The organism is Oceanospirillum sediminis (genome assembly GCF_014164585.1).
Taxonomy (GTDB): Bacteria; Pseudomonadota; Gammaproteobacteria; order Pseudomonadales; family Halomonadaceae; genus Oceanospirillum; species Oceanospirillum sediminis.
Genome location: NZ_JACJFM010000001.1, coordinates 115,344 through 173,014, shown reverse-complemented (window position 1 = coordinate 173,014; position 57,671 = coordinate 115,344). Strand labels below are relative to the sequence as shown.

Genomic DNA, 57,671 nt, shown 5'->3' with positions numbered 1-57,671 from the left:
AGGCAGCCGAAGCTGCCTTTTCAAACGCTGTTTGTCCTGAATGGTCTTAACCGACCCAGACACGAGCGTTGCGGAACATACGCATCCAGGCGCCGTCATCACTCCAGTCATCTGGTGACCAGGAGTTTGTCACAGCACGGTACACACGCTCAGGGTGTGGCATCATGATGGTGACTCGACCGTCAGTGGTAGTCACACCTGTTACGCCCGCCGGAGAACCATTCGGGTTTGCAGGATACATCTCAGTGACCTTGCCATAGTTATCCACATAGCGCAGAGCCAGTGCGCCACTGCCCAGCAGGTTATCCAGGTGTGCCTGATCGGCAAACTCAGCATGACCTTCGCCATGTGCCACAGCGATTGGCATACGGGAACCAGCCATACCCTGCAGGAATACCGATGGGCTGTCCTGTACTTCGACCATACAAACACGGGCTTCAAACTGCTCGGACTGGTTACGTACGAAGTGTGGCCAGTGCTCTGCACCCGGAATCAGTTCGTGCAGGTTAGACAGCATCTGACAACCGTTACATACGCCCAGAGCAAAGGTATCTTCACGGTGGAAGAAGGTTTTGAACTGCTCACGAGCAACCGGGTTGAACAAAATGCTCTTCGCCCAGCCTTCGCCTGCACCCAGGACATCACCGTAGGAGAAACCACCGCAAGCCACCAGACCACGGAACTGATCCAGGGTCACACGGCCTGACAGGATATCACTCATGTGAACATCAACCGCAGCAAAACCGGCACGATCAAAGGCGGCTGCCATTTCGATCTGACCGTTGACACCCTGCTCACGTACGATAGCCACCTTAGGACGGTTACCGGATGCGATCAGATCTGCAGCGATATCTTCGTTAACATCATAAGTCAGTTCAGCGTGCAGACCAGGGTTGGTGGAGTCCAGAATGGTATCGAACTCTTCCAGAGCGCAGTCGGCATTGTCACGCATGGACTGAATGCGGTAGCTGGTTTCGCTCCATAGACGCTGATAGTTAACACGGGCATTTTCCAGTACCGCTTCGCCATCAAAGGTAAAGCGAATCCAGTCTTCATCATTCAGTTCACCGATCACAGCGACACAGTCACCCAGACCTGCGGCTTCAAACTGTGCCAGCGCTTCTTCAGTATCTTCACGACGGATCTGAACTACAGCACCCAGCTCTTCGTTAAACAGAGCGGCCAGAATATCCGCGTTGTCGTTGCTGTTAGCCAGCAGATCCAGCTTGATGTTAAGACCCGTGTGACCGGCAAATGCCATTTCGGTCAGGGTTGCGAACAGACCACCGTCAGAACGGTCATGGTAAGCCAGCAGCTTATCGTCCTGGTTCAGCCCCTGAATGACCGCAAACAGCGCTTTCAGATCTTCTGCATCATCCAGATCCGGCGCTTCGTTACCAACCTGATTGAAAACCTGGGCCAGTGCAGAACCACCCAGACGATTCTGACCACGACCCAGATCGATCGCTAACAGATCGGTTTCACCTTTATCGGTACGCAGTTCAGGGGTTAGGGTTTTAGCCGAGTTCAGTACCGGAGCAAAGCCGGTAATCACCAGAGACAGTGGCGAGGTGATCGCCTTCTGTTCGCCTTCATCATCCCATACGGTACGCATGGACATGGAGTCTTTACCTACCGGAATGGCGATACCCAGCTCTGGAGCCAGTTCCATACCAACGGCATGAACGGTATCGTACAGCGCCTGGTTCTGACCATCGTGGCTGGCGGCAGACATCCAGTTAGCCGACAGCTTGATATCACCCATTTTTTCGATATTGGCCGCCGCCAGGTTGGTAATGGTTTCAGCAACCGCCATACGACCCGATGCGGCAGGATTGATCAGCGCCAGCGGGGTACGCTCACCCATCGCCATCGCTTCACCGGTCAGGGAGTCCTGAGTGGTGGTGGTTACCGCCACATCCGCCACAGGCACCTGCCAGGGGCCGACCATCTGATCACGGGCTACCATACCGGTAATGGAACGGTCACCAATGGTGATCAGGAAAGATTTGCTCGCAACCGTTGGCAGTTGCAGTACACGGGATGCCGCTTCTTTCAGCTCAACCTCAGCAAAGTCCAGAGCAGGCAGCTCAGGATTCACGCGGTTAAACTCACGGTGCATCTTAGGCGGTTTACCGAACAACACGCTCATTGGCAGATCAACCGGCTCATTGCTGAATACGGTATCATGTACGGTCAGATGCATCTCTTCGGTGGCTTCACCGACAACCGCAAACGGACAACGCTCACGGGCACAGATCGCTTCGAAGGCTTCCAGATTCTCTGGAGAAACCGCCATCACATAGCGCTCCTGAGATTCGTTACACCAGATTTCCAGCGGGCTCATGCCTGGCTCATCGTTCAGTACCTTGCGCAGGTTGAACTGACCGCCACGCTCGCCATCTTTAACCAGTTCAGGCAGAGCGTTGGACAGACCGCCTGCACCCACATCGTGGATAAAGCTGATCGGGTTTTTGTCACCCAGCTGCCAGCACTGGTCGATCACTTCCTGACAGCGACGCTCCATTTCTGGGTTTTCACGCTGTACAGAAGCGAAGTCCAGGTCTTCAGAGCTGGCACCAGTGGCCATAGAAGAGGCTGCACCGCCGCCCAGACCGATCAGCATCGCCGGGCCACCCAGCACGATCAGTTTAGCGCCAACGATAATCTCGCCTTTCTCAACGTGGTCAGCACGGATATTACCCATACCACCGGCCAGCATAATTGGCTTGTGGTAGCCCCACATCTCTTCGCCGTTTACGCCCATCGCTTTCTCTTCGAAAGTACGGAAGTAACCGTTCAGGTTAGGACGACCAAACTCGTTGTTAAACGCCGCGCCGCCCAGAGGACCTTCGATCATAATATCCAGCGCAGATACGATACGCGCAGGTTTGCCGTAGTCGCCTTCCCACGCTTGTTTGTAATCAGGGATATTCAGGTTGGATACGGTAAAGCCGGTCAGACCCGCTTTTGGCTTGGAACCACGACCAGTGGCACCTTCATCACGGATCTCACCACCGGAACCGGTTGCCGCACCCGGGAAAGGGGCAATCGCGGTTGGGTGGTTGTGGGTTTCAACCTTCATCAGCAGGTGTACAGCTTCGTTGTTTTTGCCGTACTCTTTTGATTCCGGGTTCGGGAAGAAGCGGTTGGCTTCATGACCCACAATCACAGACGCGTTATCTTTATAGGCAGACAATACATCCGTTGGATTCTGCTGGTAGGTGTTCTTGATCATGCCAAACAGGGATTTTTCCTGTTCAACACCATCGATCGTCCAGCTGGCGTTAAAGATCTTGTGACGACAGTGCTCAGAGTTCGCCTGGGCAAACATCATCAGCTCAACATCGTTCGGATTACGGCCCAACTCGATAAAGCTGGTCACCAGGTAATCGATCTCATCTTCAGCCAGAGCCAGACCCAGAGACAGGTTGGCTTCTTCCAGTGCCGGACGACCACGACCCAGAATATCAACAGACGTCATCGCACGAGGTGCTTCCTGACTGAACAGACAGCTGGCGTCATCCAGATCATTCAGTACTGCCTGAGTCATACGGTCATGCAGCAGAGCAACGACCTGGTTGCTTTCATCTGCTGATAAATTATCGGCCTGTACATAGTAAGCGATACCGCGTTCAATACGTTCAATGGCTTCAAGGCCACAGTTGTGAGCAATATCAGTCGCTTTAGATGACCATGGGGAGATGGTTCCCGGACGTGGCACGACCAGGAACAGGGTGCCAGAAGGCTCCTTTACATCGGCTTTTGGACCGTAGCGAAGAATGCGGTCAAGCACGCTCTGCTGGTCGTCGTCCAGGCTGGCCGACAGATCGGCAAAGTGAACGAACTCGGCATATACATCCTTGATAGCAGGCACTGCCGCTTGCAGGGCAGTTAATAGCTTACGGGTTCGGAAGGCGGAAAGGGCGGGCGCTCCACGCAACTTAAGCATGACGAAAAGAAGCCTCTTAAAAATAGTTTCAGAAACTGGAACCTGTGGCTACTCTTAGAAAACAGCACAAAGTGTCAATAAAGGATATACTCTGTTCCGCGATTTTCATGAAGCAGACACGATAAGGGTGCTAATAATACTGCAAACACCATTAGTAAAGCCAATACAGAGAGCCGGATTATCTGAAATATGGACCAGTTCCGGTTTTTCGTTGTCAAAAAAGTGCGACAATAGACAATGCGGTAATCCTTCTACACCTATAAAAATGATTTTCCGGGAAAACTGACCGTGCGACAGGCATTAGAATCTTTTACCAGAGCTTTGACATTAGCCTCGCTCTTGCTGATGGCTGTGTTCCTGTCTGCCTGTAAAGAAGAAACGCCCTCTGTGCTGGAAGAAATTAAACAGCAGGGTGTGCTGAAAATTCTGACCCGGAATACGCCGACAACTTATTACGAAGGCAGTGAAGGGCCTTCAGGCATGGAATATGAGCTGGCCTCCCTGTTTGCAGACTACCTGGGGGTGAAACTGGAGATCAGCAGTAACCATGATATTAAAGAGATTTACCAGGCTCTGGAGCAAGGCAAAGCCCATATCGGTGCGGCAGGGCTGGAAGTCAGTCTGGATAAAATAGGGGATTTTTTCTACGCCCCGCAATATATGCGTGTTGATCCCATTGTGGTGTATAACCGCACAAACGAAAAACCGGCAGGACTGGATAATCTGGTTGGTAGTCAGATAGCGGTTATTTCCGGTACAGAGTCCGCTCGCTTACTACGGGAGCTTCAGGCCGACTATCCCAAACTCAGCTGGAAAGAAACCGCTGATCTGGAAGCGACAGACCTGATTCGTATGGTGCAGGAAGGTGAGCTGGACTATGCCGTAGTCAACTCCAATGAACTGGATATCAATCTGGCTTATTACACCAGGGCGCGTGAAGCTTTCAAACTGCCTCGCCAGCACTCCCTGGCCTGGGTGATGCCAAAGTCCAGGGATCATACTCTTTATCAGGCAGTAAAAGCCTTTTTCACTGATCTGGAAGCTAAAGGCGAACTGGCACAGATGCGGGATCGTTATTACGGCCATAAAGAGGAGCTGAACTACGTTGGTGTTCAGCTTTTTTTGCGTCATGTTCGAAATCGTTTTCCAAAATATGAAAAGCACTTCAAGGATGCGGCAGAAAAGTATGAGCTGGATTGGCGCTTACTGGCCGCAGTAGGTTATCAGGAGTCTCACTGGCGTCCGCTGGCAAAATCTCCGACCGGAGTGCGCGGTATTATGATGCTGACACTGAATACTGCCAGCGATATGGGGGTGACAGACCGTCTGGATGCTAAACAGAGTATTTATGGTGGTGCCCGGTATCTATCTAAGCTGATTCGCCGTATTCCTGAGCGTATTCAGGAACCAGACAGAACCTGGATGGCTCTGGCATCCTATAATGTAGGCTTTGGACATCTGGAAGATGCTCGCATTATCACTCAGCATCTGAAGAAAGATCCGGATAAATGGATTGATGTGAGGCAACACCTCCCTCTGTTGCAGAAAAGAGAGTGGTATAAGCAAACTAAATACGGTTTTGCCCGCGGGCAGGAACCTGTCACTTATGTACAGAATATCCGTCAGTATTACGATATTCTCAGCTGGTACGATACCCGTTTACAACAGCTGGTACAGAACCGGGTAGTTGAACGACCGGTCGATGAGAGTGTCAGCTTCAGTATCGTGCCACCTGTGCTCTGATCTGTTTTCCTGAGTCACTCCAGCCTGATAAGGGTTGAGATTTTATGGTGTGTCAGGCTTTGCAACAGGTTCTTTCTGCTTACGACGTTCAGCAAAAAACTGTTGCAGTAATTTTTTGCAGCGGCTGGCCAGGATTCCACCTTCAATCTCTGGGTGATGATTATACCAGGGTTGTGAGAACAGATTGCAGATACTCTCGCTGACACCGGTTCTGGGTTCTGCGGCACCGTACCAGACTTTCCGGATTCTGCTGTTGATAATCGCTCCGGCACACATGGTACAGGGTTCCAGTGTCACGTATAGCTCACAGTCATTCAAACGATAGTTATCCAGTGTTTTAGCGGCATCTCTCAGAGCCATGATTTCAGCATGAGCCGTCGGGTCGCAGCCTGAAATTGGCTGATTCCAGCCTCGGCCAACAATGTCTCCGTGATAAACCACCACCGCTCCGACCGGAACCTCGTTCTGCTCTGCCGCACGGCTGGCAAGTTCCAGCGCTCTGTGCATATAGTATTCGGGTTTATGCATGAATTATATTTCTCTCAATATATCTGAATGCGTCTGCTCCGGTCTGAAGCGCGCTATTCAGATGGTAATACTATGATCCGGGTTACAGAAATTCTGACACTATTCTGAGATGATGGCAGCCATGATCCGTTTTGAGATTATTCAGCTATCTTGTTGAATTACCGATAATAACTGAATAAGGGACCGTGATCTTCGAAATTTATTACAGGGACCTGCCTGATATTTTCTATGCTTTTAGCTGCCGCTTTAAATTTACAGGGTAGTTCTGAGCTTCAGGTTTAATCAATATTCAACAGGCTTTTCAGTATGCCGGAGGCATTATGTTTCACAAATTAAACCGTTTTTTGCCTGTCAGATCGATCTCTGCCCTGTTGCTTGCTGCTGTGACAGCGGGGACAACATTATCGGTTCAGGCGGCACCACTTCGTTTTAAGGTCGGATATCCGGTTGACGCTCATCCACCCTATTATATGGACTCAGGTACTCAGATACCGGCTAAGGATCCGGGCTTCGCGGTAGAGATCCTGCAGGCGGTGGGTAAACAGGTAAAAGAGGTTAAGTTCAGTCTGGTACGTTGTCAGTTTGATGATTGCCTGCAGCAAATTAAAACAGGCAAACTGGATGGTTTGTTTAATGTACCCTATCGGGAGAAATGGCTGTTTACCGGTAAATACCCTTTTTCTAAAGCCAAAGTCGATCCGCGTCAGAAGATCTATCGTGAGGAATACTTTCTGTACCGGGTGAAAGATACTCAGGTTGCTACCAATGGCCGTCGTATCTATGGTATCCGTAATCAGAGTGTTATTGTGGCAGGGGTTCACAGCGCTGTTGATGAGCAGCTGAAAGAAGAGAAGTATCCGTTGCTGCGCAAAGCAAACACGACAGAAGCTTTGCAGGCGCTATTACAGCGAGAGTCACCCGCTGCGGTACTGGTTGGTAACTATGTTGAGACCCTGGCCCGAAAACACCCTGAACTGGCTGAGCTGATTCGTCGTTCCCATGAACCTATGATGACGGAAGATTACTATCTGATGCTCAGCCGCCAGTTCTACGCGAAAAAGCCCTGGCTTGCGGAAATAATCTGGGATAAACAGACCGAATTTATTCAGAGCAACGGTCCCCGTCTGGAAGAGAAATATATTCAGTAATCGCTTTGCTTAGCCTCAATAAAACCGGTTCATCAGAATCGGTTTTTGTTTATATCCAGAAAGATGCTCCTGAATTCGGTGTTGTAGTAGCGCTTGCTGCAGGCAGAGCTGAATTAAAAGCTGTTTTTTTCATCCGATTTCAGATTAATACCATACTACACTTCAGGCAAAGAGCAGATCTCATTGTCCGGGAAATCTTGCGCTGAACTGAGACGAGGTGGTGTGATGAAACAAGCAGGTGTAGTAAACAAAGTCGGTCTTCTGCCATGTATTATGTTTGCTCTGTCAGGGAATCTGATGGCTGCAGAGGGGAAGGATGTTATATATCAGGTGGATGGCCTGAATTATGAAGGTTTTTACATGCCTTCTGCGCAGCAGCCTGAAAAATCTCCTCTGGTTCTGTTGATTCATGACTGGGATGGCCTGACCGATTACGAAAAACAGCGGGCAGCTATGCTATCCGATCTGGGATATAACGTGTTTGCGGCAGATCTTTTTGGTCAGGGTATCCGTCCTGTTGAGGTGAAGGATAAACGTCAGCACACCGGGGAATTGTATAAAGACCGGAATAAAATGCGTCAGTTGATGCAGGGAGCTATTCGTAAAGCGGTTGATTTGGGAGCGGATAGCAGTAATGCTGTTGCGATGGGTTACTGTTTTGGCGGAGCTGCTGTACTGGAGCTGGCTCGCTCTGGCCAGGCTATGAAAGGCTTTGTGACGTTTCACGGTGGCCTGAAAACCCCGGATGGTCAGAACTATCAGGCAACTCAGGGAAAACTTCTGGTGTTGCATGGCACTGCTGATACAGCAATACCTATGATTCAGTTTGCTGCTCTGGCAACGGAACTGGAAAGCAGTGCAGTTGCCCATGAAATGATCACTTACAGTGGTGCTCCACATGCTTTTACCGTGTTTGGCAGTCCCCGTTACCGCGAAGAGGCGGATCAGAAATCCTGGAAGAGATTTACAGAGTTTCTGCAGCAACAGACGAGATAAGCTGTATTCGTACAGATAAGCATAGCAACAGACATAAAAAAGCCCCGTGAATAATAAAAAAGCCCCGTGAATACGGGGCGAAAATGCTCAAGGGCATAGCAAACTGGCAGGTGCCAGTTATCCGGCAGCAGTAAGGCTGCCGGGGGTCGAATTACACTTAATAGCCATTCATGCTATCGATCAGCTCAGGCAGGAACAGTGACACCTGAGGGACATATGTGACAATGATCAGGAAGCCCAGCAGCAGTGCGAGCCATGGCAGGGCGGCTTTAATAACCCATACCATACTCCGACCGGTAATCCCTGCCGTAACGAACAGGTTCAGACCGACAGGTGGTGTCAGCATACCGATTTCCATATTCACTACCATGATGATACCCAGGTGAATCGGATCGATACCCAGCTGAGTGGCAATCGGGAACAGAATCGGTGCCATAATCAGCAGAATTGCAGAAGGCTCCATAAAGTTACCGGCTGCCAGCAGCAGAATGTTAACGACAATCAGGAAGCCCCACGCTGGTAAACCCCAGCCGATGATGGTTTCTGCAATGGTGTGCGGAATACGTTCAGTCGTCAGCACGTGAGCGAACAGCATGGCATTAGCGATGATGAACAGCAGCATCAGGGATACTTTGGCGGCATCCAGTACTACTTTTTTAACTTCATCATCAAAGAAGGATTGAGGCAGACCAATAGAGATCTGAGCAATATTACGAACGACACAGGCTGCCATGTTTTCGCCTTCATAGCGCCATGGCTTATCTTTCAGAGGGCCCATATCACGGTAGCCAAAAACAGCCACCAGGAAGGCATATATTGCTGCTACAGCGGCTGCTTCTGTTGGAGAGGCGATACCGCCATAGATAGAGCCAAGTACAATCACGATCAGCATCAGACCGCCCATGGCAATAGCACCAGAGCGCAGCAGCGCCGGGAAGCCAGGGAATGGCTGAGACGGGAAGTTCTTAATACGGGCAACGATATAGATGGCGATCATCAGAATACCGCCCATCATCAGACCCGGAATCATACCGGCCATAAACATACGGGCGGCAGATACTTCCGTGGCTGCTGCGTATACCAGCATCACGATGGATGGCGGAATCAGAATACCCAGCGTACCGGCGTTAGCAATAACACCGGCTGCAAAGCTTTCCGGATAACCCGCACGTACCATACCGGCAATAACGATCGTACCAATCGCCGCTACGGTAGCCGGAGATGAACCGGATACTGCAGCAAACAGCATACAGGCCATAACCGATGCCATCGCCAGACCACCTTTAACGTGACCGATACTGTCGACAGCAAAGTTGATCAGACGTTTAGCCACGCCACCGGTGGATAGGAAAGCTGACGACAGAATAAAGAATGGAATCGCCAGCAGGGTGTAGTGATGAGACAAGGCTTCAAACAGTTTCAGTGATACCGAAGCCAGAGAATCATCAGAGAACATCAAAATAGTGCCGACACTGGACAGACCCAGTGCAATGGCAATTGGCATACCCAGGAAGATACAGCCAAACAGAATCAGGAAAAGTACGGCAATGGTCATTTGTCTGCTCCCTGGTTGTCAGAATTATCTTGTTTACCTGTGCCAGAAGAACGGCTGGTATCTTCAGCGGCTTTTTCGGCTTTGGCATTATCTGCTGCATCCTGAAGCTCTTCTGCCAGGTGCATACTTTCTTTACCTTCGTCTGCCAGATGGAAGCCATCCTGTTTACCGGTCATAATGCCCCAGCCCAGCTCAGCAAAGCGAATCACCAGCAATACAAAGCCTACAGGCATAATCATCATGGCCATCCACTTAGGAATAGGCAGATCTTCCATCTCAATACCGATCATATGCATCAGCTGCAGGTAATCCCATGATCCCATCAGAAACAGGCCGCAATATACAAAACACAAAGCGATTGCGATTAAACCGGCAACACGACGTAAAGGCTCTGGTAACAGCTTAACCGCCACATCAACACCGATATGAGCACCGATTCTTACCCCATATGAGGCGCCAAAGAGTACAAACCAGGCAGAGGTATACAGGGTGGCTTCCTGAATCCAGATAAGACCGGAGTTAAAGCCGAAACGCATGACCACTTCAATAAATACCAGCAGGGTCATGGCTACCAGTAAGAGAGCAACAATGTTCTCTTCAAGCTTATGAATAAAACGGACCATGATAAAACTCTTATCGTCGGTTAATCGGCTGTGCTGCAATCGGACAAGGCCAGGATGAAAGTATAAAAAGCGGCTGAGCCTGATGTCAGAATACGAGCCAGATATGTGGGGGTATCGCGCCCTGTCTGAAGCACCACCTTTCACATACCTGCCTGAGCCTGTACCCGAAAGGTGGTGTTCTCTTCTCTACGACGCGTTTACAACTTAACGACGATCAGTGCAGCATCGCCGTTTGGGTTGTTAGTTGTTTGCCTGAATGGCTGCTTCGATAACGTCTTTACCAATCTGACGCTCAAACTGTTTCCATACCGGCTTCATTGCATCCACCCATTGCTGACGCTCAGCATCCGTGATCTGCAGTACAGTAGTACGCTTGGAATCGATAATGCGCTGACGGTCGCCCATCGCTTTTTCACCAGCAACCTTGTTGCCGTGTGCAATGGCTTCATCCATCGCTGTTTTCAGTGTGCCACGAACATCGTCAGGCAGACCTTTCCAGAAACGGGTTGATGTCACGACCATGTAGTCCAGAACACCGTGGTTGGTCTCTGTCACGTAATCCTGAACCTCAAAGAATTTCTTGGAGTACAGGTTGGACCATGGGTTTTCTGCACCATCAATCGCTTTAGTCTGCAGCAGGGTAAATACTTCGGAGAAAGGCTTTTTCAGCGGAATCGCATCAACGGCTTCAAACTGAGATACCAGTACGTCAGAGGTCATGATACGGAACTTCAGACCTTCTGCGTCTGCAGGCACACGCAGAGGCTTGGAGGCGGACAGTTGCTTCATACCGTTATGAATATAACCCAGACCTGTCAGACCGCGTTTTTCCAGAGACGTCAGCAGCTTCTGACCGGTTGGGCCTTGTTGGAAACGATCTACAGCATCCATATCTTTAAACAGGAACGGCAGATCATAAACCTGCAGCTGCTTGGTGTACTTCTTGAATTTAGACAGAGACGGTGCAGCAATCTGAACATCGCCCAGCAGCATCGCTTCCAGAACCTTTCCATCACCGAACAGCTGAGAGTTCGGATAAACCTCAACATTAACCTTACCTGGCAGGCGCTGTTCAGCCAGCTCCTTGAATTTCAGAGCCATCTGGCCTTTAGGGGTATTCTCTGCAACCACGTGAGAGAATTTAATGGTGATAGGCGCTGCCAGTACGTTAGTGGCAACAGCACCGGTGGTCATGCATACAGCAAGGGTTACGGCTTTGGTCAGTTTACGCATCGATCCGACTCCAGATTGTTCTTATTTAATGCAAATGCTATGAAAAAGTGGCCGCCTGTTACGGCGGCCTCAATGCAAAGGCCAGCCCAAATGACTAAAGGCTGTGACAACAGGAATATTACAAGATGAATGCCAGTTTATTAAAATATAAATAAATTGATGTAACTGTCTGATTTTAAAAGATTATTTTTAATGTTCTGGGAGAGTAAAAACATTAGCCTGATGATGTTTTGTGCGGATGTTCGCACACAGCATATAAATAACGAGGGGATACCGCTCATCATATTGCCCTGCAGCTTAGACTAAGGTATGGATATGTCAGAATATGTTGTATGCTTTTCTGCTACTGACTGAAAAAAATGCGCTTAGTTTCCGGAAGATTCTTATAAAGTGTGCGAAAAGCCACACGTTTAATATCAGAGCACTTGAAATCCTGATCGCTATCCCCACTTTTGTTATGCATCATGGAAAACAGCGACTCTGGCTTTTGTCGGCACTTTGGTCAGGCATAAGACTGAATTCATTTATCAGAAAAAGAGTTTTTATGAGCGAACAGAACTCTGTGCAGGATCAGACGCTTCAGCCCCCGCAATGGGATCAGATTGAGACCGTACTACTGGATATGGATGGTACTCTGCTGGATCTGCATTTTGACAGCCATTTCTGGCTGGAGCATTTACCCGAGCGTTATGCCCAACTGCATAAACTGGATCAGGCCAGCGCCAGAGAACATGTTCTGACCGCCATCAGAAGTCAGCAGGGCACTCTGAACTGGTACAGTCTGGATTATTGGGCTGAGCGTTTTCAGGTGGATATTGTGGCGCTGAAAAAAGAAGTGCAGCACCTGATTGGTTTTCGCAGTGATGCCCGGCATTTGCTTGAATTTTTGCAACAGCATAAAGCCCGTGTAGTGCTGGCAACCAATTCGGACCAGCACGGCCTGAGTCTGAAACTACCACCGACAGGACTTGATCAGCTGGTGGATGATATTGTCAGTTCAGCAGACTTTGGCATTGCAAAAGAAGAACCTGAGTTCTGGAAGGCGCTGCAGAGTGTCGTGCCTTATAACCCGGAAACCACCCTGCTGATTGATGATAATGAGCAGGTACTGGATTCGGCACAGAGTTTCGGGATTCGCTACCTTTATACTATTCTGCAGCCGGATATGGCGTCGCCTGAACGAAACGTCACGCGTTATCCCGGTGTAAGAACATTTGATCAGATTACCCGCTGAGTAAAAAGTATATGAGTGAAACGACAAAGGTTCGTTTAGATAAATGGTTATGGGCAGCCCGATTCTTCAAGACCCGTGCACTGGCCAAAAAAGCGATTGAAGGCGGTAAAGTCGAGTACAACGGAGATCGTTGTAAAAGCAGTAAAATGGCAGAAATCGGTGCCATGCTGACCTTGCCTCAGGGCTGGGACAAAAAAACGATCGAAATTATAGCTTTATCGGATCAGCGTCGTGGTGCGCCGGAAGCGGCTTTGCTCTACAAGGAAACCGAAGAGAGCATTAAGAAAAGAGAATCTGAAGCGGAACGGCGTAAACTGATTCGTGCAGCACAGGAAGCACCGGATCGTCGTCCGGATAAAAAATCCCGCCGTCAGATTCATCAGTTTAAACGGGTGGATGCGGACTTTGACAGTTAAAACGAAACTGTTTGTCTTCGTGATCCTGCCAGAAGATCTGGAAACCGTTCGCGGATAAACCGTATCAACACCAGCAACGATCCGGTAAAATCCGCAGCAATCAATCTCAATAAAGGACCAGCATTTTGTCTGGTCCTTTGTGTTTTCAGCATAAACACCTGAACAGGTCTTGTTTTGTATTCTGACGCTCTGCTGGTGTGGCAGGTATTAAAAGATTGTTGAAGCAGGCTGTTCAGCTGGTCGTATTTATGATCATCTGCCACTTTCAGACAGTGGATGGGCAGACGTAAGCACAGGTTAATATATTATGAGTCAGTTCGATTTTATTCAGCGCTTTCTGATTGATCACTCTCCGGTTCGTGGGGAAGTTGTCCGATTGAAAGACAGTTTTCAGAAGGTACTGGATAAGCATGATTATCCGGCCCCGATACAAAAACAGCTCGGTGAGATGCTGGCTGCTGTTGCTCTGTTGACTGCAACAGTCAAAATAGACGGCATTCTCTCGCTGCAGGCCCGTGGTTCAGGCAGCTGTAGTCTGCTGATGGCTGAATCTAATCCGGGGGGGGACCTGAGAGCAATTGCCCGCTGGGAAGGTGATATTGGTCAGCCTGAAACACTGCAACAGCTGATGGGCAATGGTCAGCTGGTGATCACGATGGAGCCGAAAAACGGACAGCGTTATCAGGGTATTGTCTCTCTGCAAGGGGAAACGCTGGCCCACTGCCTGGAGCAGTATTTTGAGCAATCTGAGCAGCTGCCCAGCCGTTTATGGCTGAATGCAGAGCAAGGCATTGCTTCAGGCTTTATGCTACAGGCCTTGCCTTCAGAAAATACTGAACAGGATAAGGATGCCTGGGAGAGAGCTGTGAGTCTGGCGGAAACACTGACTAACGAAGAGCTGAGCACGCTGGCCTTTGAAGACCTGTTACACCGCTTATATCATCAGGAAGAGATCAGAATTTTTGATGCCAGTGCTCTGCAGTTTAACTGCACCTGTTCAGAAGACAGAGTCAAAAAAGCGATGATCAGTGTGGGTAAAGAAGAGCTGCTGGAAGTGATCGAGGAGCGTGGTAGCTTAGAGAGCCAATGTCAGTTCTGTAATACGTTGTATCGTTTTAATGCTGCGGATGTTGAAAGCATGTTTGATGATCCGGATGCGCCGTCTCCCGTACTGCACTGATCTTACTTGACCGCTTTTCTTTCTTCTGATCAGGGAAGAAAAGCGCTACTCTCTCTGCCTGTTTGCCTGTAAAAAATTAATGACAGTTTTTATTTGTTTACTGGCTGTGTGCTGGAGGCTTTTAATGTAGTCTGACTACATTACAGAGAAAAATCTTTACTTCCCGCCTATATCCTTCGGTTTTACCTGCAAAAAATGTGTCTCCGATAAATTTTTTTATCGTCGTTCACTGAACTACCTACTGTCTTGCTTTAGTAAGAATCACTACCATTTAAATATCCTGTATTGTTAATTTCTGTATTTTTAGCAATTTCCTCTAAAATCTCCTGGTAACAGCTGTGCAGGCGCATCAAGAATTTTGTTTTGTAACTGATTTTCAGAAATTTCTGCCTGAGAGGGCTTCGCAGACAGTGCTTTTTTTTGACATAATACGCGCCTAAAAAACCTCACTGGACTCGCTTGATTACTCTGTAAATCAAAGCGGTTTTCTAACCGTTTGGTACTAGTTGATCGGCTGGAGCCGAAGGACACAAGTAAATGACGACGATTGACGATAGCTCTGTAATGACTTTCACTAACCTGAGTACAGCTGAACTGGTTCAGTGCGCTGTAGAACGTAAGGAAGGTGAATTAGCCAGCAATGGAGCTCTTGTAGTTTCCACAGGCCACCGCACTGGCCGCTCTCCAATGGATCGTTTCATTGTAGAAGAGCCAAGCACTTCGGACCTGATCGATTGGGGCGCGATTAACCGCCCATTTGATTCAGCTAAGTTTGATGCACTGTGGGACCGCGTAGAAGAGTATCTGGGTCAGAAGGATACCTTCGTATCTGAGCTGCATGTTGGTGCCGATCCTGAGCATTATCTGCCGATCCGTGTTACCACTGAAACTGCGTGGCACAACCTGTTTGGCCGCACTCTGTTTGTTCGTCCTGAGCAATTCAACCCTAAAACCAAGGGTGAATGGCAGATCATGAACGCACCTTATTTTGTGTGCGAGCCTGAGCGTGATGGCACAAACTCTGACGGCGCTGTAATTATTAACTTTGCAAAGCGCAAAGTTCTGCTGGCTGGCATGCAGTATGCTGGCGAGATGAAAAAAGCGATGTTCTCAGTACAGAACTTCCTGCTGCCTGAGAAAGATGTTCTGCCAATGCACTGCTCTGCAAACGTTGGTGAAGATGGAGAAACCACTCTGTTCTTTGGTCTGTCCGGTACGGGTAAGACCACTCTGTCTGCTGACCCTGAGCGTTTCCTGATTGGTGACGACGAGCACGGCTGGGGTAAAGGTGTTGTATTCAACATCGAAGGCGGTTGCTACGCAAAATGTATCGACCTGTCTCAGAAAAACGAGCCAGTAATCTGGGATGCGATTAAATTCGGTGCCGTACTGGAAAACGTTGTTCTGGATAGCAACAAAACACCGGATTACACCGACGTAAGCAAAACTCAGAATACTCGTGCAGCTTATCCTCTGGAGCACATCGAGAAGCGTGTTCTGGAAAACCGTGCTGGTGAGCCAAAAGCGATCGTATTCCTGACCTGTGACCTGACCGGTGTTCTGCCTCCTGTGTCTGTTCTGTCTAAAGAAGCAGCGGCTTACCACTTCCTGTCTGGTTACACAGCTCTGGTTGGCTCTACAGAAATGGGGTCTGGCGGCGGCATTAAGTCGACGTTCTCTACCTGTTTCGGCGCACCTTTCTTCCCACGCCCGGCAGCAGAATATGCTGACCTGCTGATCAAGCGTATCGAAGAATTCGGTTCTAAAGTTTACCTGGTGAACACTGGCTGGACCGGTGGTTCTTACGGTGAAGGTGAGCGTTTCAGCATCCCAACAACCCGTGGCATCATCTCTGCAATTCAGAGCGGTGCACTGGAAGACGTTCAGACGATTGAACTGGATGGCATCAACCTGGCAGTACCTGCAGAGGTTCCTGGTGTTGATACTAACCTGCTGCAGCCTCGTGGCACTTGGGCAAACCCGGAAGCTTACGATGCACAGGCTAAAGAACTGGCAGCGAAATTCGTTGAGAACTTCAAGAAATTTGAAGGTGTTGACGAAGCAATTATCGCGGCAGGTCCTCAGCTGTAAGATTGCATATCTCTGATGCTCAAATATTGAGTATCAAAGGGATAATAAAAAGCCGGAATCTGAGCAATCAGATTCCGGCTTTTTTGTGTCTGTTTAACCACTCGGTATTAAACCGATTTGGTTAACATTTCATAGTAAAGTGTTAACCCAATATTAGAGAATAGGCAAGCTTGTTGCTATTTAGTTCTCAGAGTCTAATATTCAATTATGCATCGCTATTTTCTTGAGGCACCCTAAGTTCGCAATGCTTTGCTAACTTAGCATTATCCAATGTTCTTTTGTTTATCCTTATGTGTGATAGCAACCACTGCTCACATAGATATTTATCTTCTTCTGACTTTGGATTATCTGGCCCAAGGTGCTTTCTGAGTTTGGTCTGAGCCGATGAATATATCACCATTAGCTTGTCATTTTTATAATTGGCGGGTTGATAAGCATAGTTATGATAGTAAAAACTATTAAGATCAAAACCAGTATTACTAATGAGTTTTTCTTGAATGACCTTAGTGCTCATAAGCTCGTGCGGTACGCAAGATGCCAGACAGTACATAACTTGATCCAGAATAAACAGATCGGATGGTTTGTATTCAAAACCATAGGTACCATAGCGATTGTTAGGATCACCGAAGTAACCAACGCGCCTGAGGAATTCATCAAGGGTGATTTCTGTCCAGTGGGCAGATTTGTATTTAGGCTCAGACAAGATTAGGCTAAGTTTTTCCCCCGGACGAAAAACTTGGACTTCCCCTTCTTTAACAAAGTTCTTTGCAACCGAGTAAAGCTCACTTAGATCATGGCCTAAGCCTCCTGTCTGTTTTCCCTTGTCATTTAATTCGACTAACTTTTGATAATTGAGCAGAAGTATCGCCTTCAGTGTTTTTTCCAAAGCCTGAGCCGCATTCCAATAAAATTGGCGGAACATTTTATTTTGCAGGAGCAAACGGGCAGAAGCGTAGTCCTCGATTGCTGTCTCAATGAAAAACTCAGTAATAACATCTTTGGCGAAAGAGTTAAGGCTGATCCACTGATCTGGTGTTAATTTGCTATAGTCGATTCCATCGCTATTTGGTTGAGAGCCAACAGACTGCTTCATTAAGTCTACCCACGCTTATTAATTAAGATATCCTAATTATCTCATGCCCAGTATTCAAACCAAACCCGTGACATAGAATAGCCCGGCTGAAGTCCACTGCCCCCCAATAGCATCAGGTCATTTTTTTTAAAATCACACAGGTGAAAGTCAGTCTGGGGCATCAGACTGACTTGGTAAAAGTGTAAACTGTTTTGCGGGTTAACAGAATTCTTGCAAAGTGTTAACCAAAATTGTCACACCCCCCCCCCGATTTGTCCAGCTTCCCGCCCGTGGAACATAAGTTTAGTTAACGCTTCTCTGGGGAAATGTTAACCAGCTACAGTAATCCACTAAAACCAGTGCTATCAGCTGAAAGGTTTTGTTTTATCTGATGAATTGTTGCACGAAGAGGTATGCGGATGAGGTGCAGTTTTGTCTTTTGGGCTGATTTCGCCTCATCATGTTGATGAGGCGAAGTCGGTAATTATTTGGAGGGTCAGTCTTCGTTTGAAGGGAGTTTTGTCCTTTTACTCATGCACTTTATGCACAGCATTCTGCCATTGAGCATACAGTTCATCGCGACGTTCTTTGGTCATTTCAGGAGAGAAACGTTTATCGCAATGCCAGAGTTCCTGCAGTTCTTCCAGTGATGAGTAGATACCTGCCTGTAATCCGGCCAGGTAAGCCGCACCCAGCGCGGTGGTTTCAATCACTTCCGGGCGGTCTACATGGGCACCCAGGATATCAGACAGGAACGTCAGTACCCAGTTATTGGCTACCATGCCGCCATCAACACGAAGTGTCGTTGGACGAACACCGTCGTTTTCCATCGCTTTCTGCAGGTCTTTGGTCTGATAGCAAACCGATTGCAGGCCTGCGGTTACTATCTCTTTAATTCCGGTATCACGGGTCAGGCCAAAGATAGCGCCACGGGCATTCGGGTTCCAGTAAGGAGCGCCCAGGCCGGTAAAGGCCGGAACCATAAATACGCCATGGTCGTCCGGGGTTTGCTCCGCCAGAGATTCCGTTTCTCCGGCATCACTGATCAGTTTCAGGCCGTCACGAATCCACTGGATAGCTGCTCCGGCAATAAAGATACTACCTTCCAGCGCATAGGTGGGTTTGCCATTCAGGCGATAAGCGACGGTAGTTAGCAGACGGTTTTCCGATTTCAGAGCTTTTTCACCGGTATTCAGAATCAGGAAGCAGCCTGTGCCGTATGTGCTTTTGGCCATACCTTCGGTAAAACAGGTCTGACCGAACAGGGCGGCTTGCTGGTCTCCGGCGATGCCCTGTACCGGGATAGAGGCTCCCAGTAATTCTGCTTCGGTTTCACCGAAATCAGCGGCAGAATCCATCACCTCTGGCAGCATGGCTTCTGGTACCTCAAACAGTTCCAGCAGCTCTTTATCCCAGCACTGTTCATGGATGTTAAACAGCATGGTACGGGAAGCGTTCGTGGCGTCGGTTCTGTGGACTTTACCGCCGGTCAGATGCCAGAGCAGGAAGCTGTCTACCGTGCCGAACAACAGTTCGCCATTAGCGGCTTTTTCTCGTGCTCCGGGTGTTTGCTCCAGAATCCAGCGCAGTTTGGTTGCAGAGAAGTAAGGATCGATCAGCAGGCCGGTTTTCTGGGTAACTTTATCTTCCAGACCCTCGGCGTTGAGCTGTTCGCAGTACTTTGCTGTACGGCGGTCCTGCCAGACAATGGCGTTGTAGATCGCTTTACCGGTGTGTTTGTCCCAGACGAGCGTTGTTTCCCGCTGGTTGGTAATGCCAATCGATAATATTTCCTGTGCACTGATATTGTTGTCAGTCATCACCTGACGACAGGTCTCAAGCACGGTATTCCATAAGTCTTCGGGGTTATGTTCTACCCAGCCATCCTCAGGGAAATACTGAGGGAATTCCTTCTGAGCGGCGGCGTGTACCCGGCCTTCCCGAGTAAATAAGATAGCTCGGGAACTGGTTGTTCCCTGGTCGATAGACAAAATGTAACCGGACATGAACATAACCTTTGTTGTTTTTTCATGATGTTCAGAATTTTTCGATAATGCACTATTTTGAAAAAACAGGCAATAAACGAACATGCTGTAACCGCCATCAGTGCGGGTTATATACGATCTGATAAGCGTCTGACGTTAACAGATTATGGCTGGATTATGGGATAATGGCGCAGCATTCATCGGGAATTACCGGGAGCTTGAAATACTCATGTCGCAGAATCGACGCCATCATCAGATTCTGGAGCTTATCCAGCAAAAAGGTTTTGTCAGCATAGATGAACTGGTTGATCATTTTCAGGTGACGCCCCAGACCATACGCCGGGACCTGAACCAGTTAGCCAGCGAAAATCATATTCGCCGCCATCACGGTGGTGCGGGCGTCGAATCCAGCACAGTAAATGCGTCCTATCAGTCGCGCAAAATCATGAATCTGGCTGCGAAAGAGCGTATTGCTCAGGAGCTGGTGCGTATGATTCCCGACGGTGCGTCTCTGTTTATCAATATTGGCACTACCACAGAAACCATCGCTAAGGCGCTGTTAAACCACAGAGATCTGAAAGTGGTGACGAACAATATCCATGTTGCTTCGATCCTGTCTTCTAAAGAGGACTTTACTGTGATCATCGCGGCAGGTGAAGTCCGACACAGAGATGGTGGTATTATCGGTGAAGCCACCTGCGATTTTATCAGCCAGTTTCAGATGGACTACGGCATTATCGGTATCAGTGGTATCAGTAAAGACGGTTCTTTACTGGACTTTGATTATCGGGAAGTAAAAGTTGCCCAGGCGATTATTGAACACTCCCGTAGTGTCATTCTGGCGGTGGATCATTCTAAATTTGGTCGCAGTGCTATGGTTAAGCAGGGCAATATTTCACAGATCAGTCATCTGTATACCGACAGTCAGCCGCCTGAAGAGATTGTAGAGATTCTGCACAACAACGATATCAGTATGCATATTGTCTGATGTTCTGTTATCTGATGCGGTTCTGATTCTGCTTTTATTGATCATTGCATTACCTGAATCTGAATCGCGCAGACAGGCCCCTGGTTATATCTTTTGCCCCCTCCCCTTTTCTATGGCTCTTCTCTTTCTATGAGTGCTGAATCCCAGGATGTTTTATTCTGAACTTTTAGTTTGGTAACGTCCCGTTTTTCCTCTGTTTTTCCTGTTCTGTAAGACTTCTTATCTTTTTTCGTCGTCATTCTGTCATCAGATGAACGTAAAATTATTTTCGTTTTTTGTTGATTTGTTTCGTTTTCGAACGCTATAGTTGTTCGAAACGAACATTATGCCCCGAATGACAGATCGGAATACCAGAGGTGTGATCAGTCACATAAATGAGCCCCCTGGTATCACGACGAGGAGAAAACGACGATGGCTCTCAGGCAGGAAATCTATGATTTACTGGTGATTGGTGGTGGTGTTAACGGTGTCGGAATCGCAGCAGATGCCGCCGGACGAGGCCTGAGTGTCGCCTTGTGTGAGATGAATGATCTGGCATCAGCCACTTCATCTAACAGCAGTAAACTGATTCATGGTGGTTTACGCTACCTGGAATACTATGAGTTCCGCCTGGTACGTGAAGCGCTGGCTGAACGCGAAGTGCTGCTGAAAAATGCACCGCACATTATGTGGCCTCTGCGTTTTCGTTTGCCTCATCGTCCCCATCTTCGTCCGGCACTGATGATACGTGCGGGTCTGTTTCTGTATGACCATCTGGCCAAACGTGTCACCTTACCGGCTTCAGAAGGTATTAAGTTCGGGGCAGACAGCGCTCTGATACCTGAGATTAAGAAAGGCTTCGAATACTCTGATGGCTGGGTGGATGATGCCCGGTTAGTGATCCTGAACGCTATGATGGCGCAGGAAAAGGGTGCGGATATTCTCACACGTACAAAATGCCTTAAAGCGCGCCGTGAAGGTGATTTCTGGCGGATTCAGCTGCAGGATACCCTGAGCGGTGATATCCATGATGTGAAGACGCGTGCAGTTGTGAATGCCGGTGGCCCCTGGGTATCCAGTCTGTTTGATGACACTATGGAACAGAAAGCCCCAAAAAGCATCCGTCTGGTGAAAGGCAGTCATATTATTGTGCCTAAGATCCATAATGAGTCTCAGGCGTATATTCTGCAGAACGAAGATGGTCGTATCGTCTTTGTGATTCCTTACGAAGATGATTTCTCTCTGATTGGTACGACTGATGTCGAGTATCAGGGCGATCCATCCAGAGTGACCATTGATCAGGATGAAATTGATTATCTGGTGGCTGTGACCAATGCTCACTTTAAGACAAAAGTGCAGGCCAGTGGTGTCGTCCACAGCTACTCCGGTGTACGTCCGTTAATGGATGATGAAGCGGCTGATGCTAAAGCCGTCACCCGTGACTACACCTTTGAGGTGGATGCGCCGGATAACAGAACGCCTTTGCTGTCGGTGTTCGGTGGCAAGATTACCACTTATCGCAAACTGGCTCAGGCAGCAGTGGATAAGCTGTGTGAGTTTTTCCCGAAAGCCGGTGCAGCCTGGACTGCAGATACCCCTATGCCAGGTGGCAATTTTATCTCCCAGAGCGGTCTGCTACAGCAGTTTAATCGTCAGTACCCCTGGCTGGAAACCGGGCTGGCACAGCGCTATGTGCGCACTTACGGCACGCTAACAGAAAAGCTGCTGGAGGGTTGTTCCCAGATGGAAGATCTGGGAGAGCACTTTGGTAAAGGCCTGTATGCTGCAGAAGTGAATTATCTGATCCGTTCAGAATGGGCGCTGACGACAGAAGATATTGTCTGGCGACGTACCAAACTGGGACTCTGGTTAAAAGATGAACAGCTGGATCAGCTGAAAGCCTACCTGGAGCAGTCTCCAGAGGTAAAAAAGCCCTCTGCCTCTGAACACAGTAATCGTTCAGAGAAGGCGGCCTGACAGTACAGATGACTTAACTCATCACGGATAAAAAATAACCCGTTTCTGTTGTTGATAACCGGTATCAGCCTGAGTTTCAGGCTGAGGGCCTCTTACGCTCTGAATTCTGCCCAGAATCACTTTTGATTCACTTACAGAATTGAATCGTACAGACAGAAGCGGGAGACAGACAGGCAAACACGATCAACCTGAAATAAGAGAAATAAAGGCAGGTGAAATATGTCGGATTTACATCGTTCTGAACCCATTCGGGTTGCTATCAATGGTTTTGGTCGCATTGGCCGTAATGTACTGAGAGCCTTGTATGAAGGCGGTTATCGTGATCGCATTCAGGTGGTGGGGATTAATGATCTGGGGGATGCCGAGATCAATGCTCACCTGATTCGCTTCGACTCTGTGCATGGTCCTTTTCAGGCTGACGTATCCTGTAAGCAGGATGCTCTGGTGGTGAATGACGATGTGATTCGCATCTGCTCTGAGCGTAATCCGGCTGATCTGCCCTGGGCAGAGTTAAACGTGGATATCGTTTACGAATGTACCGGCATCTTTACCAGCAAAGAAAAAGCCTCAGCGCACATTGAAGCCGGTGCCGCCAAAGTGATTATTTCTGCTCCGGCCAGTGGTGTCGATGCGACGGTAGTTTACGGTATTAACCACAACCAGCTGACATCTGATCATCAGGTGATCTCTAATGCCTCCTGTACCACGAACTGTCTGGCTCCGGTGGCGAAACCGTTGCATGACGCCATTGGTATCGAAAGTGGCCTGATGACTACGATTCATGCCTACACCAACGATCAGAGTCTGAGTGATGTGTACCATTCTGATCCTTACCGGGCCCGCTCTGCTACCCAGTCTATGATTCCGACTCAAACCGGTGCAGCAGCAGCAGTCGGTCTGGTCCTGCCTGAGCTGAATGGTCGTCTGGATGGTATGGCGGTACGTGTGCCTGTGATCAATGTATCCGTGGTTGATCTGAATTTTGTTGCCAGCCGGGATACCAGCGTAGAAGAAGTGAATGCGGTGATTCAGGAAGCGGCTCAGGGACAACTGAAAGGCATTCTGGAAGTGAATAATCTGCCCCTCGTTTCCTGTGATTTTAACCATAATCCGGCATCCTCAGTATTTGATCTGAGCCAGACTCGGGTGAATGGCCGTCTGGTAAAAGTGATGTCCTGGTATGACAACGAGTGGGGCTTCTCAAATCGTATGCTGGATAACACTCTGGTACTGGCGGCACTGCTCTGATGTTTTCATGATGTTGTAACGCTTCTCATGCCGGAGCTCGTGTAACCTCCCCGCGCTCATTGGGCTCCGGCTTTTTTAAGGATTTAATCACCGGTATTTCGCCGGTACAGGCCGTGTTATGCAACGCAGAACAAAAATTGTCGCTACCCTTGGACCTGCCACCAGTTCACCTGAAGCCATTGAACAGCTGGTACTGGCAGGCGTGAATGTGGTCCGCCTGAACTTCTCCCATGGTTGTGCTCAGGATCATCAGCAAAGAGCTGAACTGGTGCGTCAGCTGGCGAAAAAACATGGTCGTTTTGTCGCGATTCTGGGGGACCTGCAAGGCCCTAAGATTCGTATTGCCCGTTTTAAACAACAAAAAATTCAGTTACAGGAAGGTCAGCCATTTATTCTGGATGCTGCACTGGATTCTGATGCCGGTGATGAACACAGAGTAGGAATCGATTACAAGGCGCTGGTGAGTGATAGTCAGCCTGGCGATATTCTGTTGCTGGATGATGGCCGTGTTGAACTGGAAGTTAACACGGTACGTGGGCAGGAGATTCATTGCTCCGTACGGGTAGCCGGTCCTTTATCCAACAATAAAGGTATTAACCGGCAAGGTGGCGGTTTATCAGCATCTGCGCTAACGGATAAAGATAAGCAGGATATCCGCACAGCCGCCGAACTGGAGGTGGATTATCTGGCGGTGTCTTTCCCTCGCAGTGGCGACGATATTGAATACGCCCGTCGTCTGTTACGGGAAGCCGGTGGTGAAGGGGGGCTGATTGCCAAGATTGAGCGGGCGGAAGCGGTCAGTGATACCGATGTGCTGGATGGCATTATCGCTGCCTCTGATGGGGTGATGGTCGCCCGTGGTGATCTGGGAGTCGAGATCGGGGATGCGGAACTGATCGGGGTACAGAAACACATTATCGAACGGGCCAGAAGCCTCAATCGGGTGGTGATTACCGCCACTCAGATGATGGAATCCATGATCACCAGTCCTATGCCCACTCGGGCAGAGGTATTTGATGTAGCTAATGCGGTACTGGATGGCACTGATGCCGTGATGCTGTCGGCGGAAACTGCCACCGGTGATTATCCTGTGCAGACGGTTGAAGCGATGGCTCGGGTGATTCTGGGTGCGGAAAAACATCCTTCCAACCACCGTTCGAAACATCGTATTAATGAAGATTTTGAAGACGTGGATGAAACCATCGCGTTGTCGGCGATGTATGCCGCTAATCATCTGAGAGGTGTGACGGCGATTATCTGTATGACTGAGACCGGAGCCACGCCTCTGCTGATGTCCCGTATTCGTTCAGAGCAGCCTATTTTTGCTTTTTCCCGTCACCCGCATACCCAGCGCAAAGTGGCGATTTACCGTGGTGTGAAAACGGTGCCTTTCCACAGTGAAGATATTCCTAACGAACAGATCAACCAGCGGGCAGTGGATGAACTGCTGCGCCGTGGAGTGGTGCAGGAAGGGGACAGGGTGATTATTACTAAAGGGGATTATATCAATGCCCAGGGCGGCACCAATACCATGAAAGTGGTGCGTGTCAGCCAGAATATCGCCTGATAGGTCTTATATTTACAGTACCTTACTTAGTCCGGGTCTGAATCACCTGTGGCTGAGCAGGGTGCTTCCGATGTCGTCGGAGCAGCGCTTGTCACGGCTCTTAAATTAGTAAGGTTTTGCAGACGTTAAGTGAGGTTTTCGTCTTCAGAATCCAGCTGAGTGTGTGAGTGTATGCTCATTTACTCCGGCCAGTCTGGCCGGAGCTTTTTTCTGCATTTTCCTGTTACCAGCCTATCGCTTCTGTGTCTGTCTATCTATGGTATCTGCATCTGCCGTGCTGTAGCGGCAGGCCAGGTTATCGATAATCTTTAAATGCTTCAAACACCATATCACTGAATAAGCTTATTTTGCGGCTGTTGCGGGCATCCGGCAGGGTAATAAACCAGATTGGTGCTTCACTGGGACTTAATACACCGGGCAGAATTTCAACCAGACGGCCTTCAGCCAGCTCCTGGCAGATAGCCAGACGGGATTTAACGGCGACCCCTATACCCTGCAAGGCGGCTTCGGTCAGTGAGTCGGAATGAGTCATCAGAATATTACGTTCCGTCACCAGCTGACGAATTGCCCCTGTTTTATCTTTCAGAGAAAATCGAGTCTGCCAGGGCAGACACACCCAGGGCACACTTTCCAGATCATTAATACACTGAGGTGTGCCGATACGCTCCAGCAGTTCAGGGGATGCGCAGATCAGACGATCATTATCACAGATACGACGGGCCACCAGAGAACTATCGGGTAAACGACCGACCCGAATAGCGCAGTCCTGACCTTCTTCTGCCAGGGGAACAAAATTATCTGCCGTGGAAAACTCCAGCGAAAGCCTGGGGTGTTTTTCCTGAAACTCTGGCAGATTGGGCAGAATAAAGCGGGTCAGAATCCAGGGTGACAGCGTCACTCGCAAGTGGCCCTTAATTGTTCTGGAGCAGGCTCCGGCTTCCATTTCAGCCTGATGTAAATCTTCCAGAATCCGCTCTATCTTTTCCAGGAAAATACTGCCTTCATCCGTAAGAGTAAAAAAGCGGCTATTACGATGGAATAGCACCAGTTTCAGTGCTTTCTCCAGTTTAGAAATACGATGACTGGTCGTCGCAGCAGAGATGCCCAGGTGGTGGGCTGCCGCGGTAATACCACCCCGGCGGGCAACTGCAACAAAGGTTTCCAGTTCAGCAATACTGTACATGATATCGATGCTCGTTCGAAAATTTCTAATGCTGGTTTTAGTTTTTAACCTATTTCAATTGAAAAAATCAAACCATAGAATGTCTCCCATCATCAAATCAGAGGTCATCAGATTATGAGTACAACAGATAACGGATATCAGCCACCTGAAGTGTGGACCTGGGACCAGGGAAATGGTGGCGAGTGGGCCAGTATCAATCGCCCGATTGCCGGAGCCACTCATGAAAAAGAATTACCCATAGGTAAGCACCCTTTACAGCTGTATTCGCTGGCAACGCCGAATGGCCAGAAAGTCACCATTATGCTGGAGGAACTGCTGGCAGCGGGAGAGCAGGGCGCAGAATATGATGCTCACCTGATTAAAATTGGTGAGGGAGATCAGTTCTCCAGTGGTTTTGTTAATGTGAATCCGAACTCAAAAATTCCGGCTCTGCTGGATCGTTCAGGTGATGAAGCTGTACGTGTGTTTGAGTCCGGACATATTCTGATGTACCTGGCCGAGAAATTCGGACGCTTTCTGCCAGAAGACCCGTTGAAGAAAACAGAGGCGTTGAACTGGCTGTTCTGGTTACAGGGCTCTGCGCCATATCTGGGCGGTGGCTTTGGCCATTTCTATCACTATGCACCGGTTAAAATTGAATACGCCATTGACCGTTTTGCTATGGAAACCAAGCGTCAGCTGGATCTGCTGGATAAAACACTGGCTGATCGCGCTTATATTGCCGGTGATGAGTACACCATTGCCGATATGGCTATCTGGCCCTGGTATGGTGGCCTGGCGCGTGGTGTTCAGTACGGTAACTCAGGCACCTTCCTGGATGTTAAATCCTATCAGCATCTGCAACGCTGGACAGAAGAAGTGGGTGCTCGCCCTGCAGTACAGCGTGGGCGTATCGTTAATCGTACCTGGGGAGAAGCGGATGAGCAGCTGGCAGAGCGTCATGATGCCTCCGATTTTGATCATCTGAACCGATCCTGAGCCAGATAACTGTCCCCGGATAACTGTCTGTAACAGGGCTGATCTGATCAGCCCTGGTTGAAGCCCCCGCTATTTATTACCTGATTATTTTGAATTCTGGTCCACCCGGATCGACAGAATCGATCCCGGCTGTCTGAAAAACAGTTTTTATACTGACAAAGTGAGTATCTGAATATGATTAAGTTTTATTTCCACCCGACACCTAACCCGATGAAAATCGCTCTGATGCTGGAAGAAACCGGGCTGGATTACACCCTGGTGCCAGTGGATACTTTTAAAGGTGAGCAACATGCTCCAGAGTTTCTGAAAATAAATCCCAATGCCAAAGTTCCCGCTATTGATGATGACGGCACTATCGTTTTTGATTCCAATGCGATCTTGCTGTATCTGGCAGAAAAAAGCGGCCAGTTACTGGGTAAGCCAGAGGAGAGAGGTGAGTTGTTATCCTGGCTGATGTTTGTGGCAACAGGACTGGGACCTTTTTCTGGTCAGGCTGTGCATTTTCAGCATATGGCACCAGAAGAGTTACCTTATGCAGTAAACCGCTATCGCAAAGAAGTGCAGCGCCATTACCGTATTCTGGATAACCGACTGGCTGAGCGCCAGTATCTGATTAATGATAGCTATAGCATTGCGGATATTGCGGCCTGGGGCTGGATCGACCGGGCCGGGCGTGTGCTGGGTGAAAATGAACTGGCGCAATATCCGAACCTGAAGCGCTGGTTTGATGAGGTGAACAGCCGTCCGGCAGTAGCCAGAGCACGTCAGGTCGGGCAGGACCACAGCTTTAAAACGACTGCGGATGAAGAAACCTTGCGTGCATTATTGCCTCAGAACTATTGATCGGATCGTAGCGATAATTAATTGTTTTTAAGGTGCTAATTAATTATTTCTGGTCGATCATTCAGTGCTGTGTCTGGAAATAAATAAGGGTATTTCCTGGTTTTTTTATCGAATAAAAAGGGCTGCTTCTGTTGGGGGACAGCCCTTTTTATTAACCGGGAAGGCAGTATCAGGAGTCTTTGGTTTTCAGCAATGGACTGATTACTGGCCAGATATTATTCAGCAATTGTGGCTGAGCTGCAGAGGTTGGATGAATGCCGTCAGCCTGCATTTTCTCTGCATCGGTGCCTATCCCTTCCAGAATAAAAGGCATCACAGGAATCTGGTACTCCTCTGCCAGATCCGGATAAGTTCTGGCAAAAGCCTGGGTATAACGGCGGCCATAGCTGGGGGGCAGCTGAATACCCAGCAAGACCGGTTTAGCATTATGTTGCTGGCTCAGCATAATCATCTGTTTCAGATTATGCTTAAATAAGTTCAGTGGCAGGCCTCTTAGTCCATCATTCCCTCCTAATTCAAGCAGAACCAGTTCCGGCTTATGCTGTCTGAGCAGAGAAGGTAAACGGGTCAGTCCACCTTGTGTGGTTTCGCCGCTAATGCTGGCGTTGACCACCTGCCAGGTCAGTCCTTGTTGTCTGAGGCGTTCCTGCAGCAGACTGACCCAGCCATCCTGAGCTGACATGCCATAGCCTGCACTGATACTGTCACCCAGTACCAGAATAACCGGTTGATGGTCGTCAGCATGACTGCTGGCCGGGGTCAGCAGAAACATAGTCGCTGTCAGTATGGCGAACCATCTGACAATTCGCCCGTATAAGCTTTTAAAACCGGACAGACCTGCAAAGAAATGACCAGGAGCCGGGATATAAGGATTCTGATTAACCATGAATGCTTCCGCGTCCGATGTTACGTTAAATTCTGTGATTCGTACTGAAAACCTCTGTCGCACGGTGACCGATGCTGATCAGCAGGCTTTGCATATCCTGAAGGGGATTGATTTTCAGATCAATGCTGGTGAGAGTGCAGCCATCCTGGGAAGTTCCGGAGCCGGTAAATCGACTCTGCTGGGACTACTGGCCGGACTGGATCAGAGTTCATCCGGTGAAATCTGGCTGAACAATCAGCCCATGAGTCAGTTAAGCGAAGAACAAAGAGCGCAGGCCCGGCAGCAGGTCGGGTTTGTTTTCCAGTCTTTTCAGCTGCTTGAGCACCTGACGGCACTGGAAAATGTCATGTTGCCGCTGGAACTGTCCGGCGATACGGATTACCAGGCCAAAGCCCGCAAATGGCTGGATAATGTAGGACTGAGCCACCGATTGAAACATTACCCTCGTCAGCTTTCCGGTGGTGAGCAGCAGAGGGTGGCCATTGCCCGTGCTTTTGCTGGTGATCCCGTAGTGCTGTTTGCCGATGAACCGACCGGCAACCTGGACAGTAATACTGGCCAGTCCATTATTGATCTGCTGTTCAGTCTGAATCGGGATCAGGGTACAACCCTGGTGCTGGTTACCCATGATGAAGCACTGGCTCAACGTTGTCAGCGTCGTTTCTATCTGCAGGATGGCAAACTCAACGAGCAGGTTCAGAACGATTCTGAGCCAGAGGACACCGCGACAGGAGGTTTGTTATGACAACAGCGGTATCTGAACGGAGTAAGCAAGGTAACAAAGTCCGGGTGTCTTCCTGGCAGATGGCGATGCGCTTGCTGGGGCGTGAATGGCGTTCCGGGGATCTGAACCTGCTGGCCTGGGCACTGATTCTGGCGGTCATGACCGTGGCGCTGACCGCGTTTCTGGCAGACCGTTTACAACGGGGCATGGAGCAGCAGGCTGCTCAGCTGATGGGAGGCGACCTGGTGTTACGCAGCCCCAGAGCCATTCCGGATGACTGGCTGGATAAAGCCAGAACAGAAGGACTGACCGTGGTGCCCACTATGGAGTTTCCCAGTATGGTGGCTTCGGATACCGGCTTTCAGCTCTCGGCTGTCAAAGCGGTATCTTCGGGTTATCCGTTAAAAGGTCAGCTTGGACTGGCCGCGTCTATGGAGGATCTGGCTCCTATAGACAGTGCGGGTCGTTTACCGGTCAGCGGTGAAGTCTGGGTAGAGCCTCGTCTGTTGTCTGCACTGAATGCTTCAGTTGGAGATGAGATCGAAATCGGACAGATGTTGTTTCGTATCCGGGAGCTGGTTGTTAAAGAGCCGGATCGCGGTGGCGGTTTTATGAGCTTTAACCCCAGAGCGCTGATTAATTTTACCGATGTACCGGCTACTCAGGTGGTACAACCGGGCAGTCGGGTCACCTTCCGTATACTGTTTGCCGGACAACCTGATCAGATAGACCGTTTCAAAGCCTGGCTGGAGCCTGAGCTGGAACCGGCCCATCGTTTACTGGATGTTCGCCAGGATCGGCCATCGGTTGGCACTGCACTGGATCGTGCGCAGCGTTATCTGCAGCTGACCAGTATTGGTGCGGTGATCTTATCTGGTGTGGCAGTAGCTATGGCTGCTGCTCGTTTTGCCCGTCGCCGTCAGGATACCGTGGCCGTGATGGCCAGCCTGGGGCATACCGCGCAATTAATGGGCGGTATTTATCAGCGCATGTTACTGGTACTGGGACTGATTGCCTCTTTGATGGGTGCTTGTCTGGGATATGTGCTGCAGGCATCAGGAATCAGTCTGATTGCTGATCTGTTGCCGGTATATCTGCCTCCGGCCAGTTGGCAGCCCTGGTTGCTGGCAACAGGTACGGGTCTGTTATTGCTGATGGGATTTGCCAGTGCGCCTCTGATGCAGCTGAAACAGGTGTCACCACTGCGGGTGTTCCGGCGTGATCTGGATATGGCAACGCCTTCGTCTGCTCTGGTCTATGGCCTGGCACTGGTGGCTCTGGTACTGCTGGTGTTCTGGTATTGCGGTGATCTGATGCTGACCCTGTGGCTGACACTGGGGCTGATTCTGGTGTTGGTGTTATCGGCTCTGATTACCCTGGGGTTGTTCCGGGTGCTGAAAGTAGTGGGACCTCGTTTACCGTCCAGACCCAGACTGGCGATTCGCAGCCTGTACAGCCATAAACAAACCGCTTTGCCCCAGGTGATGGCCTTTGGTCTGGTGTTGATGGTGGTGGCTCTGGTGGCACTGATCCGTAACGATCTTCTGGTCAGCTGGCAGCAACAGTTGCCTGACAGTGCGCCTAACCATTTTGCGATTAATATTCAGCCTTATGAAAAAGATCAGTTCGCTGCCACACTGGATAAAGCCGGGGTTGAGCGTTCGCCTCTGTACCCTATGGTTCGTGCCCGTCTGGAACTGATTAATGGTCGTCCTGCTCTGGAGATGGTGCCGGAAGAGAGCCGGGAATATAACGCCCTGCATCGGGAACTGAACCTGTCCTGGCGTAGTACTCTGCCGGACCAGAATGTTGTGATTGATGGGCAGTGGTGGGATAACGAATCCCTGATGACGCTGCCTGCCAGCAAACAAGCTGAGGGTCAGGGTGATCAGGCCGGTCAGACCATTATTCCTATGTCTCTGGAATCCGGTATGGCAGAGCACCTGGCGCTGGGCATGGGCGATCAGCTGACCTTTAATCTGGCGGGTTACAGAATCACCGGAGAGGTGGTCAATATCCGTCGTGTTAACTGGGATAATTTTCAGCCTAACTTTTATGTGCTGACCCCTCCTGGAGTACTGGAAACTCTGCCGCAAACCCTGTTAGCCAGTTTTTATCTGCCGGAAGGCAATCGTGATCTGGTTCCTGAGCTGGTGCGTCAGTTCCCGGCAGTTTCTTTGCTGGATATCGGCCAGATTCTGGCTCAGGTACGTCAGATCCTGGAGCAGGTGACTCTGGCGGTTGAAGTGATGCTGGGCTTCACTCTGTTATGTGGTCTGATTCTGCTGCTGGCGGCGGTCAGAAATAGTCTGGATGACCGATTGCGTGAAGGTGCGCTCTATCGCACATTAGGAGCATCCGGTGCTCAGATCCGACAAATTCAGATGATTGAGTTTGTCTTGCTGGGTGTACTGGCGGGCGGTCTGGCACTGATGGGGTCAGAGCTGACAGCGTCTTTGCTGTATCGTAACCTGTTCGAACTGGAGTACAGCCTGAGCCTGAGTCACTGGCTGGTGCTGCCGGTCAGTGGTGGCGTTATTATTACCCTGGCTGGTATGTGGGGAACGCGGCATGTGATTCAGCTGCCACCATTACAGGTGCTACGGGCAGGCTAGCATGTTGCGTTAATGCCAGCGTGTTATACCTGTGACCGGATGGAAGGTATCAGGATGCTGGCATTATGACGCGTCGGGATAAACTGAAACTCCGGTGACATCATGAGGCAATAACGCTGTGGTGGGTGCAGGAGTTCAGCAGAATATACTGCCCGTTCAGCTGGAGTATTTTTTGCATATTCCAGCATAATCAGCGGCCCGGTGTTCGCACTCGGGCCGTTTTTTTTATCAGTGCTGTTTTTTTGCATGGCCTGTTCCGGACAAGCAGTGCTGACCGATAAAAGATAACCAGACCGATACTGGCGATAAAAAAGATAAGAAGGATAACGAACAGACATGAGCGCAGAGGTACAGTCCCTGGCAGAATCTATTCTGCCCTTCAATGTTCATCCCAGAAGAGATGAGCTTTACAACGAGCTGCATGCCCGTCCTTTTCCTGTGGTACAGACACCGGCCCGTGTTTCCCGGCTGGCTGTGCTGCTATCAGAAGAAGAGAAGGAACAGGAATTTGCCCATCTGCAAAGCCTGTGTCAGCGCTATGGTGTGAATATGCCGGCCCAGGGCAGTAACTTCTATCAGGCTGATTTTGGTGGTTTTCAGTTCCGCTGTGGTCGTCATATGGAATTTGTGACTTATACCTTTATTCGTCCGGGAACCGGTGATCAGCCTTTTGACAGTACGGCACTGGAGCTGATTCCTCAGGACTGGCTTAAGCAGTTGCCGGGACAGGTGGTGGCGGCATTTCATGTCGAGATGCTGGATCCGGCGCAGCCGAAACTGACGCGGGAGCAGTTGAAAACCTGTTTTGAAGGACAACGGCTGGTGAACGGCCATCTGATGGATGGTGGTGCTTCTGTATGGAGCGCTTTTCGCCTGCATGGTGATGGTTTTGGCCGCTTTCTGGTGCATAACCGTGGTCTGAATAATAACCAGACAGGGCGTTTGTTACAGCGTCTGCTGGAGCTGGAAACCTACCGTCTGATGGGGCTGCTGGCGCTGCCGGAAGCTCGCCGTCTGAGCCCCGAACTACAGCAGATTGATCGCAAACTGGCCACGATTATTGCCAATGTTGCAGACCTGAAAGACCATGAAGATGAGCGCCGCATGCTGAAAGAGCTATCCATGATGGCGGCGATGGTTGAGCGCTGGCGTACTGATACTAACTATCGTTTCTCTGCTATGCGCGCTTATTATGCGCTGGTGATGAAGCGGATGGATGAGCTGAAAGAGCAGCAGGTGGAAAACTACTTTACCATCAGTTCCTTTCTTGAAAGGCGTCTGACCCCGGCTTATCACACCTGTGAGTCAGTCAGTGAACGTCTGGAAGATCTGGCGCGTCGTATTGAGCGAGCTGGCGATCTGTTGCAGACCCGTGTTGATCTGACTATTGAAGCTCAGAATCAGGATCTGCTGACCTCTATGGATCGTCGTGGCCGACTGCAGATGCGTTTACAGGAAACCGTTGAAGGCCTGTCCATAGCCGCGATCAGTTACTACACAATCAGTCTGGTTAAAATTATTCTGAATGCGTTATACAGCGCAGGTGTGCCGGTGAATAAAGATCTGGCTACCGGTATTGCGGTGCCGGTGGTGATTGCACTGGTCTGGTGGGTGACACACAGAATCAAGCAGGTCATTATGAATGCCAGTAAATCTGAGCTGGATGAATTGCAGAAGCGGCAGGGTAAAACAGAGGTTACGGATCACCTGAAAGATCCGGATCGCTGAGCAGGTCGTGTGATAACGGTTTTGTTGTTCAGGGGCAGTAGCTTCGATCTGGTATCAGGCAATACAGGATTTCTGAGGCCTGATATAATCGGACTAATTTACTCGGGATTATTCTGATCAGACTCATAGCCTTACTGGCTTATTTTGTGTGTGACAGAATATCCGGTCCTGTTGGATTTAGTGCGGAGCGAAAGAGCATCATGAGTGTACAGCAGACGATTGAACAGAAACTGGCCGATCAGTTATCACTGAGTTTTCTGTCGGTGGAAAATGAAAGTCATAAACACAGCCGGGGGGAGAACTCCCATTTTAAACTGACCCTGGTGTCTGATGCTTTCTCCGGTAAACGTCCGGTTCAGCGTCATCAGTCCGTATATGGCATTCTGGCAGACGAAATGGCCAATGGTGTACATGCCCTGGCAATCCATGCCTATACCGAAGAGGAGTGGCAGGGGCGTCAGCAGGAGGTGCCAGCGTCTCCGAACTGTCTGGGTGGCAGTAAACACGACCACTGACAGATGGTAACTCAGCAGGGCTGACAAGTTTTCGATATGGCCTTCCGTAATGGGATACTGAGCAGGTTCTGAGCTGCTCAGTATCTTTAAACCAGGCTAAGCACACCAGATTTGCAGGCGTATAATTTCTGATCAGTAATGGGGGGGGACTTCATTCGCCGGATCAAATGGCCGAATGTCATCATCCTGACTACGATGCTCCTGTACCTCCTTATACAATTGACGTATGCCCTCTTCCAGCCGCTGGATACGCTTATCCTGCTCGGCTACGATTTTATTTAAGGCTTCAATGGTGTCTTCCTGAAACGCCAGACGAATTTCTACCTCATCAACACGCATATCAGACATTATTAAACTCCCGACAGGTTATAGGGTTTCTGGCACTTCAAGTGCAGAACAGGCTCTGTATAATAGTTTACACAGCTCTGGCTCAGGGTGTTGATTTTACAACAGTTCAAGATGTTTTACCGAAAGCCTCGGGCCAACTGTGATGCTAATCGCCTGAAAATGGAATTCAGGTCGTTATCTCATTGTTTTCTGGATGATTTTAATAATAACTACAGGGTATGAGAGTGTAACTATGAGCAAAAATTCCTTTGTTCGTTGTGTGTTAATCAGCCTGGTAATGGCTGTGATAGGGCCCTTTGCTATTGATGCCGTCACACAGGCTGATATAACTCAGGAAAATTTTGTACAAGCCGCAGTGGTATTTTTTCTGACAACCTTCATTGGTACGGCAGCGCTGAACTATATGACACCTCAGCTGGCGAATATTACTAATGATGAAAATGATGATCGTGAAATGGGGACGGTGAAGTGGTTTAACGTCTCAAAAGGGTTTGGTTTTATTACCCGTGATTCAGGTGGTGATGTGTTTGTGCATTTCCGCTCAATTCGGGGAACTGGCCATCGTTCACTGGCTGAAGGGCAACGTGTGCGTTTTGCGATTATTCAGAGTGATAAAGGGTTACAGGCGGAAGATGTTACCGTTATTAGCTAATTGCTGAGTTGTTACCTGATATCTGATTATGCCCGGTTCTGACCGGGCATATTTATTTTTTGGTCGAAAAGAGGCTGGTACAGCGCTGTTTTAGTCTGGCCAGCTGATCTCACCCTCACCTTTTTTACTGATTTGCCACCACAGATCCATCGGCTGATCCGGTTCCCAGGAGCCTACAGAGCAGCGGATAGTGGTATTAAAATAAGCAAAAGCAGCCCGCGCACAATCAATGTCCGTCGCCCAGGGACTCTCAGGGCTGTCAAACCAGACACTCCAGTATTTGCCTGCGGCTTTTTCTACCACATTCACCGGGATCTCTTTGCCATCGGCATTGATGGTTTTATACAGCAAAGTGCGCTTATCCAGCCGAACCGGCTCTTCAACGCTGGCAAATACTTCGTTTAACCACTGAACGATCTGTTCTAATTCAGGATCATTAACGTAAATCTCAATATCAGGAAAGCGCGTCGTCATCTTTATCATCCAGAAATTTGATAATCCGGAACACACTCAGACCCAGATAGCCCAGCAGTGCCAGGCTGGCTCCGATACCTATCATGATCAGAGCCAGAAGAGCCATCAGCTCTTGCCGTAAAGGCTCCAGATGAGTGGCTCCTTCCGCCCACATCAGCATACCGGCACCGCCAAAAAAGATCAGGGTACCTATAACCACCCGGCGAAAATTCTGCGGGCTGTTTTCAGACATGCGGATCAGACGTTGTTTCAGTTTCATATTGTTGGCACTGTCGTGTATCAGATCTGAATCAGGTCAGAAGTCGGGTCAGAATACCCTGGTAAATGCCGGTCAGCTCATTCAGATCCTGAGCAGCGACATGCTCATTAACCTTGTGAATAGTGGCATTGCATGGCCCCAGTTCTACCACCTGAGTACCGGTTGGTGCAATAAAACGACCATCAGATGTGCCACCTGATGTTGATAATTCGGTATCAATACCGGTGGCTTCTTTAATCGACTGACGACAGGCTTCAACCAGAGCGCCTTCTTCGGTCAGGAACGGCAGGCCATTGATGGTCCAGTGAATGTCGTATTCCAGTTCATGCTTATCCAGGATTGCCTGAGTCCGTTCTTTCAGCATATCCGGTGTCTGCTCGGTAGAGAAACGAAAGTTGAACACCACTTCCACGTCTCCCGGAATAACATTGGTTGCCCCGGTTCCACCGTTGATGTTGGATATCTGGAAACTGGTGGCCGGGAAATAGTCATTACCATGATCCCAGTGTTCCGCAGATAATTCCGCCAGTGCAGGAGAAACCTGATGAATCGGGTTACGGGCCAGGTGTGGATAAGCAACGTGACCCTGGATGCCTTTCACAATCAGTTTACAACCCAGTGAACCCCGGCGACCATTTTTGATGATGTCACCGGTGTGGTTCGTGCTGGAAGGCTCGCCTACAATACACCAGGTCATTTTTTCATCACGAGCTTCCAGATGTTCAACTACTTTAACTGTACCGTTGACGGCCGGACCTTCTTCGTCAGATGTAATCAGAAAAGCAATAGAGCCTTTATGGTTCGGGTGCTCGGCAACAAACTGCTCACAGGCCACCACCATGGCCGCCAGACTACCTTTCATATCCGCCGCACCGCGGCCATACAGCATACCGTCTTCGGCAATACAGGGCTCAAATGGCAGGTGATCCCAGGCGGCTTCTGGTCCGGTTGGCACCACATCGGTATGACCGGCTAAACCCAGAACCGGTGCTTCTGTACCGCGACGTGCCCAGAAATTATCAACATTGCCAAAACGCAGGCGTTCAACAGTAAAACCTATGGCCTCCAGACGCTGAATCATCAGCTCCTGACACCCGGCATCTTCAGGCGTAACAGAACGACGGCTAATCAGATCAAAGGCCAGTTCCAGAGTAGGGGTAAGGGCATTGCCTGCGGACATGGAAGAATATCCTCATGATGGTATGAGCTGGAAAAACAGGGCCGAATATCATACCGGAAAGCTCGGCTTTAGTCCTGTACAAAATTTGATCAGAACGCGCTGAAAAGCGCGAATTCCGGGCAGTAATAAGTTATCAGCAACTTATCCACAGGCTGATGCAGCCTTTTTGTGGATACTTATTCTGTATTTTATCTCTGTATTTCCTATAAAAGAGCCTCATGTGATCTTTTTTCTGTCGGGCACTTCATTTTAATCTGACTTTGCAGAAGAGATAAAAAAGCCGGAAATAATCCCGGCAAAACGGCAGAACCGCACTTTAATCAATTTTACTGTGTCTGGCAGATGACTTTCAGCTTCAGAAGCGAGACACCGAGAAATAATGAGCAGGCATAAATCCCTGTTGACCTTTCACCAGAGAGAGCACGAGTTCTGCCGTGGCTGCAGCCTGAGTCAGCCCCAGGTGTTGATTGCCAAAGGCAAACAGAAGATTCGGGTAACCCGGATGCTGATCTATTACAGGTAAAGAATCCGGCAAAGTTGGCCGATGCCCCATCCATTTTTCATAGGAGGAGTCAGGTTTGTCAGCCAGCACGGGCAGTAACTGAAGCAAGTGATGTTTCAGCATGTTGAAACGCTGAGAACAAGGATCAGCTTCAAGCCCGCCAAGTTCTGTGACACCTACGGCTCTTAGCCCCGATGCGAGAGGTGTGATAACAAAACGTCGTTCTGCCGAACCTATGGCATGCTTAATGACTGCCTGCTGATCGGGCAGAGTGATATGGTAACCACGTTCCGCTTCCAGGGGGACATCCAGGCCGATGGGGCGCAGAAGCTTTTTACTCCATGCTCCGGTACAGATAATGGCGTTATCAAATACATTTTCTTTTACCCCGGTCTCTGTGCTGAGAGTGATAATATTAATTTTTCCGGGGGCAGGAGTAACCTGTTCAACCTGCTCACGGATAAAATGACCACCTTGTTGCAAGAATGCCTGAAATAATCTGTCGCATAACTGATATGGATCTCTGACTCTGCAAGCCTCAGGGTAATAAATGGCATGGCTCAGGCGTTTTCCCAGTTCAGGTTCAAGCGCTTGCAGTTTTTCACCTTCTGCATATTCACAGGCAACTCCTGAGTCCTGCATATATTTAATGTGATTCAGAGCTTGCTGTTTTTTTCGTTTATTCTCCCAGACCAGAAGATAGCCTGAGCGTACCAGTTCATCTTCTGCGCCGACAATACTCAGCAATCGCCGCCAGGCAGGTACCGATTCTTTATTAAGCCGGGTCAGTGCCTGACGGCTCAGATTGGCCTGATCCGGTTTCGCCGCGTTAATAAATCGTTTCAGCCAGGGCAATACTTTCAGCATGTGGCTGGCAGGTAAAAAGAGCGGTCCACGTGGGTTCAGCCATAGCCAGGGGGCTATTTTCAGTGTTGATATGGTCGCCAGAGGATCGATCAGTTCGGTCGCCAGATAACCTGCATTTCCGAAAGATGCCCCTTTGCTGGGTTGATTTTTATCGTAAAGCGTTACCTGGTATCCCTGTGCCTGCGCCTGAAGAGCGCAACACAAACCTATAATACCTGCACCGATAATGGCCATACTGTGTGAGCTGTTTTCTGATGGCCCTGCAGTGTCGGGTGAAGAAATATCTGAGCGATTGAGTGTCATATTTTTATCCGGCCATTAACGGTGCGTGCCTGTCCTGCTCTGCTTTACAGATCAGGCTTCTGTTTTTTCCATCATGTGATTCTGACGGTTTTCTGCTCTGGGGGAGAATAGTCCCAGCTGGGCATAGAAAATACCAATGACCGGAGATAACCAGCAGGCGAAAGCCAGAGGAGCATATAACAGGGCACTATAGTCACCTGAAGCGACACTGAGTCCCAGTGCTCCCATGACAAAAGCCCCTCCGGCATTCCATGGAATGAGTGGAGACACCAGAGTTCCCCCTTCTTCAATGGCACGAGAAAGGTTTAACCGGCTATAACCCACACGATCATATTCCGGGGCATACATACGTCCGGGTAATGCGATTGACAGGTAGACATCACCCGATACAGCATTCGTGGTAATTGACGTCAGGATGGCGTTAGTCTGCAGGCCTTTATAACTGCGTGTCAGGTGAGAGAGTTTACCCACAATAGCTTCAAGGCAGCGGGTACGTTCAAGTGCGCCGCCATAAGCCAGTGCAAACATCATCAGAGTGACCACCCAGGTCATGGAAGAGACTCCGCCTCTGTTTAGCAGACTGTTCAGAGCATCATTGTGGGTCTCAATACTGAATCCGGAGTGGGCAAAGGTCAGCAATTGATTCAGGTTATAATCGTAATTCACCCAGGCGACAACAGCCCCGGCAGCAAAGCCGGTAAATAATGCCGGGATAGGAGCGACTTTAAAAAAGGCCAGCGCCATAACGATAATCAGAGGTAATAACGGTAACAGTCCCAGCTCAAAGTGTTCAGCCAGTCCGTTTTTAAAATCTGTGATTTGTGCCAGCTGACTGTTTTCGGCAGCAGACCCTCCTATAAACAGATACAGAAGAAATGCGATCAGCATAGCCGGTATCGTTGTCGGCATCATATTGCGAATATGATCAAAGACATTGGTTTCTGTAACGGCTGCAGCCAGGTTTGTGGTATCTGATAATGGAGAGATTTTATCTCCGAAAAATGCCCCTGATACGACGGCTCCTGCCGTCCAGTACAAAGGCACATCAAAAGCTGTTCCTATCCCGACCAGTGCCAGACCAACGGTACCTACGGTTGTCCAGCTGGAGCCGATAGATAAAGAGACCACAGAACATAACAGCATGCAGGCAGCCAGAAACCAGCCTGGATTAATGACTTCAAGGCCATAGTAGATCAGTGTGGGAACTGTACCGCTGGCAATCCAGGTGCTTAACAGCATACCCACTACGATCAGGGTCGCAATGGAAGGCATAGCGACATGGATAACATGAAAAGCGCCCTGTTCAATGTCTTTCCAGCGATAGCCCTGGGACCAGCCCACAATTGCAGTGATGGCAAAACCAATCGCCAGAGCAATGTGAGGCGTAAAATCATCGTAATAAAAGATCTGAATACCCAGCAGTATAATGGTCGATATTATGGGGATCAGGGCGATACTGACAGAGGGCATGGTGATATCTGGAGACTTATTGTTCATCATTATTGATGCTCCATGAATGAATATTCATCTGTTATGTTTATTGTTATGTCATCCCCGGATTACCTGACTTAAATCGTTAATTAAGGTAATCCGGAGGGGTGGTTATCTGTTTTGTTGCAGATTTCTCTGGTAAGCGAGTATTGCTGCGGCCAGATCTTCTCTGGAGTCACCAACCGATTTAAAGACGGTAATACTTTGCTCAGGATCATCCAGAGCAGAGCGACCGGAATGACGGCCACTACAAAGCTCTGAAAACTCGGCCAGAATATGGTCTTCACTGATCACGCCATCTTTAATCGGGCTGATCAGATCTCCGGTTTCTGATAAGGCGCCAGCTCGGGTATCGACAAAGATATTGCCTCTGGTCATAACATCGTTATCGGCTTCTCTCATATCCGGAGTAAAGCTGCCAACAAGATCAAGATGAGTGCCAGGTTTTAACCATTGACCCTGAATAAGAGGGGTGGTTGCCATCGTTGCGCAGCTGATCAGATCAACGTCACTGGCGGCAGACCTCAGTTGGTCGTATAGGCATACTTCGGCATCAACGCCCTTCTCTTTCAGCTGGTTTACCAGAGCCTGAGCGCTGGCTTCGGCGCGATCCCAGACCAGCACTTTATCGATAGGTCTTACACTCATATGGGCGGGGATTAATCTTTGCCCCATTCGGCCAGCCCCCACCATCAGCATCGTACGGGTATCCTCTCTGGATAGGTAACGGGATGCCATTGCAGATGCTGCAGCTGTACGCCGGGCGGTAATCTCATTACCATCCAGTTGCGCTAAAGGACGACCACTTTTTCCACAGCTAAGTGTGTAATGGCTTGTTAGTCCGGGCAGACTGCGAGCGTTGTTTCCGGGAAACACATTGACCTGTTTAACTCCAAGATATTCCCCTTCGAGCCACGCAGGCATCAGCAGCAGTGTTGCATCGGGTTCTCCAGGAACCCTGACGGTGTGATGGTGCCGGACCGGTGCGCCGACCTGACGGATAAAAATATCTTCAAGGGCATCAATCAGAGCAGGCCAGGGAAGTAACTGGCAGACAGCATTGGCATCAATTTGCATTGTTAAATCTCGTTTTTTTATTTCCGTAGCATGTTAGCAAGCTGAAAAGGCATGTCTTTGTCGATAACTCTGAACTTGTTGACCCAGGCTCTGATTCTACCTGTGTTCAGGTAGTCTGGACGGTATTCAGAAAATAGTGATAGTCTGTTAAAGGGTGTCATTCTTGTGGTAAAAGCGCATTCTGTGCACGAAGTGATATCTGTTTCAGCAAAGTTATTCGCCTTTACTATTGGAACAACTCATGAATAGCGTGATTCGACGTAATCTGATTGCCAGTCAGAGCGGGCAGCATTGCCATCACTTTTCCCAGATTCTGATTGGCTGGAAAGGTGAAATGGCATGTGAGCTTACACGCGCGGGAGGACAGAATCTTTCATTGGGTTCGTTTGCAGTGGTGCCTGGTGATGAAGCTCATTTTTATCAAGGACTGAGTGAGGATTGCGAACTTCTTGTCATGGATATTCCCCATGCAGACCCTCTGGTCACTGCCATTGAGCAGAGTTCTGATATATCCATCTATCAGGAATGGTTGAGCAAACCGGGCTTTTCTATGATTTCTCCTGATACAGTGGCTTTACTGAAGTTTACATCGTTACGAATTGCACAGTATCGCTCTGTTTCTGCAGCGCTTAACTGTCAGTTACTGCCTTTATTGCTGCTGCAATTATGCGAACAGGACGGAAACCGGATTGATATTCTGGCTAATAGCTCTGGATTCAGAATTGATGTTCAGCGTCTGAACGCTTTTCTCGATGCCCACATGAACAATCCTCCTGATAATCAGCAACTGGCGGATCTTTTCTATCTGAGTCAGAGTCATTTTTACAGTCTGTTCAATCTGCAGTTTGGCATGTCTCCTCAGAAGTATGTGATGAACAGACGCCTCGAGAAAGCCCGCTTGCTTATACAGACAACGCAACTATCACAAATGACGATTGCTGAAGAACTGGGCTTTTCCGATGCATCCAGTTTATCCCGAGCATATAAAAAGCTTTTTGGTCAGACTCCTGGACAGACCCGTCGAATGATCAGGCAATAGTGCTCAGGGTGTGGCTGGTTACATTTCTGGCTAACAGGCATCTCACCCTGAGTCTATCCGACGTTACTGGCTGACCTTAAAACCTGATATCAGATGCGCCAGTTTGTGGGCCATATTTCTCACCTCCTGGGTGGATACTTCAGTATTAGAGGCAATTCTGGTGGTATTCTCCAGGGTGGCAGACAGACGTTCCATATTTTCTGTAATATCGCTGGCCATATGAGATTGCAGTTCAACGGAATGAGCCACCTGAGTATTCATACTGGCGATCTGATCAATAATGTCTTCAATGACAGACAACGCTTCGTCGGTTTCCTGAGAGCGGAGAACCGTGTCATTAACCATATCGGAGCTTTCCTCAATAGCATGTACTGTGGTTTTAGTGCGTTGTTGAAGGTCGAGTATGATTTCCTGGATTTCGGTGGTTGAGTCCTGTGTTTTCTGGGCGAGCATACGCACTTCATCAGCAACCACGGCAAAGCCTCGTCCCTGCTCTCCGGCACGGGCTGCTTCAATGGCCGCATTCAGTGCCAGCAGATTAGTCTGTTCTGAGATACTCTGAATAACTTCAACGACGGAGCCTATCTCTATGCTCTTCTGCTCCAGCTCTTTGATGGTCTGCATCGAATTATTCAGATTACTGGCCAGCTCATTAATGGACTCCACCGTCTGACGAACGCTGTTTTTGCCTTTCTGGATCTCTGTTTTCCCTTCGACAGATTTCTGAGCTGATTCGGAGGCATGGGATACTACGTCCTGAATTCTGGCATTCATGTCAATGACTGCACTGGTGACCTGATTGGTCATACCCTGCTGGTGGCGTACTGTCTCTGCGTTTTCTCTGGCAGCTTCAGAGCCTTTCACTGCGCTGGAGGTGAGTTGCTTATTGGCTTCTATGATGCCACTGATCAGTTTTTTCAGGTTGGCTGACATTGAGCAAACGGAGCGATAGATACCGGTATCCTTCTGACTGGTTGCCAGATCCAGGGCCAGATTACCCTCTGCTATGGATTGAGTAATCGCAGCAATTCTGGAGGGTTCTCCACCGATAGGAGTTCTGATGACCTTTGTCATATACCAGGCGATCAGAATCCCGGCCAGTGTTGCCAGGATGGCCATGATACTGACTGTCGCCAAAGCCTGTTCTGTATCTGACTGAAGCGTAGGGCCAAGGGTATCCTGCTCCCGCTTAACCGAGAGTTTCACCTGCTCAATTTTGTCTGCGACAACCGGCCCAATCCTATTCAGAGTGTTATTAATCAGATCATTACGTTGTGTGATGATTGTCTGAACATCGCTGAATGCCTGTGTATAAATCTGATACTGTTGTTGCAGTTCTGCCAGCAGCTGACGACGCTCAGGGTTCTGTAATGCCTGATCCAGTTGTCTGATGGCAGGTGGAAGCTTTTCCAATAATTCCTTTTTAGCTTTGCTGGCATCTTCAGTTTTATTGGTGAGCAGATATTGAGTGACGTATAAGCGTCCCTGTAATGCAGATTCCTGAGCAAGCCCTGCCAGGTAGGCGGCTGAGGCATCATCATCACGATAGGCTGAGTGCATAATATCCGTCAGAGAGACCCGCATGGCTAATCCTGCCGGGTCTAAACGGGACGACACCACTTTATTTCTTTCCCGGAATAAAGAGACAACGTCTGAAAAAGCGGATTCGTAGGTCTGGACTTCCTGGCTGGCTTCTCTGATCAACGCGGCTCGTTCAGGTTTCTGAATCTCGACTCTTGCCTGTTCCAGAAACTGCTCCATTTTATTTTTCCGGGTTTCAAAGGTTTCCAGAGCACTGTCTGAGCGGGTATTAATAAATCCCAGCACAGCCAGTCGCATCGATAACATATTGGCCTGTACTCGTCCGGCAAGATTGGTATCTCGGGCAAGCTCCCGGTATTCAGTGAAGCCCTGATAGGTACTTTTCAGGCCCATGAAGGAGATCATAGAAATAATAACCAGAAGTGAAACGACCAGACCAAAGCCTGCTCCCAGTTGTGTCCGTAGTTTCATTGTTTTTATCATAATCAGCCTCAGACAAACTTCCGACTCCATTTGTCGGTATAGCTTGTTCTGTAATGGGAGAAGAAGAAATCCATACGCTTTTAAATACTGTAGTTAAAGACTCGGAAATATGCTGGATCAGCAGGGCTTTTTCAGAAAAAAGTCGGGCGAGTATAAAGTCGTGCATAGCGACTGTTAGCTGTATAAAAAATGATCAAATCAGGCAAAGGCGCATTAAGTAAGGGAGTCAAAAAGTTATCTGCAACTTATCCACAATCTGATGCAATATCTCTGTGGAAACTTTCATTGTAATGTCTGCAAACTGTCTTTCTTCTTTCATCAGAATGCCAAACTTTCTTACATCTGGCTGGTCTGTATTACTTTGCCCGACAGCATAAAGTCGTTACCATAGTTTTCTGGTTGAGTTTTTTTCTTTATTAATCAGATAATTAGAATGATTTACTTGTTTTAAGGCAGATCTGGTCAACCAAATTCAGGCTGGCTTTTATTATTATTTAATGACTGTAATAGCTACCTCAGAGATAACGCCATGTTAACAACTGACAGACTGATTCTCAGACAGTGGACAGAAGATGATTTTGCGCCTTTTTATCGAATGTGCAGTGATCCGGATGTGATGGAATTTTTCCCTTCGCGGCTGACAGAAGAGGAAAGTGATGCCATGGCCCGAAAAATTCAGTCGCTTATTCAGGAGCGGGACTGGGGCTTCTGGGCAGTAGAACTCAGGGGGCTGGATAAGTTTATCGGTTTTACAGGTCTGCATATGCCAAAGGCTAATCTGCCTTTTGCTCCTTGCGTTGAGGTGGGCTGGAGACTGGCGAAAGAGCACTGGAATAGAGGTTATGCCACAGAAGCTGCGACGGCGGCACTGCACTATGCTTTTGAACAGCTGGTTCTGGATGAAGTGGTATCTTTTACCGCTCAGACGAATCAGCGTTCACAGGCTGTTATGGAAAAACTGGGCATGAGTAATACCGGGGAGAATTTTATGCACCCGGATGTCCCGGACGACAGCACGTTACGAGAGCATGTGTTATACCGGATTACCCGGTCAGAATGGCAGGAAAAATACACCAGCCATTTTGAATAATGCTGAGCGAAATCGTCTTTTCCTGAAGAAGCATCTGATACTGGTCAGGAGACAGGAGCTGTCTCCCTATTGTGTTGTCATGATGCCTGACTCAGGTGTTGGTAATATGATCAGGCCCTGGCAGGACACACGGTACTCAGACACTTCAGGTGATACAGGCGGACATTCGGATCTGCGAAAAATCCAATTTCCCACGGGTTTTTATCAATAAAGGCAGATTTTACCGGTTGATAAATCAGATGATCGACTGGCACTTCATAGGCTTCAGCGGCGATCAGCACATAATTCCAGTCAATGGCATTTTCAAAGGTGAAGCTGGCTCGTTCATCAATTGCAAAGTAGCAGCGGTTGTCTTTTTGCAGTTGCTGAACTTTAAAGGTTGATGGAAAGGAGATGATAAAAATATCGTCTTCGGAGGTGGAAAGAAAAGCCATCGCTGTGGTGTGAGGTTGTTCTGGTGTGCGGGTGACCAGAACGCCTATTTTATTATCGTGCTCTTCGTGATTCAGCTCTGGCATATCGGTCAGAGGGGTAACCGGCAGAGCTTTCACAGGTCGCCCGTCAGGTGGAAAACCATAATCCGGCTGGCGCTCGGCCAGCACTTCAGACATACCATGTACCAGACTGAAATCCCGAACAGCGATGTGTACTGTATATTCGTTTTCTGTTGCTGTCACCAGCCCCTTATAAGAGGTTCGGTAAACCCTGAGATCCGCATCAAACTCATCTACGCCGGTACGGTTATCCAGGTGCAGAGTCAGATAATCCCCGGTTTTCAGCTGATGCCCGCCTGGCATATAAAAGGACAGGCTGTTATCGCTGTACAGGCTGGCCTGGCCAATATAAAGCACCAGATTATCTCCCTGGTAACTGGCGGCGACAGCAATGGCCGGACTACCAATGACCTGGGGCAGGTTATCGGGTTTGATATCCATGAATAACTCCTCTTCAAACCGGGAACGACCCTGATGCGCGGGTATCGGTGATATTAAACCCCACACTCGCGTTGATTGTTTAATGCCTTTCAGGTGAACATCATAACATTCCGTATAGGAATACTGCTCTCTGGCATGGCTTTTTACTTCATCAGATATCAGCAGCGTACACTGATAGGTTTTACATAAGGCTTCGATCCGGGCGGCCCGATTGACACTGGGGCCCAGAGCGGTAAAACTCTGGTCATTCTTGCTACCGAAATAGCCGGTCAGTGATGACCCGAAATCAATCCCTATGCCTATCTTAAACAGGTAATCAAACGACTCCAGAAAGTACTGGTTCAGCTGCTCCAGCGCCAGTTGCATCTGTTGTGCAGCCTGAAGCGCATCATCGCAGGGATGAGTTTGTCTGGACTTATCCAGTCCGAACAGCACCATCATGCCATCTCCCAGCAACTTATCCACGTAACCGCCATAATGCTGTACCACATCGGTCATGGCATTAAAGTAACGATTCAGCATATGGGTAATATCATAAGGCAGGTGCTGCTGACTGAATTCAGTGAAATTGCGGATGTCGGTAAACATAATCGCAAGATCCTGACTTTCTGCACTGGGTGTCAGGCCGTTTTCCAGCGCTGATCTGATATCAAAATTATCCCGAACCAGACGGCGGATACTGACAGGCCCTCGGGGAATCGTCTGGCAGGCCAGACGAATATAAGAGGGCAGATTCTTACTCTGACGAATCAGGTTTTCAGCTGCTGTTTCCGGGGAGCAATGCTCCAGTCCATCTTCGACAATGACCCGGCAGGTTGAGCATAAGCCTTTTCCTCCGCACTCATGCACATGGGGAATCTCATTTTTCAGAGCCTGGCACAGCAGAGTCTCTCCGGGTGTAGCAAGAAAAGATTTTTCATTAATAAAGTTCAGCTGAAAGTCAGGAAAACGGCTTTCAGGCAGTTTTTTGTCAGACATAACAACCTGAGCCTGCGGTCAGAAAATTCTGGTTTAAGCCCTGATAAACTATCCGATCACCGGCATAAGGTTGATCAGAGCAGTGGGTACAAACGATCTGGATTATCAGAATACACAGTTCCGACTACTTTGCCGAATACTGGAAAGAGCACCGTAAAGAGTGCCGGAACAAGTGCTGTTTTACAGGATAATTCTGTTTACCCGTCCAATGCGACATGTTTGGTGTTATGCCACTGAAAATATCCGATGATAATACTAAAGATAAGCGTATTCTCAATGAGATAATGCAGGGTTTCCTTATCGGTCAGTGAGTACTCGTACAGGCTGGTAAAAGGCAGATTCAGACTTGCCAGAGTAACCAGCATCGCCAGGGGAAATCCCATTCTGATCAGTGCTACCATAATAAAGAAATGAAATGGTCCCTGCTCAACCTGTCTTCTGGCTTTTTCCGGATCAGGGTATTTCAGTTTAGCATCCCCGGCGATCAGATCACCGTCGACCAGAATCTGGCAGCCTTTGGCAGTGATGCGGACATCTATCTCTCTGGATTTATCGGTAAAGGTGTATAAGGTCTTCATACGGCCACACCAGTGTCGTGATGTGAGTTCTCCCTGCCTGATAATTTCACCGTCAATTTCAAGTTCGTATGAGCTGACCTTGTAAAATCCCGGCGCTTTATAACGTACTTTGATCAACTGATTGTTGACGCTGGCTTCCCACTCTCTGACTTTCATAAATCGCTCTGACTGTGACAGGTAAAGAATTATCAGACAAAGATCATAACGGGGCTGGCGTTATATTAAAGTGTCTGAACCTGTATGACGTAATAACGCTCTATAGGTTCAGTGGGTTGTGGCCCTATGTTGTAAACCTGGTTCTGATTCTTTTTACAAGCCGCCTGGCTCTGGCTGATGATTGGCATTTCAGATTAATTACCGGAGTTTCAGACTGAATAACTCCCATTGCTGATCATGAGCACCTCCCTGAGACTGATAAAACGCTTTGGCCCTTTGATTGGTACTCAGCACATCCCAGCGAACTTTACTGCCGCCCTGAGCCCGACAATCACTGATCAGTTGCTGCATCAGTTGTTGTCCCAGTTGTTGAGAGCGATAAGCCGGTTTTACGTACAGCTCTTTAATGTACCACCAGGGTTTCAGGTCATAACTGAACGGTAGCTGATAGAAGACCAGCATAGCGACCAGTTGTTGCTGATCTTCAGCAACCAGAGCCTGTACCTGCCCGGTCTGAAACATTACCTCAGTCAGGGCTTGTTCTGTGACACGAAATGCTGACAGATAGCCTTCGAATTCAGCCAGCGCCTGCATAAGAAGGAGCAGCTGAGGCTCATCGCCGGGCTGTGCCCGGCGAATTCGACAGTTCTGATCTGTTGTTTTACTGCTCATGATGTTTATCTTATTGCCCATGACTCTGCTCGGCTGGGTTTTGTGTGGTCAGCTGAAAACCTTCATCAATCCAGCCGGTGACACCGCCGATCATTTTTTTCACCGGACGATCTGCTTTAGCCAGACGGATCGCGGCTTTTTCAGTGGCATTGCAATGAGGTCCGGCGCAGTAAACCACAAACAGGGTATCTTGCGGATAATCGGCCAGCGTTTGTTCATTAATACGCTGATGGGGCAGATTAATGGCGCCTTCAATATGCCCGGCTTCAAAGGCTGATGTGCCTCGTACATCCAGCAATACGAAATCCTGGCGGCCATTGGATAGAGCATGGTGAACATCCCAGCAATCGGTTTCGAAACGAAGCAGGGCTTCAAAATGTTGCAGAGCTTCCTGACTGTTAGCGGCGGCAACTCTTGATACGGCTGATGACATAATCTTTATCCTTCTTTTATTTCGGCTAACTGATACTGGCTTTAGCTGCTTGCTATATCGCGTCTGATATAGCCTGCATTGGGTACAACCCGCATCTGAGCGTGTTGGTTAATGTCAGAGTCATTGTGTCCTGATCGCGGATAATCTACGATTGGCTGGAAAGACATAGTTCGATAACTTTCAGCCAAAATGGGTGAGAAAAGATTAAAACACTACAGAAAGGCTTTTTATGATGATTAAAAATATGACCGCTAAACATGACTGCTAAAGATGACAGCCCGGAAATGTGCCGGGTCGCCGTACTGAGTTATCCCGGAGTTGCGTTGTTTGAGCTGGCCTGTGCCGTTGAGTTGTTCGGTTTACCCCGGCCTGAGTTTGAGCACTGGTATCAGTGTCAGGTTGTGTGCTTTGAGCAGAAGCTGTCTGAAACCACGACGGGTCTTCTGCTACAGGCAACCCTGGTCGATGATCTGGATGATTACGATATGCTGATCGTACCCAGCTGGCCGGCAGGGATGAGAGATATTCCTGCACCACTGGCTGAGGCGGTACTGCGTTTTTATCGTTGCCAGAAACGGATTATCTCCTTTTGTTCCGGAGCGTTTTTACTGGCTGAGCTGGGGATCTTCGAAGGCAGAGATGCCACCACGCACTGGCGTTATGCCGAACAGTTTCAGCAACGTTTTCCTCAGACCCGTTATATCGATGATGTGTTGTATATCTATGATGGTCAGATCGGCTGTTCGGCGGGCAGCGCGTCGGGTATTGATCTGGGACTGGAGATTATTCGTCAGGATTTTGGCTATAACCTGGCCAACCAGGTTGCCCGGCGTCTGGTGGTATCTGCGCACAGAATGGGCGGGCAGTCTCAGTTTGTGGAAACTCCGGTCCTTGAAGTACCCAATCAGTTCTCGGCATCCATTGACTGGGCATTAAGTCATCTGGACAGTGAGATTGATGTCAATGAACTGGCTGGCCGGGCCAGTATGTCCCGACGTACTTTTGATCGTAAGTTTCGCTCCAGCTTTAATATGAGCCCTAAAGCCTGGCTGATTCAGCAACGGCTGGAGAAAGCTAAACGTTTGCTGGAAAGTGAAGGTTACAGTGTAGAAAAAGTGGCTGAATTAAGCGGTTTTGATAACGCCATTACTATGAGGCATCACTTCAGAAAATCCCTGAGTATCTCTCCGGTACAGTATCGTCAGCAGTTTAAAGATTCGGGCTTATCGATGAATTGACGCTGTTCTGCTGATCCGGTGTATGTTCAGATCCCTTACAAGGAACAAGGAACAAGGAACAAGGAACAAGGAACAAGGAACAAGGACATAAAAAAGGCCTGTATCAACAGGCCTTTGATCACTGACCAATCTCTATTTCGGATGAGATGAACCCGCGATGGCAATGCACAGTGAGCATCACGGCGAGCTGTGCAGAGCATGTGTTTCTGATAATTACTTACTGAACTCAGGAATGATGTAGCGACCGTAATTGGCGATAATCTCTTCTTCGTCTCCGCTGTCCAGATAGATATTGAACTGAGTAACACCGGCTTCTTCCAGGTTCTTGACCTTAGCGATATGATCTTCAACGCTGCCCAGTACACAGAAGCTCTTCACGATATCATCGCTGATAAAGTCCAGATAAGGGTTATCGCTCTGACCGTGTTTGGAGTAATCATAACCGCGACGCTGTTCAATGTAATCAGTCAGGCTGCGAGGTACCAGGCCGGAATCACTGCCATATTTTTCAACGATATCAGCCACATGGTTGCCTACCATCGCCGGGAACCAGCGGGTCTGCTCGATGCAGTAATCCATATCACCAAAATACGCTGGAGCGGCGGCCTGAACTTTATAACCTGACATATCCTTGCCAGCTTCCTGACCGGCGGATATCGCCTGATCTGCAAACCATTTCACCAGTGACGGTTCTGCAATCTGCAGAATAACGCCATCACCGGTTTCACCGGCCGTTTTCAGCGCTTTCGGGCCGTAAGCTCCGATCCATACCGGTAGCTCATAACCATCAGCCCATGGGAATTTTACTGGCGAAGCACACTCTTCATAAGTCACTTCTTCGCCGCGGACCATGGCTTTTACTTTTTCAGTAAATTCCGCTACCCGGGCCAGTGTTGCAGGCTTTTTACCCATCACACGCATCGAGGAATCACCACGGCCCAGACCGATATCAAAACGGCCATTACTCTGCAGCGCCAGACTGGCATACAGGCTGGCCGCCAGTGACCAGTCACGGATATTCGGGTTCGTGACACAAGGCGCAAAGCGCATTTTGCTGGTGTGCTCCATGCACATCGCCATAGCGACAAAGGATTCCCGCCACAGGATATGAGAGTCGTAGAACCAGCAGTATGTAAAGCCGGCATTTTCTGCCTGACGAACCAGTGCACGAGCGCGTTCCGGGCTGACAAAACCTTTAAACGTGATACCAAATTCCATAATGTATTCCTTCTTATTTTTAGCTGAACACTCATGGGGCTAAGCGCACACCGTATGAGTGGCTGTTGTGATATTCAGACAGAACAAACGTTATTGATAATTGAGAGTTGTGGGGTTAATGGCCCTCAGGCGGGCAAATTCGGATACCGGCATGACTGAAAGGCACCTCTTTGGAGATATTCAGCCGGATCAGAATCGGAGTAATAGCTTCAATACAGCGGGCGCTTTCGGCCAGCCCTGCGTTATAGGCTTTGGTGCCCAGGGATTCACACAATGCCATCACGGTCTTTTTGGCTGCCAGATCATTGCCACACACCAGGATGTCGCAGTTCAGAGGGCGTTCCAGATCATTCAGTGTGACGGCGGATACGTTATGTAAGGCACCGACAACCGCGACCTCATCACCCAGCAGGGCCTGGGCGGCTTCTGTGGCCGATCCTGCTTCTGGCATGTCAACCGCTTTAGGGTTACCCGGAGCCAGAGGCACCACGATATCCACCAGAATTTTGCCGTTGAGCAGGGGCCTGATCGCCTCCAGCGTGGCATCATGTGCCGCGTAAGGTACGGATAGAATGACCAGTTCATCAGCCTGTTGTGTTGCTTCTTCCAGGCTGGTGCCAGATACGGATGTCTGATCCAGCAGTTCATTTAACTCTCTGGCACATTCGCGGGCTTTTTCACCATCCCGTGAACCAATCACAATCTCATGTCCTGCTTTAGCAAAGCGTTTGGCAAGACCTTTTCCCTGTGGGCCGGTACCGCCCAGAATAATGATTTTCATCGGAATAAATCCTCTTTGGCTGAACGAATAAGATCACGGCTGCTGCTGTCACAGGGTGTCCAGTGCAGGCCTCGGAAAATAATGACGGGGGTTGCTGCGCTTTTTTCCATCAGCAAACCTGAGGCTCCGGCCAGTTCATCGGCAAATGCCGGAGCGGTAACGGTGAGGGGGCGACCATAGGCATCGGTTTCCCCTTCCATCACCATCAATGCGGGGATGCTGGCCACGCCGATGGCAACATTGGTTTGTCCTAAGCGCCATGGGCGACCAAAGGTGTCGCTAATTACGACGCCTGTGGTAATGCCATAATGCTGGTTCAATTTGTCTGCGATCTGTCGGGCACTGCTGTCCGGATCGTCCGGCAGGGTAATCAGCATGCCTTCCTGATCGGCATTGGACTCATCTACGGCGGCATTGGCGCAGACGTGCCCCAGTTTGTGCTCTGCGATCAGTACCCCTTCTTTATGACCGGCGTGGCTGACCGCCCTGACAATACGATTAGACTGATCCAGTACCACCTGTACTTTGCGCGGGTCTTTATTGACTGTCCGGGCCAGTTCAATTGCATCCGGTCCGGGTTCAACATCCTGTAAAAAACGGATCGCTCCTTCACTTTTAGAGATCACTTTGTGAGCAATCACCAGGATATCACCCTGTTGCAGGGCTTTTTTCTGTTCATCTAACAGGGTGATAATGGCATCTGCCACGTCATCACCGGGTGCAAAATCCGGCAGACCTTCTAACCGGAACATCTCGATAGCTTCAGGCATAGTTCCACCCCTGCAGTGCTTCGCTGCTGGCCTCTTCTGCCTGTTGCAGATCTTTTAACTGATCGATATCCAGCGCTAGTCTGGGAAGGTTCAGAGCTTTAAAACTCAGGCCCCGGCGAACACACTCCTGCTGATGCTTCAGCGCAGAGTTGTGGCCGTAGCTGAAACACAGACTATCGGCCGGTTGCACCAGCAGAGCATTGGTGCCGCCATCGTCAGCAATGGCCAGCACGGCATCATGAGCGCTGGCTTCATTCAGCAACTGAGTAATATCTGCCACATTCAGCAGGGCCAGATCACCCGGCAGAACCAGCATGCCGTTGTAATCCCGCTGACTGACCCAGTGGGCGGCATCCTGAACGGCAGGGTTCAGCCCGGAGGGTCCATCCTGTTGCAGAGTCAGGCAGTTATATTCCCGCGCGGTGGCCAGAACTTCTTCTGAATCACTGACTACCAGGGTATCCAGATCAGAAAAGTAACTGCGTAAAAAACTCAGGGTATGGCGGAACAGCTGTATCGCCAGTGCCTGACGCTGCACCGGAGACAAGTCCTGGGATAACCTCTGTTTCGCTCTGTGTGGAGATTTCATCGGAACCACAATACAGATACTCATCAGCAGGCCTCCTTCTGGGTGGACCAGGCCAGTGCTGAATCCAACGCATCTTCGATCACTCTGATTTTGTCATCCAGCGACGACATCAATGTGGGCATGACACAGACATCCAGCCCTTGTTGGCGCAGTGCCAGGGCGTCATCTTTGTCCTGTTTATCAATCACCAGGCCATCTATCAGGCCCTGATACACACTGGCTACGCCCTGACTGTCACTACTGGCGTTGAGTAAATGCATCATTTTGTCAGCCGGACCTTTGACGGTTTTTCCGCCAATGAAAGGCGAGATTGCCAGCACATAGGCCTGACTGTTGCGAATGGCATCCATCACACCGGGAATAGCCAGAATGACATTCAGGCTGACCACCGGGTTGCTGGGAGCGAGCAGAATAATGTCACTGCGTGAGATGGCGGCTTCTGCTTCCGGGGTGATACGGGCCTGGCGTATACCCTGATAGTCGATGGCTTCTATCTCAGGCTGGCAGCGATGCTGAACAAAATATTCCTGAAAACTGTGCCATTGATTGTTAAAGCGAATTCGGGTCTGCACCACATCATTGGTCGCCGGTAAAACAGGCATACTGATATCAAAGCGACGGCAGATGCTACGGGTCACCTGGGTCAGGCTTTTGCCCTGGTTCAACTGATTGGTCCGATAGATATGAGTGGCAAAGTCCAGATCGCCCAGAGTCATCCAGCTGTCTTCACCATAGGCTTTCAGCTCATTCAGGGTCTGGTAGCTTTCGTGTTGTCGGCCCCAGCCTCTCTGGCGATCAATATGATCGGCCAGGGAATACACCAGAGTATCCAGATCCGGTGAGACCCACAGACCATGAAAACGGTCGTCATCTCCGGTATTGCCGATGACCGTAGCGTGCTGACCATAACGGCTGTGCATCAGGCCTTCAGCTGCTTTAGCACCACCGACACCTCCCGCCAGTAAGGTAATTCTGCGCTGAGTCATACCGCCCCCTTAATCAGTCCGGATGTTTGTGGTGCTGCATGAATCTGTAAAGGCTGGTACAGGGTATTGCGCTGGATCGGAGTCAGCCCGGCAGACTGAATACGCTCCACCATATCTTCTGGCATCACTTCCTGACCGTGATTGCCACCAGCAGCGGTGGAGATACTTTCATTCATCAGAGTGCCGCCCAGATCATTGGCACCGGAGCGCAGCATTGAGCTGGCGACTTCTGGTCCCATCTTGACCCAGGAGGCCTGAATATTATCGATATGTCCCTGCAGCATCAGACGGGCGATGGCGTGCATCTTGTAATGTTCTTCTGCGGTGGGGCCCGGGCGTACCTGATCCGGATTGTCGTTATACAGTCGGGTTTCGTAGTGGATAAAACCCAGAGGTACAAACTCAGTAAAACCGCCGGTTTCTTTCTGAATTTCCCGTAACAGCGCCAGGTGTTCTGCCCAGTGAATGGGCTGATCTACGTGGCCATACATGATGGTGGCTGTTGTTCTGACACCGACGGAATGCGCCGCCTTAATAATGCGTACCCACTCCTGAGTGGTCAGCTTATTTTTGGTCAGCTGTTTGCGAACCTCAGTATCCAGAATCTCAGCGGCAGTACCAGGCATGGATCCAAGACCCAGAGATTTGAGGTCCCGCAAAAACTCTTCGGCGCTCTGACGGGCTTTGCGGGAGCCATACCAGATCTCAAAAGGAGAGAAGGCATGGATATGAATATCCGGCACCCGTTTTTTAACGGCAATCAACAGGTTACGATAGTAATCGGCGGTGATATCCGGGTGTAGCCCACCCTGTATGCAGACTTCTGTAGCCCCCCGTAACCAGGCCTCTTCTGCCCGGTCTGCCACCTGTTCCGGTGACAGAAACTCGGCATTACCGGCATCTTTTTCAACGGCAAAGTTACAGAAGCGACAGCCCATATAGCAGACATTGGTAAAGTTGATGTTGCGGGTGATGACGTAACTGGCCTGATCACCACAACGTTGCTGTCGGACTTTGTTAGCCGTATCCAGCAGGGCATCAAACTCATCACCCTGAGCACTGAATAGCAGCACGGCATCCTCTATGCTCAGCTCCTGCTGGTTCAGCGCTTTTTTCAGGCGCTGCTGAATTTCTACTCTGAATAAAGTGTTCTCACAGGCGGCATTCATGCGACAAGCCTCCCTTGCTCAAAGAATGATTGATTGAGTTGTGTGACACGCTGCTGAAGATCCGCAGACAGATAATGCTGATGGCTCTGCTGATCCTGTTGGTTGTTTTGATAACGGGGATAGATGGTCAGGCGTTCGGCCAGCTCAAAGCCTTTACCCTGACAGGCAGTGTCCAGGCTACTGATCTGGGGCCAGGCCCGTTCCGGATTGATAAAGTCGCGGGTTACCGGCGAAATACCGCCCCAGTCATTGAGTCCGGCACTGATGTAAGCGCCGTAACCGGCTTCCAGATTGGGCGGAGCCTGCAGACTGATTTCAGCAGGCAGCATCAGACGGGCTACGGCCAGGGTCCGTTTCATCTCATCCAGATCCGGCTCCTGAGTACCGGCCATAGCCGTACCGGGTTTTGCGCGGAAATTCTGGATAATCACTTCCTGGATATGACCGTATTGCTGATGGATCTCACGAATAGCGGCCAGACTGGCAATACGATCCTGCCAGCTTTCACCGATACCGATCAGCAATCCTGTGGTGAAGGCGATATCCAGCTGGCCTGCGGCCTCAAGTGTCGCCAGGCGACGCTTTGGTGTTTTGTCCGGACAACCGTGGTGAGCACCGCCCTGTTTCAGCAGATCCAGGGTGATGTTTTCCAGCATCATGCCCATGCTGGCCGCAACAGGTTTAAGCTGTCTCAGCTCCTCTTTACTCAGAGCTCCGGCGTTGATGTGTGGCAGCAACCGGGTATTGTCCAGTACGTTCTGACACTGATCATGCAGATAATCCAGAGTGCTGCGAGCACCCAGTTTTTCCAGCCACTGGCGCGCCAGATCATGACGCTGTTCCGGGCGTTCTCCCAGGCTGAACAGAGCTTCTT

49 protein-coding genes (1 of these 49 only partly in view) are annotated in these 57,671 nt (G+C 49.4%); 21 read left to right on the top strand and 28 right to left on the bottom strand.

The window, feature by feature from the left end; all coding sequences use genetic code 11:
* Positions 1 to 46: 46 nt before the first annotated feature.
* Positions 47 to 3,952, bottom strand: coding sequence for a phosphoribosylformylglycinamidine synthase (purL, locus tag H4O21_RS00700; RefSeq protein WP_182806895.1), 3,906 nt, complete (start codon positions 3,950 to 3,952; stop codon positions 47 to 49).
* A 288-nt stretch (positions 3,953 to 4,240) separates the two neighbouring features.
* Here purL and mltF point away from each other — a divergent pair, with 288 nt between their 5' ends.
* A complete protein-coding gene (gene mltF / locus H4O21_RS00695; RefSeq protein ID WP_182806893.1) occupies positions 4,241 to 5,695 on the top strand; it encodes a membrane-bound lytic murein transglycosylase MltF in 1,455 nt (484 codons plus the stop codon).
* Between the two features lie 42 nt (positions 5,696 to 5,737).
* Here the strand turns inward: mltF and tadA are convergent, their stop codons facing one another.
* Entirely contained in the window at positions 5,738 to 6,223 is a 486-nt protein-coding gene (gene tadA / locus H4O21_RS00690; RefSeq protein ID WP_182806892.1) for a tRNA adenosine(34) deaminase TadA, read from the bottom strand.
* Positions 6,224 to 6,543: 320 nt separating this feature from the next.
* Here tadA and H4O21_RS00685 point away from each other — a divergent pair, with 320 nt between their 5' ends.
* Both H4O21_RS00685 and H4O21_RS00680 read left to right on the top strand, forming a co-directional pair.
* Entirely contained in the window at positions 6,544 to 7,371 is an 828-nt protein-coding gene (locus H4O21_RS00685) for a substrate-binding periplasmic protein (protein ID WP_182806890.1), read from the top strand.
* Between the two features lie 225 nt (positions 7,372 to 7,596).
* The gene (locus H4O21_RS00680) at positions 7,597 to 8,367 is read left to right on the top strand and encodes a dienelactone hydrolase family protein (RefSeq protein ID WP_182806889.1); all 771 of its coding nucleotides are present in this window, start codon (positions 7,597 to 7,599) and stop codon (positions 8,365 to 8,367) included.
* A gap of 157 nt (positions 8,368 to 8,524) precedes the next feature.
* On the opposite strand, the gene H4O21_RS00675 is transcribed toward H4O21_RS00680, so the two are convergent.
* From H4O21_RS00675 to H4O21_RS00665, 3 genes are all read right to left on the bottom strand, one after another.
* On the bottom strand, positions 8,525 to 9,922 hold the full coding sequence (locus H4O21_RS00675; protein WP_182806888.1) for a TRAP transporter large permease: 1,398 nt from the start codon (positions 9,920 to 9,922) through the stop codon (positions 8,525 to 8,527).
* Positions 9,919 to 10,545 carry a TRAP transporter small permease gene (locus H4O21_RS00670; RefSeq protein WP_182806887.1) on the bottom strand — a complete coding sequence of 209 codons (627 nt, stop codon included), beginning with the start codon at positions 10,543 to 10,545 and terminating at the stop codon, positions 9,919 to 9,921. The genes H4O21_RS00675 and H4O21_RS00670 overlap by 4 nt, the downstream gene beginning before the upstream one ends.
* A 240-nt stretch (positions 10,546 to 10,785) precedes the next feature.
* On the bottom strand, positions 10,786 to 11,778 hold the full coding sequence (locus H4O21_RS00665; protein ID WP_182806886.1) for a TRAP transporter substrate-binding protein: 993 nt from the start codon (positions 11,776 to 11,778) through the stop codon (positions 10,786 to 10,788).
* Positions 11,779 to 12,322: 544 nt separating this feature from the next.
* On the opposite strand from H4O21_RS00665, the gene yrfG reads away from it, so the two are divergent.
* The 4 genes from yrfG (at position 12,323) to H4O21_RS00645 (ending at position 16,699) form a co-directional block, all read left to right on the top strand.
* Positions 12,323 to 13,012 (top strand): GMP/IMP nucleotidase, encoded by a 690-nt coding sequence (gene yrfG, locus H4O21_RS00660; RefSeq protein ID WP_182806885.1) that lies wholly within the window; start codon positions 12,323 to 12,325, stop codon positions 13,010 to 13,012.
* 11 nt (positions 13,013 to 13,023) lie between these two features.
* Positions 13,024 to 13,428 (top strand): ribosome-associated heat shock protein Hsp15, encoded by a 405-nt coding sequence (gene hslR / locus H4O21_RS00655; protein WP_182806884.1) that lies wholly within the window; start codon positions 13,024 to 13,026, stop codon positions 13,426 to 13,428.
* A 307-nt stretch (positions 13,429 to 13,735) separates the two neighbouring features.
* A complete protein-coding gene (hslO, locus tag H4O21_RS00650) occupies positions 13,736 to 14,608 on the top strand; it encodes an Hsp33 family molecular chaperone HslO (RefSeq protein WP_182806883.1) in 873 nt (290 codons plus the stop codon).
* 537 nt (positions 14,609 to 15,145) lie between these two features.
* Entirely contained in the window at positions 15,146 to 16,699 is a 1,554-nt protein-coding gene (locus H4O21_RS00645; RefSeq protein WP_182806881.1) for a phosphoenolpyruvate carboxykinase, read from the top strand.
* A gap of 205 nt (positions 16,700 to 16,904) precedes the next feature.
* On the opposite strand, the gene H4O21_RS00640 is transcribed toward H4O21_RS00645, so the two are convergent.
* Together H4O21_RS00640 and glpK are read right to left on the bottom strand one after the other, a co-directional pair.
* Positions 16,905 to 17,792: a HEPN domain-containing protein gene (locus H4O21_RS00640; RefSeq protein WP_182806880.1), complete on the bottom strand. Its 888-nt coding sequence runs from the start codon at positions 17,790 to 17,792 to the stop codon at positions 16,905 to 16,907.
* A 506-nt stretch (positions 17,793 to 18,298) separates the two neighbouring features.
* Positions 18,299 to 19,777 carry a glycerol kinase GlpK gene (gene glpK / locus H4O21_RS00635; protein WP_182806879.1) on the bottom strand — a complete coding sequence of 493 codons (1,479 nt, stop codon included), beginning with the start codon at positions 19,775 to 19,777 and terminating at the stop codon, positions 18,299 to 18,301.
* 208 nt (positions 19,778 to 19,985) lie between these two features.
* Here glpK and H4O21_RS00630 point away from each other — a divergent pair, with 208 nt between their 5' ends.
* The 4 genes from H4O21_RS00630 (at position 19,986) to pyk (ending at position 25,515) form a co-directional block, all read left to right on the top strand.
* Positions 19,986 to 20,744, top strand: coding sequence for a DeoR/GlpR family transcriptional regulator (locus H4O21_RS00630; protein WP_182806878.1), 759 nt, complete (start codon positions 19,986 to 19,988; stop codon positions 20,742 to 20,744).
* 411 nt (positions 20,745 to 21,155) lie between these two features.
* Positions 21,156 to 22,700, top strand: coding sequence for a glycerol-3-phosphate dehydrogenase (gene glpD / locus H4O21_RS00625; protein WP_182806877.1), 1,545 nt, complete (start codon positions 21,156 to 21,158; stop codon positions 22,698 to 22,700).
* A 219-nt stretch (positions 22,701 to 22,919) separates the two neighbouring features.
* Positions 22,920 to 23,948: a type I glyceraldehyde-3-phosphate dehydrogenase gene (gene gap, locus H4O21_RS00620; RefSeq protein ID WP_182806876.1), complete on the top strand. Its 1,029-nt coding sequence runs from the start codon at positions 22,920 to 22,922 to the stop codon at positions 23,946 to 23,948.
* A gap of 118 nt (positions 23,949 to 24,066) precedes the next feature.
* Positions 24,067 to 25,515, top strand: a complete 1,449-nt coding sequence (gene pyk / locus H4O21_RS00615; RefSeq protein ID WP_182806875.1) for a pyruvate kinase — start codon at positions 24,067 to 24,069, stop codon at positions 25,513 to 25,515.
* Positions 25,516 to 25,810: 295 nt separating this feature from the next.
* Here pyk and H4O21_RS00610 read toward each other — a convergent pair whose 3' ends face one another.
* Positions 25,811 to 26,698, bottom strand: a complete 888-nt coding sequence (locus tag H4O21_RS00610) for a LysR family transcriptional regulator (RefSeq protein WP_182806874.1) — start codon at positions 26,696 to 26,698, stop codon at positions 25,811 to 25,813.
* 114 nt (positions 26,699 to 26,812) lie between these two features.
* On the opposite strand from H4O21_RS00610, the gene yghU reads away from it, so the two are divergent.
* Complete coding sequence (gene yghU / locus H4O21_RS00605) at positions 26,813 to 27,676, top strand: glutathione-dependent disulfide-bond oxidoreductase (protein WP_182806873.1); 864 nt, start codon at positions 26,813 to 26,815, stop codon at positions 27,674 to 27,676.
* A 174-nt stretch (positions 27,677 to 27,850) separates the two neighbouring features.
* Positions 27,851 to 28,519: a glutathione S-transferase family protein gene (locus H4O21_RS00600; RefSeq protein ID WP_182806872.1), complete on the top strand. Its 669-nt coding sequence runs from the start codon at positions 27,851 to 27,853 to the stop codon at positions 28,517 to 28,519.
* Between the two features lie 169 nt (positions 28,520 to 28,688).
* Here the strand turns inward: H4O21_RS00600 and H4O21_RS00595 are convergent, their stop codons facing one another.
* Positions 28,689 to 29,405 (bottom strand): arylesterase, encoded by a 717-nt coding sequence (locus H4O21_RS00595; protein WP_255487070.1) that lies wholly within the window; start codon positions 29,403 to 29,405, stop codon positions 28,689 to 28,691.
* Between H4O21_RS00595 and H4O21_RS00590 the strand changes: the two genes are divergently transcribed.
* The 4 genes from H4O21_RS00590 to H4O21_RS00575 all read left to right on the top strand — a co-directional run bounded on the left by H4O21_RS00590 (position 29,404) and on the right by H4O21_RS00575 (position 34,987).
* Positions 29,404 to 30,150, top strand: a complete 747-nt coding sequence (locus tag H4O21_RS00590; RefSeq protein ID WP_182806871.1) for an ABC transporter ATP-binding protein — start codon at positions 29,404 to 29,406, stop codon at positions 30,148 to 30,150. The two genes, H4O21_RS00595 and H4O21_RS00590, sit on opposite strands and share 2 nt — an antisense overlap.
* Complete coding sequence (locus tag H4O21_RS00585) at positions 30,147 to 32,744, top strand: ABC transporter permease (RefSeq protein ID WP_182806870.1); 2,598 nt, start codon at positions 30,147 to 30,149, stop codon at positions 32,742 to 32,744. The genes H4O21_RS00590 and H4O21_RS00585 overlap by 4 nt, the downstream gene beginning before the upstream one ends.
* Before the next feature lie 336 nt (positions 32,745 to 33,080).
* Positions 33,081 to 34,472 (top strand): DUF3422 family protein, encoded by a 1,392-nt coding sequence (locus H4O21_RS00580; RefSeq protein ID WP_182806869.1) that lies wholly within the window; start codon positions 33,081 to 33,083, stop codon positions 34,470 to 34,472.
* Between the two features lie 200 nt (positions 34,473 to 34,672).
* Positions 34,673 to 34,987, top strand: a complete 315-nt coding sequence (locus H4O21_RS00575) for a BolA family protein (RefSeq protein WP_182806868.1) — start codon at positions 34,673 to 34,675, stop codon at positions 34,985 to 34,987.
* Between the two features lie 132 nt (positions 34,988 to 35,119).
* On the opposite strand, the gene H4O21_RS00570 is transcribed toward H4O21_RS00575, so the two are convergent.
* Complete coding sequence (locus H4O21_RS00570; RefSeq protein WP_182806867.1) at positions 35,120 to 35,335, bottom strand: SlyX family protein; 216 nt, start codon at positions 35,333 to 35,335, stop codon at positions 35,120 to 35,122.
* Between the two features lie 232 nt (positions 35,336 to 35,567).
* On the opposite strand from H4O21_RS00570, the gene H4O21_RS26065 reads away from it, so the two are divergent.
* Positions 35,568 to 35,987 (top strand): cold-shock protein, encoded by a 420-nt coding sequence (locus H4O21_RS26065; RefSeq protein ID WP_182806866.1) that lies wholly within the window; start codon positions 35,568 to 35,570, stop codon positions 35,985 to 35,987.
* Between the two features lie 90 nt (positions 35,988 to 36,077).
* Here the strand turns inward: H4O21_RS26065 and H4O21_RS00560 are convergent, their stop codons facing one another.
* The 6 genes from H4O21_RS00560 to lhpI all read right to left on the bottom strand — a co-directional run bounded on the left by H4O21_RS00560 (position 36,078) and on the right by lhpI (position 42,140).
* Entirely contained in the window at positions 36,078 to 36,461 is a 384-nt protein-coding gene (locus H4O21_RS00560; protein WP_182806865.1) for a hypothetical protein, read from the bottom strand.
* Entirely contained in the window at positions 36,442 to 36,720 is a 279-nt protein-coding gene (locus H4O21_RS00555; RefSeq protein WP_182806864.1) for a hypothetical protein, read from the bottom strand. Before H4O21_RS00555 ends, H4O21_RS00560 begins: the two co-directional genes overlap by 20 nt.
* 31 nt (positions 36,721 to 36,751) lie before the next feature.
* Complete coding sequence (dapE, locus tag H4O21_RS00550) at positions 36,752 to 37,900, bottom strand: succinyl-diaminopimelate desuccinylase (protein ID WP_182806863.1); 1,149 nt, start codon at positions 37,898 to 37,900, stop codon at positions 36,752 to 36,754.
* Positions 37,901 to 38,255: 355 nt separating this feature from the next.
* Entirely contained in the window at positions 38,256 to 39,572 is a 1,317-nt protein-coding gene (locus H4O21_RS00545; RefSeq protein WP_182806862.1) for an NAD(P)/FAD-dependent oxidoreductase, read from the bottom strand.
* A gap of 51 nt (positions 39,573 to 39,623) precedes the next feature.
* Entirely contained in the window at positions 39,624 to 41,069 is a 1,446-nt protein-coding gene (gene nhaC, locus H4O21_RS00540; RefSeq protein WP_182807092.1) for a Na+/H+ antiporter NhaC, read from the bottom strand.
* A 105-nt stretch (positions 41,070 to 41,174) separates the two neighbouring features.
* Positions 41,175 to 42,140: a bifunctional Delta(1)-pyrroline-2-carboxylate/Delta(1)-piperideine-2-carboxylate reductase gene (lhpI, locus tag H4O21_RS00535; RefSeq protein WP_182806861.1), complete on the bottom strand. Its 966-nt coding sequence runs from the start codon at positions 42,138 to 42,140 to the stop codon at positions 41,175 to 41,177.
* Between the two features lie 241 nt (positions 42,141 to 42,381).
* Here lhpI and H4O21_RS00530 point away from each other — a divergent pair, with 241 nt between their 5' ends.
* Entirely contained in the window at positions 42,382 to 43,179 is a 798-nt protein-coding gene (locus H4O21_RS00530) for an AraC family transcriptional regulator (protein WP_182806860.1), read from the top strand.
* Between the two features lie 63 nt (positions 43,180 to 43,242).
* Here the strand turns inward: H4O21_RS00530 and H4O21_RS00525 are convergent, their stop codons facing one another.
* Complete coding sequence (locus H4O21_RS00525) at positions 43,243 to 45,204, bottom strand: methyl-accepting chemotaxis protein (RefSeq protein ID WP_182806859.1); 1,962 nt, start codon at positions 45,202 to 45,204, stop codon at positions 43,243 to 43,245.
* 529 nt (positions 45,205 to 45,733) lie between these two features.
* On the opposite strand from H4O21_RS00525, the gene H4O21_RS00520 reads away from it, so the two are divergent.
* Positions 45,734 to 46,294, top strand: a complete 561-nt coding sequence (locus H4O21_RS00520) for a GNAT family N-acetyltransferase (RefSeq protein ID WP_182806858.1) — start codon at positions 45,734 to 45,736, stop codon at positions 46,292 to 46,294.
* Positions 46,295 to 46,404: 110 nt separating this feature from the next.
* Here H4O21_RS00520 and H4O21_RS00515 read toward each other — a convergent pair whose 3' ends face one another.
* From H4O21_RS00515 to H4O21_RS00500, 4 genes are all read right to left on the bottom strand, one after another.
* The gene (locus tag H4O21_RS00515) at positions 46,405 to 48,207 is read right to left on the bottom strand and encodes an adenylate/guanylate cyclase domain-containing protein (RefSeq protein WP_182806857.1); all 1,803 of its coding nucleotides are present in this window, start codon (positions 48,205 to 48,207) and stop codon (positions 46,405 to 46,407) included.
* 197 nt (positions 48,208 to 48,404) lie between these two features.
* Positions 48,405 to 48,941, bottom strand: a complete 537-nt coding sequence (locus tag H4O21_RS00510) for a hypothetical protein (protein ID WP_182806856.1) — start codon at positions 48,939 to 48,941, stop codon at positions 48,405 to 48,407.
* A gap of 198 nt (positions 48,942 to 49,139) precedes the next feature.
* Complete coding sequence (locus H4O21_RS00505) at positions 49,140 to 49,613, bottom strand: GNAT family N-acetyltransferase (RefSeq protein WP_182806855.1); 474 nt, start codon at positions 49,611 to 49,613, stop codon at positions 49,140 to 49,142.
* A gap of 10 nt (positions 49,614 to 49,623) precedes the next feature.
* Positions 49,624 to 50,046 carry a rhodanese-like domain-containing protein gene (locus H4O21_RS00500; RefSeq protein ID WP_182806854.1) on the bottom strand — a complete coding sequence of 141 codons (423 nt, stop codon included), beginning with the start codon at positions 50,044 to 50,046 and terminating at the stop codon, positions 49,624 to 49,626.
* A 257-nt stretch (positions 50,047 to 50,303) separates the two neighbouring features.
* Here H4O21_RS00500 and H4O21_RS00495 point away from each other — a divergent pair, with 257 nt between their 5' ends.
* Positions 50,304 to 51,284 carry a helix-turn-helix domain-containing protein gene (locus tag H4O21_RS00495; RefSeq protein WP_255487069.1) on the top strand — a complete coding sequence of 327 codons (981 nt, stop codon included), beginning with the start codon at positions 50,304 to 50,306 and terminating at the stop codon, positions 51,282 to 51,284.
* A gap of 213 nt (positions 51,285 to 51,497) precedes the next feature.
* Here the strand turns inward: H4O21_RS00495 and H4O21_RS00490 are convergent, their stop codons facing one another.
* The 7 genes from H4O21_RS00490 to cofG form a co-directional block, all read right to left on the bottom strand.
* The gene (locus H4O21_RS00490; RefSeq protein ID WP_182806853.1) at positions 51,498 to 52,502 is read right to left on the bottom strand and encodes a TIGR03842 family LLM class F420-dependent oxidoreductase; all 1,005 of its coding nucleotides are present in this window, start codon (positions 52,500 to 52,502) and stop codon (positions 51,498 to 51,500) included.
* A 115-nt stretch (positions 52,503 to 52,617) separates the two neighbouring features.
* Complete coding sequence (gene npdG / locus H4O21_RS00485; protein ID WP_182806852.1) at positions 52,618 to 53,283, bottom strand: NADPH-dependent F420 reductase; 666 nt, start codon at positions 53,281 to 53,283, stop codon at positions 52,618 to 52,620.
* Entirely contained in the window at positions 53,280 to 54,053 is a 774-nt protein-coding gene (gene cofE, locus H4O21_RS00480) for a coenzyme F420-0:L-glutamate ligase (protein ID WP_182806851.1), read from the bottom strand. Before cofE ends, npdG begins: the two co-directional genes overlap by 4 nt.
* The gene (gene cofC, locus H4O21_RS00475; RefSeq protein ID WP_182806850.1) at positions 54,046 to 54,666 is read right to left on the bottom strand and encodes a 2-phospho-L-lactate guanylyltransferase; all 621 of its coding nucleotides are present in this window, start codon (positions 54,664 to 54,666) and stop codon (positions 54,046 to 54,048) included. The genes cofE and cofC overlap by 8 nt, the downstream gene beginning before the upstream one ends.
* Positions 54,666 to 55,628 carry a 2-phospho-L-lactate transferase gene (cofD, locus tag H4O21_RS00470; RefSeq protein WP_182806849.1) on the bottom strand — a complete coding sequence of 321 codons (963 nt, stop codon included), beginning with the start codon at positions 55,626 to 55,628 and terminating at the stop codon, positions 54,666 to 54,668. Before cofD ends, cofC begins: the two co-directional genes overlap by 1 nt.
* Positions 55,625 to 56,797, bottom strand: a complete 1,173-nt coding sequence (gene cofH, locus H4O21_RS00465) for a 5-amino-6-(D-ribitylamino)uracil--L-tyrosine 4-hydroxyphenyl transferase CofH (RefSeq protein WP_182806848.1) — start codon at positions 56,795 to 56,797, stop codon at positions 55,625 to 55,627. The genes cofD and cofH overlap by 4 nt, the downstream gene beginning before the upstream one ends.
* On the bottom strand, positions 56,794 to 57,671 hold the 3' portion of the coding sequence (gene cofG / locus H4O21_RS00460; RefSeq protein ID WP_182806847.1) for a 7,8-didemethyl-8-hydroxy-5-deazariboflavin synthase CofG. The gene runs 268 nt beyond the window's last position; only the last 878 of its 1,146 coding nucleotides appear in the window; the start codon falls outside the window, past its right edge — the gene reads right to left on this strand; its stop codon occupies positions 56,794 to 56,796. The genes cofH and cofG overlap by 4 nt, the downstream gene beginning before the upstream one ends.

Excerpts from the sequence above, each read along its gene's own strand:
- purL (WP_182806895.1), bottom strand. The coding sequence starts at position 3,952 with ATGCTTAAGTTGCGTGGAGCGCCCGCCCTTTCCGCCTTCCGAACCCGT.
- tadA (WP_182806892.1), bottom strand. The coding sequence starts at position 6,223 with ATGCATAAACCCGAATACTATATGCACAGAGCGCTGGAACTTGCCAGC.
- H4O21_RS00685 (WP_182806890.1), top strand. The coding sequence starts at position 6,544 with ATGTTTCACAAATTAAACCGTTTTTTGCCTGTCAGATCGATCTCTGCC.
- H4O21_RS00680 (WP_182806889.1), top strand. The coding sequence starts at position 7,597 with ATGAAACAAGCAGGTGTAGTAAACAAAGTCGGTCTTCTGCCATGTATT.
- H4O21_RS00675 (WP_182806888.1), bottom strand. The coding sequence starts at position 9,922 with ATGACCATTGCCGTACTTTTCCTGATTCTGTTTGGCTGTATCTTCCTG.
- H4O21_RS00670 (WP_182806887.1), bottom strand. The coding sequence starts at position 10,545 with ATGGTCCGTTTTATTCATAAGCTTGAAGAGAACATTGTTGCTCTCTTA.
- H4O21_RS00665 (WP_182806886.1), bottom strand. The coding sequence starts at position 11,778 with ATGCGTAAACTGACCAAAGCCGTAACCCTTGCTGTATGCATGACCACC.
- yrfG (WP_182806885.1), top strand. The coding sequence starts at position 12,323 with ATGAGCGAACAGAACTCTGTGCAGGATCAGACGCTTCAGCCCCCGCAA.
- hslR (WP_182806884.1), top strand. The coding sequence starts at position 13,024 with ATGAGTGAAACGACAAAGGTTCGTTTAGATAAATGGTTATGGGCAGCC.
- hslO (WP_182806883.1), top strand. The coding sequence starts at position 13,736 with ATGAGTCAGTTCGATTTTATTCAGCGCTTTCTGATTGATCACTCTCCG.
- H4O21_RS00645 (WP_182806881.1), top strand. The coding sequence starts at position 15,146 with ATGACGACGATTGACGATAGCTCTGTAATGACTTTCACTAACCTGAGT.
- H4O21_RS00640 (WP_182806880.1), bottom strand. The coding sequence starts at position 17,792 with ATGAAGCAGTCTGTTGGCTCTCAACCAAATAGCGATGGAATCGACTAT.
- glpK (WP_182806879.1), bottom strand. The coding sequence starts at position 19,777 with ATGTCCGGTTACATTTTGTCTATCGACCAGGGAACAACCAGTTCCCGA.
- H4O21_RS00630 (WP_182806878.1), top strand. The coding sequence starts at position 19,986 with ATGTCGCAGAATCGACGCCATCATCAGATTCTGGAGCTTATCCAGCAA.
- glpD (WP_182806877.1), top strand. The coding sequence starts at position 21,156 with ATGGCTCTCAGGCAGGAAATCTATGATTTACTGGTGATTGGTGGTGGT.
- gap (WP_182806876.1), top strand. The coding sequence starts at position 22,920 with ATGTCGGATTTACATCGTTCTGAACCCATTCGGGTTGCTATCAATGGT.
- pyk (WP_182806875.1), top strand. The coding sequence starts at position 24,067 with ATGCAACGCAGAACAAAAATTGTCGCTACCCTTGGACCTGCCACCAGT.
- H4O21_RS00610 (WP_182806874.1), bottom strand. The coding sequence starts at position 26,698 with ATGTACAGTATTGCTGAACTGGAAACCTTTGTTGCAGTTGCCCGCCGG.
- yghU (WP_182806873.1), top strand. The coding sequence starts at position 26,813 with ATGAGTACAACAGATAACGGATATCAGCCACCTGAAGTGTGGACCTGG.
- H4O21_RS00600 (WP_182806872.1), top strand. The coding sequence starts at position 27,851 with ATGATTAAGTTTTATTTCCACCCGACACCTAACCCGATGAAAATCGCT.
- H4O21_RS00590 (WP_182806871.1), top strand. The coding sequence starts at position 29,404 with ATGAATGCTTCCGCGTCCGATGTTACGTTAAATTCTGTGATTCGTACT.
- H4O21_RS00595 (WP_255487070.1), bottom strand. The coding sequence starts at position 29,405 with ATGGTTAATCAGAATCCTTATATCCCGGCTCCTGGTCATTTCTTTGCA.
- H4O21_RS00585 (WP_182806870.1), top strand. The coding sequence starts at position 30,147 with ATGACAACAGCGGTATCTGAACGGAGTAAGCAAGGTAACAAAGTCCGG.
- H4O21_RS00580 (WP_182806869.1), top strand. The coding sequence starts at position 33,081 with ATGAGCGCAGAGGTACAGTCCCTGGCAGAATCTATTCTGCCCTTCAAT.
- H4O21_RS00575 (WP_182806868.1), top strand. The coding sequence starts at position 34,673 with ATGAGTGTACAGCAGACGATTGAACAGAAACTGGCCGATCAGTTATCA.
- H4O21_RS00570 (WP_182806867.1), bottom strand. The coding sequence starts at position 35,335 with ATGTCTGATATGCGTGTTGATGAGGTAGAAATTCGTCTGGCGTTTCAG.
- H4O21_RS26065 (WP_182806866.1), top strand. The coding sequence starts at position 35,568 with ATGAGCAAAAATTCCTTTGTTCGTTGTGTGTTAATCAGCCTGGTAATG.
- H4O21_RS00560 (WP_182806865.1), bottom strand. The coding sequence starts at position 36,461 with ATGACGACGCGCTTTCCTGATATTGAGATTTACGTTAATGATCCTGAA.
- H4O21_RS00555 (WP_182806864.1), bottom strand. The coding sequence starts at position 36,720 with ATGAAACTGAAACAACGTCTGATCCGCATGTCTGAAAACAGCCCGCAG.
- dapE (WP_182806863.1), bottom strand. The coding sequence starts at position 37,900 with ATGTCCGCAGGCAATGCCCTTACCCCTACTCTGGAACTGGCCTTTGAT.
- H4O21_RS00545 (WP_182806862.1), bottom strand. The coding sequence starts at position 39,572 with ATGACACTCAATCGCTCAGATATTTCTTCACCCGACACTGCAGGGCCA.
- nhaC (WP_182807092.1), bottom strand. The coding sequence starts at position 41,069 with ATGAACAATAAGTCTCCAGATATCACCATGCCCTCTGTCAGTATCGCC.
- lhpI (WP_182806861.1), bottom strand. The coding sequence starts at position 42,140 with ATGCAAATTGATGCCAATGCTGTCTGCCAGTTACTTCCCTGGCCTGCT.
- H4O21_RS00530 (WP_182806860.1), top strand. The coding sequence starts at position 42,382 with ATGAATAGCGTGATTCGACGTAATCTGATTGCCAGTCAGAGCGGGCAG.
- H4O21_RS00525 (WP_182806859.1), bottom strand. The coding sequence starts at position 45,204 with ATGATAAAAACAATGAAACTACGGACACAACTGGGAGCAGGCTTTGGT.
- H4O21_RS00520 (WP_182806858.1), top strand. The coding sequence starts at position 45,734 with ATGTTAACAACTGACAGACTGATTCTCAGACAGTGGACAGAAGATGAT.
- H4O21_RS00515 (WP_182806857.1), bottom strand. The coding sequence starts at position 48,207 with ATGTCTGACAAAAAACTGCCTGAAAGCCGTTTTCCTGACTTTCAGCTG.
- H4O21_RS00510 (WP_182806856.1), bottom strand. The coding sequence starts at position 48,941 with ATGAAAGTCAGAGAGTGGGAAGCCAGCGTCAACAATCAGTTGATCAAA.
- H4O21_RS00505 (WP_182806855.1), bottom strand. The coding sequence starts at position 49,613 with ATGAGCAGTAAAACAACAGATCAGAACTGTCGAATTCGCCGGGCACAG.
- H4O21_RS00500 (WP_182806854.1), bottom strand. The coding sequence starts at position 50,046 with ATGTCATCAGCCGTATCAAGAGTTGCCGCCGCTAACAGTCAGGAAGCT.
- H4O21_RS00495 (WP_255487069.1), top strand. The coding sequence starts at position 50,304 with ATGACTGCTAAAGATGACAGCCCGGAAATGTGCCGGGTCGCCGTACTG.
- H4O21_RS00490 (WP_182806853.1), bottom strand. The coding sequence starts at position 52,502 with ATGGAATTTGGTATCACGTTTAAAGGTTTTGTCAGCCCGGAACGCGCT.
- npdG (WP_182806852.1), bottom strand. The coding sequence starts at position 53,283 with ATGAAAATCATTATTCTGGGCGGTACCGGCCCACAGGGAAAAGGTCTT.
- cofE (WP_182806851.1), bottom strand. The coding sequence starts at position 54,053 with ATGCCTGAAGCTATCGAGATGTTCCGGTTAGAAGGTCTGCCGGATTTT.
- cofC (WP_182806850.1), bottom strand. The coding sequence starts at position 54,666 with ATGAGTATCTGTATTGTGGTTCCGATGAAATCTCCACACAGAGCGAAA.
- cofD (WP_182806849.1), bottom strand. The coding sequence starts at position 55,628 with ATGACTCAGCGCAGAATTACCTTACTGGCGGGAGGTGTCGGTGGTGCT.
- cofH (WP_182806848.1), bottom strand. The coding sequence starts at position 56,797 with ATGAATGCCGCCTGTGAGAACACTTTATTCAGAGTAGAAATTCAGCAG.